Consider the following 55084-nt stretch of genomic DNA (forward strand, 5'->3'; position numbering starts at 1 on the left):
GTTCTTCGCGCTTGAGGTCCAGCCAGCCGTTCCACGCCTTGAGCGACGTGGCGGCGATGACCAGCAGTCCGGTAAGGGCAGCGGCGGCAATGACGATCTGGTCGAAGGGCATCTTGCGTCCTCCTGTCAATCGGCGCGGACCCTACTGGTCGCGCAGCTTCTCGATCTCGTGGCTGAGGCGGCGGGTGTCGTCGGTGGCGATGCGTTCGAGCACTTCCACCCGCTTGCGCAGTTCGACGACCTCGCGCTCGAGCTCGCGGGTATAGACCTCGCGCTCGTTTGACTGCGGCGGCTGCGGGCCGAAGTGCCCTTCGCGGCGCAGCTTCTGGTTGCGCAGCCAGACAACGGCCATGATCGCGACGATGGCAACAAGGGTCGATCCGAAGCTCACGTGGGCGTACTCCTCAATTCACCTTGGCGTCGCGCAGACCGTCGATCTGCAGCGCGAGCTCGCTGGTCTTGTCGGTGGCGATGCGTTCGAGCACCCGCACCCGGGCTTCGAGCCGCTCGGACTGGGCGGCATACTGCGCGGCCTTCTCGGCGGTCTGCCGCGAGAGGATCTCCAGCTCTCGCTCCTTGAAGGCCAGCCGCCGCTTGTACGCTTCGGTGGCCATGCCGAGCGCCACGATCAAGCCGATCACGACCGTCGCAAGGCCCATGAATTCACCGAATTCCATCAGACGGTCCTCCCCTCTGCGGCCGGCGGCTCGCGCAGCGCCTCGATCTGCGCGGCGACGCCGACGCTGCGATCGGTGACGATCCGTTCGACGTTCTCGAGCCGCGACAGCGTCTGGCCGAGCTGCTCACGCAGCGCTTCGTTCTCGGCGCGCAGACGGGTCACCTGGTCCTCCTCGGCGCGGGCAGTCTTGCCGCCCCACTCGTCCTCGAGCGCGTACCCGTGGCGAGCGCGGATCCAGTTGTTGACGACCCACCCGACGGTCGAGATCGAGACGATCGCGATGACGAATTCAGGACCTGCCCAGTTCATGCCCGGCCTCTCCGGCTGTGGCTGCTGTCCTCGATCGCCCGGGTGTCGCGCAGTGCCTCGATCTGGGCGGCGACGTCATAGCCCTTGTCGGTGACGATGCGTTCGAGCACTCGGACACGCTCCTCCAGTTCGCGGGTGTGGCTGGCGTACTGCGCGGCCTTCTCGGCGGTCTGGCTGGTCGCAGCCTCGATCTGCATCTGGGCGATCTTGGTGCGGTGCTTGGTCCAGATCGCGATGATCGGGATCGACAGCGCAACGATCGGGATCAGCGCGCCCAGGTCTCCGGTAATCATGTGAATTTCCCCCTTCGCGGCCCTGCTCAGCGCAGGCGTTCGATCTCGGCCGAAAGCCGCGGATTGCTGTTGACGTAGTAGCTTTCGACGTCGGCCAGGCGGCGGTCGATGTCGCGGAACTGGGCGCGGACCTCGCGGGCCGTGCGCGCCGGCGACTGGCGGACACGCTGCCAGAACTTCTGCTCTTGCCTGTCGACATAAAGGTGGGCGGGCTTCTTTGAGGCAAGCAGGCCGACCAGGATGTAGAACGGGATGATCATCCCGCCGGTCATGAACAGCGCGAAGATCGCAGCCAGCCGGACCCAGATCGGATCGACGCCGGTGTAGTCGCCGATCCCGGCGCAGACGCCGAGGATCTTGCCATCGACCTTGTCGCGATAGAAGCGGGTGCGCGGGCTGTTCACTTGGCTTTCCTTCCCTGTTGGGCGAACAACTTGTCGAGTTCGCGAAGCTGGCGGTCGTCGGTTTCTTCTTCGTGGCGCAGGCGCGCCGACTTGAAGTCGGGGTTGTCGGAAGCGACCAGGCGTTCGACCGTGTCCATCCGTTCGTCGAGGCGGCGGGCGAGCTGGTAAAGCTCGTCGAGCAGGGCCTCGTCACCGGTGGTGAGGGTCGCGGCGGTCTTCCACCTGGTGATGTAGTGAAGCACGATCCAGGGCAGGCCGATGAACAACGTGCCCATCACGATCAGCGTATCGGAGTCCATTTCCTCAACCCTCCTTCTGCGCGTTGAGTTCGCGCTTCATGGCTTCGAGTTCCTCGTCGATCTTGTCCTGCCCGGCGAGGGCGGAGATCTGGTCGGCAAGGCTCGCCGGCGCGTTCGAGCCGTCGGCAAGGCTCAGCGCGTCGGCGCGTCCCTCGGCGTAGTCGACCCGGCGTTCGAGCTGGTCGAAGCGGGCCATCGCCTCGTCGACCCGCTCGCTCGCCAGCAAGGTGCGCAGCTTGACGCGGTTTTCGGCGCTTTCGAGGCGCGCGGCGATCGCGGTCTGGCGGCTGCGGGCCTCGCGCAGGCGGTTCTGCAGCTTCTCGATGTCGAGTTCGTAGGCGCGCAGCGCATCGTCGAGGACCTTGATCTCCTCGCTCAGCTGGTTCGCCATGTCGCTGGCCTTCTTCTTCTCCACCAGCGCGGCGCGGGCGAGGTCCTCGCGGTCCTTCGACAGCGCGAGCTGCGCCTTTTCCGCCCAGTCGGCCTGGAGCTTGTCGAGCCGGACGACGTGGCGGTGCATCTCCTTCTGGTCGGCGATGGTGCGGGCGGCGCTGGCGCGCACTTCCACCAGCGTCTCCTCCATCTCGAGGATGATCAGCCGGATCATCTTCGCCGGATCGTCGGCCTTGTCCAGCATGTCGTTGAAATTGGCCGAGATGATATCAAGGGTGCGGGAGAAGATTCCCATCAGGTGCGCTCCGTTGAAAGCCGGGCGGCGATCGTCGCCGGCAGGATCGGGGTTCGCCCGCAGTCCTTCAAGGACCGCGTCGAAACGGGTGGGACGGGCCGAAGCGCCACGGCGGGGACTGTCGCCGTCAGCGGGGGGAGCGAGGCGCTCCGGCCCAAGGGGGTGAAGCGGTTCGTTCACGCCAGCTCACCGGTGATCGCGGCGGCCGAGGCGTAAGGCGCCGGGGCGGCGTGAAGCTGCTGGGTCAGCGCGATGCAGTTGAGCGCCAGCATCGCACCGATGCTGGCCAGCGCGACGCGGCCCAGCTTGGTCGAGAAGAAAGCGGCGGTGTACATCGTGAGGTCTCCGTTGGTCCTGGTCAGCAAGACTTGTTCACCCTTCAGCAAGGCGCGTGCCAAACGCGAAAAGCCCGGAAATCCGCCATTTCCCAGATCGTTTCAGTGGTGACTATTGCCCAAGGTTGGGAAAATGTGCCACAAGTTGGGCATGGATCGGGAAACGCAGTTCATCGGCCAGTCGAGCGCCTTCCTCGATGCGGTCGAACGCGCCAGCCGCGCCGCGCCGATGCGCCGCCCGGTGCTCGTGATCGGCGAGCGCGGCACCGGCAAGGAGCTGATCGCCGAGCGCCTCCACCGCCTGTCTGCGCGCTGGGGCGAGCCGCTTGTCACGCTTAACTGCGCGGCGCTCCCCGAAACGCTGATCGAGGCCGAGCTGTTCGGGCACGAGGCGGGCGCCTTCACCGGAGCCACCCGCGCCCGCGCCGGGCGGTTCGAGGAGGCGGACAAGGGCACGCTGTTCCTCGACGAGCTCGCCACGCTGTCGATGGGCGCGCAGGAGCGCCTGCTGCGCGCCGTCGAATACGGCGAGGTCGCCCGCATCGGCTCGTCGAAGCCGATCCGCGTCGACGTCCGCATCGTCGCCGCGACCAACGAGGACCTCCCCCGCCTCGCCGGCGAGGGCCGGTTCCGTCCCGACCTGCTCGACCGGCTGAGCTTCGAGGTCATCACCCTCCCCCCGCTGCGGGTGCGCGAGGGCGATATCGCCGTGCTCTCCGACTACTTCGGGCGGCGGATGGCGGCGGAACTGCACTGGGACCGCTGGCCCGGCTTCGCGCCGCACGTGATGCAGGCGATGGAGGACTACGCCTGGCCCGGCAACGTCCGCGAGCTGCGCAACGCGGTCGAACGCGCGGTCTATCGCTGGGACAATTGGGACCAGCCGGTCGGCCATATCCAGTTCGATCCGTTCGAAAGCCCTTGGAAGCCGGCTGCGCTGCCCTGTGCGCCGTCCCCGGCCGGGGAAGCACCCCGCCCAGCGCCGCCCTCGCCACTGTTCGACGACATTTCCGACCTGCGCGGCGCGGTCGATGCGCACGAGCGGGCGATCCTCGAACATGCGCTGGGCCGCAACCGCTACAACCAGCGCCAGACCGCGAAGGCGCTGGGACTCAGCTACGACCAGCTACGCCACTGCCTCAGGAAGCACGGGCTCCTGGAAAAAGGCGCGGCCTAGTTCCCCTCCCGCATGCAGGAGGGGGAGACTGGCGCTGGCCCTGCATCCCCTCTAAGCCCCGGCCATGCCCCTCACCCGCCTGACCCTGCGCCATTTCCGCAACCATGCGGCGACGCGGCTCGACGGGACGGCGCGCTTCAACCTGCTGGTGGGCGAGAACGGCGCGGGCAAGACCAACGTGCTCGAGGCGATCTCGCTGCTGGCGCCGGGACGCGGCCTGCGCCGGGCGGCGCTGCCCGAAATGGCCGGGCGCGGCGGCGACGGCGGGTTCGCGGTGGCGGCGGATCTCGGCGAGGAACTGGGCATCGGCACCGCCAGCCTGCCGGGCGCGCCCGGCCGCCGGTCCGTGCGGATCAACGGCGCGGAAGTGCCCGCCGCGCGGCTGGGCGAATGGCTTTCGCTGACCTGGCTGACCCCGGCGATGGACCGCCTGTTCACCGACAGCCCCGGCTCCCGCCGCCGCTTCCTCGACCGGCTGGTGCTGGCCCGCGAGCCCGGCCACGCCCGCCTTTCGGCCCGATACGAGGCTGCCCTGCGCGAGCGCAACCGCCTGCTCGGCGAGGCGGCAGAGCCGGACCCGGCGTGGCTCGATGCGCTGGAGGCGCAGCTTTCGGAAACCGGCGCGGCCATCGCGGCGGCGCGGCTGCGCTTGGTGGGGGAGCTGACCGCCGCGATCGAAGCGCTGCCCGAGCAGCCCTTCGCGAGGCCTGCGCTCGATTACACCGGCGACGACGGATCGGACCTTGCCAGCCTGCTGCGTGAAAGCCGCCGCCGCGACCGCGCTGCCGGGCGCACCCTCGTCGGCCCGCACCGCGACGACCTGGCGGTCACGCTTGCCGCCAAGCAGGCCCCGGCGGCGGACTGCTCGACCGGCGAGCAGAAGGCCATGCTCATCGCCATCGTCCTTGCCCACGCCGCCCTCGCCGCCGGGGAACGCCCGCGCCTGCTGCTGCTGGACGAGATCGCCGCGCACCTCGACCCCGTCCGCCGCGCGGCGCTCTATGAACGGCTGGCCGAGAGCGGGGCGCAGGTCTGGCTGACGGGCACTGAGCTGGCAGCGTTCACCGAAATTGCGGATGAGGCGGCGACGTGGCGGGTGAGCGACGGGGCGGCGGAGAGGGTTTAGCGCCTTTCACAACAACACCTGCTCCCCCGCGAAGACGGGGGCCTTGTGCCGCAAACGGTCCGCTCGATTGATGGAGGTCCCTGCCTTCGCGGGGACGCAAAGAAACAAGGCTATTTCGACGTCGCCCCCTTCAGCGCCTTCTCCACGTCTCCTGCGGTAAACGCGACGATCTTCTCCACCCCTTGCGCGTTGGGGTGGATATGGTCGGGCAGGATCAGCTCGGGCTTGCCGATCACCGGTTCGAGCAGGAACGGCACCAGCGGCACGCCGTACTTCTTCGCCAGCGCCGGGTAGATGGCATTGAACTTGCCCGCATAGTCCGCGCCCATGTTCGGTGCGGCGAGCAGGCCGGTGAGCATGAACGGCAGCCCGCGCTTCTTCAGTTCGGCGCAGATCGCGTCGAGGTTCTTCAGCGTTTCCTCGGGCGGGAGGCCGCGCAACATGTCGTTCCCGCCGAGGCCGACCATGACGAGCGCGGGCTTCGCCGGCTGGTTGTCGAGCGTGAAGGCCAGCCGCTGCAGGCCTGCGGCGGTGGTGTCACCCGAAACCCCGGCGTTGACGAAGCGCACCGCCACGCCCTTCGCGTTGAGCGCCGCCTCGAGCCGCGGCGGATAGCCTTCTCCCGGATCGAGCTGGTAGCCGGCATAGAGGCTGTCCCCGAACGCAAGCACGACCGGCGCGTTGGCCGGGATCGCGGGCACAGAGGCGACCGAGGCCGCAGGACTGGCGCTTGGTGCGGGGGCCGGCTCGCCCTGGTTGCACGCGGCAAGAACGAGGGCGGCCAGGAGAGGCAGTTTTTTCATCAGCTTCGGATCGTACCTTGAGACTGGTTGCAACACGCAACCAATCTATGCCACTTGAGCGCCGTGACAAGCGATCCCGCGAACGCCGCCGCCAGCCCCGTCATTTCCGCGCATGGCCTGACCCTCTCGCTTGGCGAGGGGGACGGGCGCGTGGAGATCCTGCGCGGCATCGACCTGGCCATCCATGAGGGCGAAAGCGTTGCGCTGCTCGGGCCATCCGGTTCGGGCAAGAGCTCGCTGCTGTCGGTCCTGTCGGGGCTCGAGCGCGCCGGCGGCGGATCGCTGTCGGTGGCAGGCGCGGATTTCACCGCGATGGACGAGGACGCGCTGGCCGCGGCGCGGCGCGGGCGGATCGGGATCGTCCTCCAGGCCTTCCACCTCCTGCCGACGATGACGGCGCAGGAGAACGTCGCCACCCCGCTCGAACTGGCCGGCATCGACGGCGCAGCCCGGCGCGCGGCGGAAGAGCTGGCCGCGGTCGGGCTCGGCCACCGCCTGTCGCATTATCCGCAGCAGCTTTCGGGCGGCGAGCAGCAGCGCGTCGCCATCGCCCGCGCGCTCGCGCCGCGCCCGGCGATCCTCTTTGCCGACGAACCCACCGGTAACCTCGACGCCGCGACCGGCGCGCAGATCATGGACCTGCTGTTCGCCCGCGCCGCCGAAGCCGGGGCGACGCTGCTGGTCGTCACTCACGATCCCGCGCTCGCGACACGCTGCGGGCGGGTCGTGACGATGAGCGACGGGCGGATCGTTTCGGACACCGGCGCGGCATGACCATGCCCTGGAGCACCGCGTGGCGGCTTGCCCGGCGCGGGCTCGACTGGCGCTTCAGGGGCCTGCGCCTGCTGGCGGTGTGCCTCGTCCTTGGCGTGGCGGCACTGGCCGCGATCGGCACGCTGACCGGGGCCATCGAGAGCGAGCTCAAGGCGCGCGGCCAGGTCTTCCTCGGCGGCGATCTTGAGGTCACCGCCGTCCAGCGCGAGGCGACGGCGCAGGAGCGTGCCGCCATCGGTGCGCTCGGCGACGTATCCGAAGGCGCTCGCCTCCAGGCACTCGCCCGCGACCCGCGCGATGCCTCGGTCGGGGTACCGGTCGACGTCAAGGCGGTCGACGCGAAATGGCCGCTTTATGGCACGTTCACCCTTGCCGGGGGCCGCGAGGCGGCTGCCCCCACGGGCCTCGCCGCATGGATTAGCGAAGGCGTGGCCGAGCGGATGAACCTGAAGACGGGCGACCGCTTCCTGCTTGGCGAGGCATCGCTCACGGTTGGCGGGGTGATCGGGGACGAGCCCGACCGGGTCGGAGAAGGCTTTTCGCTCGGCCCGGCGGTGATTGTCAGCCGCGCCGCGCTCGATGCCACCAGGCTGGTGCAGCCGGGCTCGATGGTGCGGATGAAGTACCGGGTGAAGCTGCCGCCCGGGCGCGATCCGGCACCTTTGGTCGAGGGGCTCAAGCAGCAGTTCCCCACCGCCGGGCTCGAATTCCGCACCCGTGACAAGGCCGCACCGGGGCTCGACCGGTTTGTCGACCGGATGGGCCAGTTCCTCGTCCTCGTGGCCCTCGCCGCGCTGGCCATCGCCGGGATCGGCATCGGCAACGGGGTGACCAGCTATCTCGAAACGCGGCGCGGGAGCATCGCCACCCTGAAGGTGCTGGGCGCGACGAGCGGGGACATTGCCCGGATCTATCTGCTCCAGTTGTCCGCTGCGACGGCGGCGGCGATCGCGGTGGGCCTGGCCATCGGCCTTGCGGTGACGCCCCTGCTCGGCCGGCTGCTGGCGGGACTGCTGCCGATCGAGACCGGGTTCGTCCTTGACATTCCGGCGCTGCTGATCGCCGCGAGCTATGGCGCGCTGATCGCGCTGACCTTCGCCGCGCCGCCGCTGGTGCGGGCGCGCGAGTTTCCGGCCATGGCGCTGATGAGGGCGCGGGTCAGCCCGCTCGCCGCCGGGTGGCGCAAGGCGGCGCTGCCGGTGGCGCTCGGCATCGGCGGCATTTCCGCGCTGGCGGTGGCGACCTCGCCGCAGAAATGGCTCGCGGCGGGGTTCCTCGGCGGAGCGGCGGCGATCTTCGTGGTGCTGGCGCTGCTCGGCCGCGGCGTGACCTGGCTCGCGGCACGGCTGCCCCGCCCGCGCAACGCCATTGCCCGGATCGCTCTCGCCAACCTCCACCGCCCCGGGGCGCAGACCCCGGCGCTGGTCGTCGCGCTCGGCTTCGGGCTCGCCGCATTTGTGGTGCTGGCGGGGGTGCAGACCAGCCTCGACGCCAACATCGCGGCGCGCGTGCCGGCCAGGGCGCCCGACTATTTCGTCCTCGACGTGCCGCGTGACCGGGTGGACGAATTCACCGCGCAGGTCTCCCGCGCCGCGCCGCGGGCGATGGTCCGCACCGTGCCCGCCCTGCGCGGCTCGATCACCGCCTATGGCCCGGCGGGTGCGATGACCCGCGTCGCCGATCTCAAGGAAATTCCCGAAGACGCCTGGGCGCTGCGCGGCGACCGCGGGCTGACCTATGCCGAGGACGTGCCCGAGGGGAATACGGTCACCGCCGGCCAGTGGTGGCCGAAGAACTACACGGGCGAACCGCTGGTTTCGGTCGACGAGAAGCTGGCCGCAGCCCTTGGCCTGAAACTGGGCGACCGGATCACAGTGACGCTGCTCGGCATCGAACGCAGCGCGACCATCGCCTCGTTCCGGCGGATCGACTGGGATTCGATGGGCTTCAACTACGTCATGGTGTTCAGCCCCAACGCCTTGCAGGACGCACCCCACAACCTCGCCGCGACGATCGAGCTGCCGGCCGCGGAAAAGACCCCCGCGGTGCGCCGCGCGCTGTTCTCGGGCCTCGTCCGCAGCTTCCCGTCGAGCTCGGTGATCGAGGTCGGGCCGGTGATCGCGCAGGCGCGCACCATCCTCTCGCAGATGGGCACCGCGATCCTCGCCGCCGCTTCCGTGGCGATCCTCGCCGGGCTCGCGGTGCTGACCGGCGCGATCGCCGCGGCGCGGGCGGCGCGGACCTATGACACGGTGATCCTGCGCGTGCTGGGGGCGAGCCGGCGACAGCTTTTCGCCATGTTGCTCGCCGAATACGGCCTGCTCAGCGCCCTCCTCGCCAGCGTCGCGCTGGCGCTGGGGACGCTCACCGCATGGCTGGTGATCGTCCGCCTGTTCGAGTTCGAGTGGCTGCCGGGCTGGCCGCAGATCCTCGGCGTTCTCGCCGCCGGGATCGCGCTGGTGCTTGGCTTCGCGGTGGCCGGGTCTTGGAGCGTCCTGCGCTCCCGCCCGGCGCAGGTGCTTCGCGAGCTTTAGGCGAAGACCGCCGAAGCGCCCCAGCCACGGCCCTTGGGATCCTCGCCGAAGCGGTTCTCGCCCGCGGTGCCGTCGCTGCAGAGCACGACGAGATAGACGATGTTGGCGATCCACCCGACGAACGGGATCATTCCCAGCACGGGAAAGCCGAGAATCCACCACCCGGACATGTCGCGGTCGTGCAACCGCCGGACCGTGACCGCCAGGTTGGGGACGAAGGCGATGATCATCCAGAACACGAGCAGGGTGACCCCGACCAGGAAGCCCGGCCCGCCCACCAGCGCCGCGAACGCCTCTTCAATGCCGAGCGAGAAGTCGATCCCGCTGATCAGGATGCCGGCGGCGAAGAATATGACCAGGTAGTTGAGCAACTGGAACAACCAGTACTCGGATCGGGTCGAGCGACCGCTGAAGTCCGCATAGCGGTTGAATGCTTCTAACATGCACAGGCCCCTTCTGCGCTGCAGGAGGGGCGATTATCTGCCGGAGACCTTAAAGGAGCGTAGCGTTACCGCCGATTCGGTGATGGTTGTCAGCGGAAGACATCGGCGCTGGCTGTGTCGGCCATGCTCCCCTTGCGCAGGACGAGCGTGCTGGCGATCATGTCGTGCAGACCCTGCTTGCGCTGGGTCCAGCCGACCATGAGGAAGCCGAAGCCGAGGATCAGAACCGATAGGTACTTGGCGAAATAGCGTCCGGTCGCGCGGCCGAAACCGAGCTGGTAGCCGTTCTCGTCGGTGACCACGAGACCCAGCGCCATCTTGCCGACAGTCGCCTGCCGGCTCGAGCTTTCCATGATCGCGTAGTAAAGCCAGTTCAGGACGATGCCGATGGCGTTTCCGCCAAGGTTGGCGAGGATCGATGCCGTGTTCACGTCGGAAGAGCCGCCGGCAAACATCATCCCGCCGAGGAGCCCGCCGAAGATGGCCCCGATGGTGCCGCCCACCACCGCGAGTATGATCGCATCGATCAGCCAGGCCGCGAACCGCTCCCAGAAACCGCCATACGTCGCCATCGCTGCTCCTCGCGGTCATGCGGCCGGACGGCCATGCCGCCCGGCCCGTCTAGTCAATTACTGGAACGCCATCGCGCCACTGACGTCCTTCGGATCGGGTCCGAACCGGTTCGGACCGCGTGTGCCCTCGGTGCAGTAGAACACCAGCAGGATGATCCCGCCTACCAGCGGAATGAGGCCGAGCAGCAAGGTCCAACCCGACTTGTCGATGTCGTGCATCCGCCGCACGGCCACCGCAATTCCGGGCACGATGCTGCCAAGCGAAAAGACCACAAGCGCGAGCATGAAGATGCCCGACAGGATATTGCCGAGATCGCCGGTCGAACCGATTACAACTCCAACAACGACGAGCAGCGCCTGCACGACGAGCTGGAACAGGAAGAACATCCAGTATTCCTTGCGCCGCGCGCGACCGTCGAAATCGGCGTATTGCCGGTAAGGCTTCAGCATCCATTCCATGTGTTTTCCCCCTTTTCACGCCTCGCCCGGCGCTGGCGGTGAGTGAGCCACGAAACGGTTGCGAGCGCAACCACCGATTGATGTAGCGTCAACCTGACCCGCCACGAAAAAAGGGGGCCGCGAAGCCCCCTTTTTCCGTTTGGCGATGTCGCGCCGCCTCAGAAGCGAAAGCGCGCCGCCACGCCGTAGGTGCGCGGCTGGTTGGTGTAGCCCGACACCGACTGGTTCTGCGCCACCGAGTCGAAAATGTCGGTGATGTCGCGGTCGTCGAGCAGGTTGCGGCCCCACACCGACAATTCAAGCCCGTTGTGCATGGCATAGGTGATCGACGCGTTGAGATCGTTGACCTCGCGCTTGAACTGCTGTGCCGCCTGGCGCGCCGTGTCGTAGTTGAGCGAGCCGTCCGGGTTGCGGGTGATGTAGTTGAGCAGGCCAGGTTCGGTCAGCGTGCTCGCCTCGTACTGGAAGTCGGTGCGCAGGATGATGTGGTCGTCGTTGGCCAGCGGCTGGTCCCACTGCGCACCCCAGACCGCGCGCAGCTTGGGGATATTGGTGACCGCGGTGCCCGAAACGTCGCCGAACGGCGAGTTGACGTACTTGTCGTACTTCGGGTCGAGGTAGGTCATCGCCAGCGTCAGCGTCAGCTCGTCGACCGGCTTGACCATGCCGTCGAACTCGATCCCGAAGGTCGACTGCTTGTCCGCATTGCCGAGGATATAGCCGGTTCCGGTGAAGGTGTTCGCCTGGAAGTTCTTGATCGACTGCTTGAAGAATGTGAGGTTGGCCGAGGCGACGCCCCAGTTGCCCTTGATCCCCAGTTCATAGACGCTCGAATCTTCCGGCTTGGCGAAGCGGGCGCCGGGCCGGCTGTCGCGCGAGAGGTTGAACGAGCTTGCCTTGAACCCGGTCGAGTAGCTGACATAGGCGTTGAGCGTGTCGCTGATCTCGTAGGCAGCGCGGGCCGTCCACGACCAGTCGCCGTCGCGGGTCTTGCCGCTTTCCGCCGCGTTCGGGATGTTGGTGAACGGCGGCAGGAACTGGAACGGACGCAGCGCGAGGAACGGGTTGACCGCCGGGTTCGTGGCGTTGGCCGCCGCGAATGCGGAAACCCCGGCCGAAACCTGGTTGAAGATCGCGTTGTTCTGCGCGCTCGACGTCGCGAACGCCTGGATCTCCGCGCCGGTCGCACCGCGGCCGAGCTGGAGGATGTTGCCGATCTGCGTCGACAGCCCCTGCTGGAAGATCGCGGTCTGGCCGATCGAGGTCAGGTTGAGCGCCGAGAACACGTCGGTGCTGAACGACGCGCTCGACACGTCCTTCGCGTCGTGGGTGTAGTTGGCGCCCAGCGTCAGGGTCAGGCGGTCGGTCACTTCGAAATCGACATTGCCGAAGGCCGAGTAACTTTCGTCCTTCTGCTTGAAGTTGTTGAAGAAGCCCTGCCCGCCGATGAAGAACCGGTTGATGTAGTTCTGACCCGTGAGGCCGCTGATGATCGCCTCCAGATTGTCGACCGCCGCGTCGTTCGGCGGGCTGGTGATCGGGCCACCGATCAGGAGGTTGGCATAGTTGCGGAAGTCTGCGCCGTAGAGGATCTGGTCAGACGACTTGGCCTTCTCGTTGAAGTAGTAGCCGCCGATCAGGAAGTTGAACGGACCATCGAGGTTGGTGGCGAGACGCAGTTCCTCGGTGAAGGTCTTGAGGTCGGCCTGGCCGATGTTGGCGCCGGTGGCGAGACGGGCGCTGCTGAAATCGACGTCCTGGTTCGCGCTCAACCGGCTTTCGCGGTAGGCGGTGATCGAGGTCAGGGTCAGTGGGCCGAACTCGTAGTCGATCTGCCCGGAAACGCCCCAGTTACGCACCTTGCTGAACGGCACGACGTCGCTGTAGACCTCGTCCGCGAACGGCGTGTTGGGGTTGTTGAGCTGCCCGCCGACCGCCAGCACGGCGCCGCTAGCCGCCGAGCGCCGCAGGTTGAACACCGCACAGCACTTTTCGTTGATCCGGTCGTAGTCGCCGATCAGGCGGATCGACAGCGCGTCGGTCGGTTCGAAAAGCATCTGGCCGCGGACGAACCAGCGATTGCGGTCGTTGAGGTCGTCGCCGTTGAAGAGGTTCGTCACATAGCCGTCGCGGCGGTTGTAGCCGCCCGAGATGCTGGCCGCGATCGTGTCGCTGAGCGGGCCGGTGATCACGCCCTTCACGACCACCGAATCGTAGTTGCCGTACGACGCCTCGATGTTGCCGCCGAAATTGAACTGCGGCTTCTGCGTGACGATCGAGATCACGCCGGCCGAGGCGTTCTTGCCGAACAGGGTCGACTGCGGGCCGCGCAGGACTTCGACCCGCTGGATGTCGGGAAGATCGCTGATCTGGGCGATGGCGCGGCTGCGATAGACGCCGTCGACGAACACCGCGACCGACGGCTCGAGGCCGATGTTGTTGCCGCTCGTGCCGAAGCCGCGGATGTTATAGGTCGTCGCGAACGCGCTCTGGCTGGTGGTCACCCGAAGCGAAGGGACCAGCGACTGCAGGTCCTTGATGTCGCGGATCTGGGCGCGCTCGATATCCTTGGCGGTCGTGACCGAGACGGCGACCGGCACGTCCTGGAGCGTTTGCTCCCGCTTGGTCGCGGTCACGATGATTTCGTTGCCGGAACCCGTCTCCTCGGGCGCGGCATCTTCGGCCGGCTGGGCGACGTCTTCCTGCGGTACATCCTGCGCGTGCGCGACGGGCGAAAACGCCAGTGCGGCCATGCCGGTGCCGGCGAAAAGGACGGCGCGAACCGTGCGGCCGGTGACGAAAGTCTTCATATAAGCAAACCCTTCCTGCAAACAGCAGGGGCGCAGATCCGCGTTTTCGCGATATGCCCACAACACCCTGCTCCGCCTGTCAGCTTAAGTGCAGGATTCCGGGGGCACAATCGCGGACTTCAGCGCCCTGCGGCGGCACGCGGCATCTGTGGCATATTAGTCACATGGGAAACCACTTAGCGCCGCTGGCCGCGACGGAAGGCGGAACCACGGGGCATGCTTCGCGCTGCAACGACTCTCCGGCCTCACCGTGCTTGCCGCAACGCACAATAAGCTGTAAGCGCGCGCCCGATGATCGCGGTCCTGGATGCCGCGCGCCCTCCATTTCGGAAAGTGTCCCATGTCCGCGCCCCTACCCCTGCGCAATATCGCCATTATCGCCCACGTCGACCACGGCAAGACGACCCTGGTGGACCAGCTGTTCCGCCAGTCCGGCACTTTCCGCGACAACCAGCGCGTGGAAGAGCGCGCGATGGATTCGAACGACCTCGAGAAGGAACGCGGGATCACCATTCTCGCCAAGTGCACCTCGGTCGAATGGAACGGCACGCATATCAACATCGTCGACACGCCCGGCCACGCCGACTTCGGTGGCGAGGTCGAGCGCATCCTCTCGATGGTCGACGGCGTGATCCTGCTGGTCGACAGCTCCGAAGGCGCCATGCCGCAGACCAAGTTCGTCACCGGCAAGGCGCTCGCGCTCGGCCTGCGCCCGATCGTGGTGGTCAACAAGGTCGACCGCCCGGACGAGCGCATCCAGGAAGTGCTCGACGAGGTCTTCGACCTGTTCGTCAGCCTTGAGGCCACTGACGAACAGCTCGATTTCCCGGTGCTGTATGCCTCCGGCCGCAATGGCTATGCCAACGAGGATCCGAGCCTTCGCGAAGGCACGCTGACCCCGCTGTTCGAGACCATCGTCCGCCACGTCCCCGCCCCGGCGGCCGATGTCGACGGGCCGTTCAAGTTCCTCGTCACCCTGCTCGATCGCGACAACTTCCTCGGCCGCATCCTCACCGGCAAGGTCCAGTCGGGCAAGGTCAAGGTCAACTCGCCGATCCACGCGATCGACAGCGAGGGCAAGGTACTGGAGACCGGCCGCGCCTCGAAGCTGCTCGCCTTCCGCGGGCTGGAGCGGGTGCCGGTCGAGGAGGCCAGCGCCGGCGACATCATCTCGATCGCCGGTCTGACCGTGGCGACCGTGGCCAACACCGTCGCCGATACCAGCGTGACCGAGCCGCTCCACGCCCAGCCGATCGACCCGCCGACCCTGTCGATGCGCTTTGCCGTCAACGACAGCCCGATGGCCGGGCGCGAGGGCAGCAAGGTCACCAGCCGGATGATCCGCGACCGGCTTGAACGCGAGGCCGAATCGAACGTCGCGATCCGCGTCACCGAGAGCGCCGACAAGGACAGCTTCGAAGTTGCCGGGCGCGGCGAACTCCAGCTCGGCGTGCTGATCGAAACGATGCGCCGCGAGGGCTTCGAGCTGGGCATCAGCCGTCCGCGCGTGCTGTTCCAGACCGACGAGAACGGCAAGCCGACCGAGCCTTACGAGACCGTGGTGATCGACGTGGACGACGAACACGCCGGCACGGTCGTCGAGAAGATGGCGATCCGCAAGGGCGAGATGACCGACATGCGCCCCTCTGGCGGCGGCAAGACCCGCATCACCTTCTCCGCCCCGTCGCGCGGTCTGATCGGCTACCACGGCGAATTCCTGTCCGACACCCGCGGCACCGGCATCATGAACCGGCTGTTCGAGAAGTACGGGCCGCACAAGGGCAAGATCGAGGGCCGGAAGAACGGCGTGCTCATTTCCAACGGCAATGGCGAGGCGGTCGCCTATGCCCTCGGGCCCCTGGAGGAGCGCGGGATCCTGTTTGTCGGCGTCGGCACGCCGCTGTATGAAGGCATGATCATCGGCGAGAATGCCAAGCCGGAAGACCTCGAGGTCAACCCGATGAAGTCCAAGCAGCTGACGAACTTCCGTTCGACCGGCAAGGACGACGCGATCCGCCTGACCCCGCCGAAGATCATGACGCTGGAGCAGGCCATCGCCTATATCGATGACGACGAGATGGTCGAAGTCACGCCCAAGTCGATCCGCCTGCGCAAGGCCCTGCTCGACCCGAACGAGCGCAAGAAGGCCTCGCGGAGCAAGGAAGCGGCGTAAGCCCCTTTCGCAACAGGCTGCTTCGTCATTGCGAGGAGCGCAGCGACGACGCAATCCAGAGCGGGCTTCCTACACTCTGGATTGCTGCGGCCTTCGGCCTCGCAATGACGGACGTCAGGCGACCTTATTAGAAAAGGGCCGGACCTCGCGAGAGGCCGGCCCTTTTCCGTTTGCGACCCGAGTGGCCCCGGGCTTGTTATATCGTCAGCTGCCGGCCGGAGCGGGCGTCGTGGCTTCGGCGGCAGTGCGCGTTGCGGCGACGCCGACGGCCTTGTCGAACTGGGCGGCCGTGAACAGCAGCGAAACGCCGCCGTCGGCACCCAGCGTCATCGTGTCCCTGGGCAACGCCACCGGCTTTGCACCCTCGCGTTCGACCACGACGTTGCCGGCAGCTGTCACTTCCTTAATCTTGCCGATGACCACGCCGTCCTGGCTCTTGATCTCGGCTCCGGCGACCAGCGCCGCGTTCAGTGCCGAAGCGGTCTCCGCTGCCTTGCCCTCGACCGCGGCATCGAGCTGCTCGCGGGTCCAGGTGATCAGGAAGCCTTTCTCGTTCCTGCCGATCGAGGTGAGCGCCACGCCGGCCTTGTTGCGGCCCGTGTCGACCACCGCGCCGCCTGCGTTGAGCGCGACGACCTTGCCGACTTCGCTGCCATCCGGGCCATAGATCATGTCCCCGACCTGCGGAGTCGCGGCGGCCGGAGCAGGTGCGGCGTCGGTCGGCGCAGCGGCGGGCGCAGCCTCGGTCGGTGCAGGTGCAGGTGCTGGCGTAGCCTCCTGAGCGAGAGCGGGGGCCGCAATGCCGGTCAGCAGCGCGGCGGCGAGAGGGGCGAACCTGTTCATGCAAAACTCCGATATTCAAAGGGAACGACGTCCCGGCGACCAAGGTGATGGCAGGCCGGCGCTTGTCGACAGCCCGTTCTTGCATCACCGGGGGCCGGACTCGGGTTCGGCAGGTGAACGCCAAATGAAGCGGATGGGCGGCCCCGGCGCCTCGTCTACGTGCGACAACAACTCGCCCGCGAGCCGGTCAGGCAACACGACGAATTGCAGGAGATTATAGCTCGATCAAAAGGTTAACGCAGCGTTCAGCGGCGCGCGCGCTCACTGCGCCATCGGCCGTGCGGGACTGCGGAGTCGCGCGCGGGGAAAGCGGAGACCAGAACCCATGAAGACCCTCATCGGCAAGGCGGCGATGATCGCGACGCTCGCCGCCTCCACCCTGTCGTTCGCTGCGCCGGCTGAGGCCCGCGACCATTACCGCCACCACCGCGGCGGCGGCGATGATGCCGCGATCGCCATCGGCGCGGGCCTCATCGGGCTCGCCATCGGCGCGGCAATCGCCTCGGACCACAACGACCGCTACGACGACCGCGGCTATTACTACGACAGCTACCCGCGCTATCGCGGTGGCTACTATTACGACAGCTACCCGCGTTACCGGACGTATCGCTATGACGCGTATCGCGGCGACTGGCGGCGCGACCGCTACCGCGATCGTCACGAGCGCCGCTGGCGCGACCGCGACGGCCGTCGCTGGGGATATTGATGATTGACTGACGGAGGGGCGGCCTGGTTGCCGCCCCTCTCGCCATCCGGCAGCAACCCGGCTATGCCGCGCCGACCATGGCGAACCCGCATCTCACCACCTCCGACCTGCGGATCGCGCTCTTTTCGGGCAATTACAATTACGTGCGCGACGGGGCCAACCAGGCGCTGAATCGCCTCGTTGGCTATCTGCTGAGGCAGGGAGCACAAGTCCGCGTCTACGCCCCCAAGGTCGAGAACCCGGCGTTCGAAGCGACGGGCGACCTCGTCGGGGTGCCGTCGGTCGCGATACCGGGCCGCGGGGAGTACCGCGTGCCGCTGATGCTGAGCCCGCGGGTGCGCCGCGATCTCAAGGCCTTCGCCCCCAACGTCGTCCACGTTGCCTCGCCCGACCCCTCGGGCCACCGCGCCGTCACCTGGGCGCGGCACCGCCGCCTGCCGATTCTCGCCTCGGTCCACACGCGGTTTGAGACCTACCCGCGCTATTACAACCTCGCCTTCCTCGAGCCGGTGCTCGAGGCGATGCTGCGCCGGTTCTACCGCCGCTGCGATGCTCTGGTTGCCCCGTCGGAATCGATGGCGCAGGTCCTGCGCGACCAGCGGATGAACTACGACATCGACATCTGGTCGCGCGGGGTGGACCGGGAAATCTTCAACCCGCAGCGCCGCGACATGGCGTGGCGGCAGGGCCTTGGCATCGCCGATGACGAGGTGGTGGTGGGGTTCTTCAGCCGGCTGGTCATGGAAAAGGGGCTCGACGTCTTTTCCGACGCGGTCGACGAACTGAAGCGCCGCGGCATCAAGCACCGCGTGCTGGTAGTCGGCGACGGCCCCGCGCGCGACTGGTTCGCCGGGCGCCTGCCCGACGCGGTGTTTACCGGCTTCCTCGGCGGCGGCGACCTCGCCCGCGCCGTGGCCAGCATGGACGTGTTGTTCTTCCCCTCGATCACCGAGACCTTCGGCAACGTCACGCTGGAGGCGATGGCCTGCCGCCTGCCGGTCGTGGTGGCCGAGGCGACGGGCAGCGAGAGCCTTGTCGACGACCGCAATTCCGGACGGGTCATCCGTCCCGGCGCGATCCGCCAGTTCGCCGATGCCCTCGAAACCTACATCGCCGATCCTGCGCTCCGCGCGCAGCACGGGACCGCCGGCGAGAGGCGCAGCCTCGAATACAGCTGGGACCGGATCAACCAGGCGGTGGCGGACACCTACCTGCGGCTGATCCGGCAGAAACAGCGCTGAATTACCTGAGGACGCCCGCGGCCCGCATCCGCACCGAATACCACAGGAAGAACAGCAACGAGCCCCAGATCAGCGCGGTCATGAACCACATGCCGGTCGTGTGCAGCTCGGTCGGACCGGGCACGACCAGCTGGTACGCCTGCGAAACCGCCAGCCCGAGCAGCGAGGCCGCAAAGGCCGTCACCGCGCGCTTCGAGCGGAGCAGGAGCAGGACCGAACCGATCAGCGAGCCCCACACGCCCAGCGCCCAGAACACGGTCATCCACGACGGCATCGCCTGCATGTAGGCGATCGCATCGTCGGTCATCCCGGCGCTACGCATGTAGTTCAACGGATCGAGCTTGCTCATGGCGTAATCGAAGCAGCCGAAGCTGTTCCAAAGCAGGCTGACTCCGCCGACGACCCACAGGTGCGCGGGCGCGCGTTCGGATGCAATGCTGGCCATCCCTTGTTCTCCCCCTACGGTAAGCCGCAGGGGAGGTTACGCCTGAAACCGCCCTACTGCAATCGGGGCGCTTCTGGCGTCTGGACCACGAAATCCCTATCTGGGACAGGATGGCCGACCTGTTCAACGACCCTGCCGCCGAAGACGCTGTGCCCGCGGACGATGCGCCGCTGGCCGACCGGCTGCGTCCGGCGAAGCTCGATGAAGTCATCGGCCAGGACCACCTGACCGGCAGCGATGGCGCGATCGGGCGGATGGTCGCGGCGGGCAAGCTCTCGTCCATGATCCTGTGGGGTCCGCCGGGCACTGGCAAGACCAGCATCGCCCGCCTTCTCGCCGACGCGGTGGGCATGCGATACGCGGCGATCAGCGCGGTGTTTTCGGGCGTTGCCGACCTCAAGAGGGCCTTTGCCGAGGCTGAAACCGCCGCGCTCGCCGGGCGCAAGACCCTTCTGTTCGTGGACGAGATCCACCGCTTCAACCGCGCCCAGCAGGATGGCTTCCTGCCCTTCGTGGAAAAGGGAACGGTCACCCTGGTCGGTGCGACGACCGAGAACCCCAGCTTCGCGCTCAACGCCGCGCTGCTCAGCCGCGCGCAGGTGCTGATCCTCCACCGGCTCGACGCCGCCGCGCTCGACGAACTGCTGGCCCGGGCCGAAGCGCTGATGGAGCGCCCCCTGCCGCTCACCGCCGAAGCCCGCGCCGCGCTGGTCGCTTCGGCCGATGGCGACGGGCGGTTCCTGCTCAACCAGGCCGAGACACTGTTCGACACCGCTGTCGGCGAGCCGCTCGATCCGGCCGGCCTCTCGAAGTTCCTGATGCGGCGCGTGGCGGTCTACGACAAGGACCGCGACGGGCACTACAACCTGATCTCGGCGCTCCACAAAAGCTTGCGCGGGTCCGACCCGCAGGCCGCGCTTTACTACATGGCGCGGATGCTGACGGCGGGCGAAGAGCCGCTGTACGTGCTGCGTCGGCTGGTCCGCTTCGCCTGCGAAGACATCGGCCTCGCTGATCCCCAGGCGCTGGTCCAGTGCCTCGCGGCCAAGGACGCTTACGAGTTCCTCGGCAGCCCCGAGGGCGAACTGGCGATCGTCCAGGCCTGCCTCTACCTCGCCACCGCGCCGAAATCGAACGCGGCCTATGCGGCGCAGAAGGCCGCATGGAAATCGGCGACGGAGACCGGCTCGCTCTCACCCCCGCCAAGCATCCTCAACGCGCCGACCAAGCTGATGAAGGACATCGGCTATGGCAGCGGCTACGCCTATGACCACGATGCGGAGGACGGCTTTTCCGGCGCGGATTACTGGCCCGAGGGCATGCAGCCTCAGGACTACTACAAGCCGGTCGAGCGCGGATTCGAACGTGAGGTGCTGAAGCGGCTCGAATGGTGGGACAGGAAGCGGCGCGAGCGGCGTGAGGGCTGACCGCTTCCGCCACTTCGCCGCGATCGACTGGTCAGGCGCGGCGGGGGAGCGGCACGCCGGGATCGCGGTGGCCGTGTGGCACGCGGGTGCTCCTTGTCCCGAACTGGTCCGCCCCGCGCACCGCTGGTCACGGTCCGAGGTGCTTGACTGGCTCCTGACCGGACTTCCCGAGAACACCCTCGTCGGCTTCGACATGGGCATCAGCCTGGCCTTTGCCGACTGCGGCGCCTACTTTCCCGGCTGGGACGATAGCCCGCATGGCGCCCGCACGTTGTGGGCAATGGTCGATGCGCTCTGCGAACGCGATCCGCACCTGGGCGTCTCGAGCTTCGTCGACCACCCAGAGGCCGCCCGCCATTTCCGCCGTCACGGCGGACTCGAGGGCGACCAGTTCGGCGGCGGGCGCGGCCGGTTCCGGGTGACCGAGCGGGCGCAGGAAGCGATGGGCTGCCGGCCCTATTCCAATTTCAACCTGGTCGGCGCGGCGCAGGTCGGCAAGTCGAGCCTGACAGGCATGCGCCTGCTCCACCGGCTGGGGGGACGCCTGCCCGTCTGGCCGGTCGATCCGCTGCCCGCACATGGTTCGGTCATCACAGAGATCTACACTACCATCGCGGCGATGGCCGCGGGCCGCAGGCCCGGCGCGAGCAAGATCAGGAGCGGCGAGGACCTCGACGCGGCGATCGTCGCGCTGGGCAGCGCCCCGCTCGGCATGAGCGGCCCGGTCACGGACCACGCCGCAGACGCCCTGATTACCGCGGCCTGGCTCAAGCGTGCGGCGCACGACCCCCGGTTATGGTCGCCCGCCGCCCTCACCCCCGAACTCGCACAAACCGAGGGCTGGACCTTCGGGGCTCTCTGAGAGTAAGGCGCGTGCCAACGCCGGCTTAGCTCAGTTGGTAGAGCACCTGCTTTGTAACCAGGGGGTCAGGGGTTCGATTCCTCTAGCCGGCACCAGATTTCCCCAGAGCGACGCATCGAACACGCCTCCGGAACGGAGTGGGCAGATCCTCGTTCTACTCCAACGCGCGGGGCCTGGCCCGGCCGCACGAGGGGAAATCCGTTGCGTTCCGCAAGCCCGCAAGCCGAACCGAACGGGAGCGAGAGCGCCGAGCCCGCGCTCAAGGCGCGATATCGCGCCATCCGAGACCTGACCGCCGCGCTAGCCGCCACATTGTCCGACGCCGATGCGACCGCGCAGTCGATGCCCGACGCGTCACCCGCCAAGTGGCATCTGGCGCACACGACCTGGTTCTTCGAAACGTTCGTCCTGCGCGATCATCTTCCCGGATACCACCTCTACGACGTCCGGTGGCCGTACCTGTTCAACAGCTATTACGAGGAAGAGGGCCCGCGCCAGCCGCGCCCGCAGCGCGGCCTCCTTACCCGGCCGACACTGGACGAAGTGCTCGGCTATCGCCGCCATGTCGACGACGCGCTGCTGGGTATCCTGCCCCGGCTTGCCGGCGCCTGCGGCGACCTGATCGAACTTGGCCTGCATCACGAGCAGCAGCATCAGGAGCTGCTGCTGACCGACATCAAGCACCTGTTCTTCCAGAATCCGCTCGGGCCGGCCGTCTGGCCAGTCGCCGCGGTCGTCGAACGGGCGGAGGCAGCGCCGCTGACCTGGCACGAGCTGCCGGGGGGACTTGTCCATACCGGGGCCGAGGGCCCGGGTTTCGCCTTCGACTGCGAGTTGCCGGCGCACGAACACTTCCTCCAGCCCTTCGCGCTGTCGGGTCGCACCGTCACCAATGCGGAATGGGCCGAATTCATGGCCGATGGCGGCTATGCCACGCCCTCGTTGTGGCTGTCTGACGGCTGGGACTGGGTGCGCCGCGAGTCAATCCGCGCGCCGCTCTACTGGCGTGACTGCGACGGCGAAGGGCAGGCCTTCACCCTCGCCGGCTGGCGACCGCTCGACCCGGCCGCGCCGGTCAGCCACGTGAGCCTGTTCGAGGCAGACGCCTTCGCCCATTGGGCCGGTGCCCGCTTGCCCACCGAACACGAATGGGAAGCCGCGGCACGCACGGCCGACCCGGCTGCGGGCAACCAGCTCGACAGCGCGGGACCGATCGAGCCGCGCCGTGCAGCACCGGCCAGCGGGCTCTCGGGCCTGTTCGGGGACGTGTGGGAATGGACCGCCTCGTCCTATCGCCCCTACCCCGGCTTTCGCACCGCCCCCGGAGCTGTTGGCGAGTACAACGGCAAGTTCATGAACGGCCAGTTCGTCCTCCGCGGTGGCAGCTGCGCCACGCCGCGCGGGCACGTTCGCGCCAGCTACCGGAACTTCTTCCAACCTCACCAGCGCTGGCAGTACACCGGCCTGCGCCTCGCACGGGATCTCTGACATGGCCGTCCACTCGAACCTGAAGCTGGTCGATTGCGACGACGACGGCGTCGACCTGGCGTTTCGCAAGGACGTTTTGCGCGGACTTGCGCAGGAGCCCAAGGCGATCCCGGCCCGCTGGCTTTACGACCACGCGGGATCGGAACTGTTCGAGGCAATCACCGCGCTGCCCGAATACCACCCGACCCGCGCCGAAATCGGCCTGCTCGAGCGGTGCGGCGATGAGCTTGCCCGGCTCGTCGGCGAAGGCCGCGCAGTGGTCGAGTTCGGCTCGGGAAGCTCGCTCAAAACACCCCTGCTGCTGCGCCGGATCGCGCCTGCGGCCTATGTCCCGATCGACATTTCCGGCGAGTTCCTCAGCGAATCGAGCGCGCAGCTTGCGGCAGCGTTTCCCGACCTGCCGGTCACGCCGGTCGAGGCTGATTTCACCAAGCCGGTGCGGATTCCTTCCCATCCCGGCGGCACTGACAAGCTGGGCTTCTTCCCGGGCTCGACCATCGGCAACATGGTGCCCGCCCGCGCCGTCGACCTGCTTCGTTCGATGCGCCAGACGCTGGGCGCGACCGGGCAGCTGCTGATCGGATTCGACGGGGTCAAGCCGGTGGCGGAACTCGTGGCGGCCTATGACGATGCGCAGGGGATCACCGCCCGGTTCAACCTCAACCTCCTGCACCGCATCAACCGCGAGCTGGATGGCGACATACCGGTGGGCGCGTTTCGCCACGAAGCGCGCTGGAACGAGAAGTGGAACCGGATCGAGATGCACCTGCTCGCGATCCGCCCCGTGACCTTTTCGGTTGACGGGGAAAGGTTCGAGATCGCCGAGGGCGAAACGATCCATACCGAGAACAGCCACAAGTACCTGCCGGCGCAAGCAAGGCTGCTGCTACAGGCCGGCGGCTGGACCCCGGTCGCGCAGTGGGACGATAACACCCACAAGTTTCACGTAATTCTGGCCGAAGCGACGCCGAACCGCTTCGCGCCGTGAACGGGGATCAGAGCGCCTGCCCGGCCGCGACCGCGCTCGCCCAGGCCCACTGGAAGTTGTAGCCGCCGAGCCAGCCGGTCACGTCCACCGCCTCGCCGATCGCGTAGAGCCCGGGTACCTTTTTCGCCCCCATCGTCTGCGAGCTGAGTTCGGCCGTGCTGATCCCGCCGGCGGTCACTTCGGCCTTGGCGAAGCCCTCGCTACCGTTGGGGGTGAAGCTCCAGCCGGCCAGCGCCTGTCCGGCCGCGCGCAAAGCCTTGTCGGTGAGCGCGCCCATTTCTCCGGCGAGGCCCAGCCGTTCGAGCAGCACCGCCGCCAGCCGTTCAGGCAGCAGTTCTGCGAGCACGGTGCGGACCTGCGCGCGAGGGCGGGCGCGCTTCGCCTCGACCAGCCATTCCGCGCCGTGGCCGGGGAGGAAGTCGATCCGCACCGCATCGCCGCGCTTCCAGTAACTCGACACCTGCAAAATCGCCGGGCCACTGAGGCCGCGATGCGTGAACAGCGCCGCCTCGCGGAACGCGGCCTTGTGGCACGCGGCGACGACCTCCGCCGAGACGCCGGAAAGCTCGCGGAACAGCACTTCCTCGCCGCCCAGCGTCAGCGGCACCAGCGCCGGACGCGGCTCGACCACCTTCAGGCCGAAACGGCGGGCGAGATCATAGGCAAATCCGGTCGCCCCCATCTTGGGGATCGAGGGCCCGCCGGTCGCGATCACCAGCGCCGGCGCGCTTTCGCCCGCGACGCGGAACAGGCCGTCGGCATGGCCGACCTCTTGCGCCGAGACCCCGCAGCGAACGTCCACCCCGCCCTTGGCGCACTCCTCGACCAGCATCGCCACGATCTGGCGGGCCGAACCGTCGCAAAACAGCTGGCCGAGCGTCTTTTCATGCCAGGCGATGCCATAGGTCTCGACCAGCCCGAGAAAATCGCGCGGGGTGTAGCGGGCCAGCGCCGACTTCGCGAAGTGCGGGTTGGCCGAAAGATAACGGTCGGGCGCGGTGTGGAGATTGGTGAAATTGCACCGCCCGCCGCCGGAAATGAGGATCTTCTTGCCCGGCTCCCCCGCATGGTCGAGCAGCAGAACGCGCTTGCCGCGCTGGCCCGCGACCGCGGCGCACATCAGCCCGGCCGCGCCCGCGCCGAGGACGATCGCGTCGTAGGATTGCGGCCCGCTCACCTGACCCGTCCGTGCTGAGCTTGTCGAAGCACCGTCCTTCTCTTCAGGACGCTAGAAAGAGAGAACTGTCCTTCGACAAGCTCAGGACGGACGGATGTGGGTGCAGAGCTCAACTTGCCACCAGTTCCGCCGCCAGCGCCTCGGCCACCTTGATCCCGTCGACCGCGGCCGAGAGGATCCCGCCGGCGTACCCGGCCCCCTCGCCCGCCGGGTAGAGGCCGCGGGTGTTGAGGCTCTGCAGGTCGCGTCCCCGCGTGAACCGGACCGGACTGGAAGTGCGGGTTTCGACCCCGGTCATCACCACGTCGGGATGGTCGTAGCCGGGCACCTGCCGGCCGAACACCGGGATTGCCTCGCGGATGGCGTCGAGCACGAAAGGCGGCAGGCACTGCGACAGGTCGGTGAGCTTCACGCCCGGCTGGTAGCTCGGCACCACCGCGCCGAAATCGCCGGTCGAAGCACGCCCGGCGAGGAGGTCGCCTACCTTCTGACCCGGGGCCTTGTAGTCCGACCCGCCCGCAGTGAATGCCAGGCTCTCCCAATGACGCTGGTATGCGATTCCGGCGAGCGGATCGCCGGGGTAGTCGCGGGCCGGATCGATATCGACGACCAGCCCGGAGTTAGCGTTGAACTCGGCCCGCGAATACTGGCTCATCCCGTTGGTGACGACGCGGCCCTCCTCGCTGGTTGCGGCGACCACGCGCCCGCCCGGGCACATGCAGAACGAATAGACCGTCCGCCCGCTCGAGGCGCCGTGCGACAAGGCATAGGCCGCCGCGCCGAGGATCTTGTTGCCCGCGTTCGGGCCGTAGCGGGCCTTGTCGATCCAGCTTTGCGGATGCTCGATCCGCACGCCGATCGCGAACGGCTTGGCCTCCACGTGCACGCCCCGGTCGTGGAGCTTGTGGAACGTATCGCGCGCCGAATGGCCGACCGCGAGCACCACGTGGCGGGCCGGCAGGTAATCGCCGGTCGAGAGGTGCAGCCCGCGCATCGTCCGGGTGCCGTCGGCGGCTTCCTCGATGTCGAAATCCTCGACCCGCGTGCCGAACCGATACTCGCCGCCGAGGCTCTCGATGGTCTCGCGGATGCTCATCACCATGGTGACGAGGCGGAACGTGCCGATGTGCGGGTGTGCCTCGGTGAGGATATCCTCCGGTGCGCCGGCCTTGACGAATTCGACCAGCACCTTGCGGCCGAGGTGGCGCGGGTCCTTGATCCGGCTGTAGAGCTTGCCGTCGGAGAAGGTCCCCGCCCCGCCCTCGCCGAACTGGACGTTGGATTCGGGCGTCAGCACCGAGCGCCGCCACAGGCCCCAGGTGTCCTTGGTCCGCTCGCGCACGGCCTTGCCGCGCTCGAGGATGATCGGGCGGAAGCCCATCTGGGCGAGGATCAGCGCGGCGAGCAGGCCGCACGGCCCCGCCCCGATCACCACCGGCCGCGTGGACTGCCAGTCTGCCGGGGCCATGACCGGGAACCTGTAGGAGGTATCGGGGCTCGGCCGGACGTGCGGATCGTGGGGGAAGCGGGCGAGGACCGCCGCCTCGTCGTGCACCACGACGTCGAGCGAATAGACGAGCTTGATCGCGGTCTTCTTGCGCGCGTCGTTCCCGCGCCGGATCAGGATCACACGCTGGAGCTCATCCGGCTTGATCCCCAGGCGTGCGCAGACCGCCGCGTCGAGGTCTTCGGGCGCGTGGTCGAGGGGCAGGGCAAGGTCGGTCAGGCGAAGCATCGCCCGCGCCCTAGCCCCTGCGGCGCTGCCGCGCCAGCGGTCAGGCGTTGCGCGCCATCAGCCCGCCATCGACGGGGATCGTCACGCCGGTGATGTAGGACGCGTCCGGCACGCACAGCGACCAGACCACGTGCGCGACTTCCTCAGGAAGACCATAGCGGCGCATCGCAGTGCGGCGGCGGGCGTAGATCTGCTGCTGATCCTCGGGAATGCGCGCGGTCATACCGGTGAGGATCGGGCCGGGGCACACGCAGTTGACCGTGATGCCTTCCTTGCCAAGCTCGACTGCAAGCGTGCGGGTCAGCCCCGTCACCGCCGCCTTGGCCGCCGAGTAGGCGCTGTTTCCGGCGGTTCCGCCCAATGCCTCGGTCGAGGCGATGTTGACGATGCGGGCGGCGTCGGACCGGCGCAGGTGCGGCAGGGCGGCGCGGATCGCGCGCTGGTGCGAGGTGACCAGCACGTCCATCAGCCGGCCCCACTGGCCGTCATAGCTTTCGCCGTCGATCGGGCTCCACAGCGAGATGCCGGCGTTGTTGACGAGGATGTCGAGCCGGCCCCAGTGCGCCGCGACCTCCCCCACGACGCGTTCGATTGCCGCGCCATCGGAGACGTCGAGCGCCCAGCCCTTCGCGTTGCCGCCGCGGGCGAGGATGCCGGCGACGACCGGCTCGACCGACTCCATGTGGAGATCGGTCACCGCCACGTGCGCGCCCGAACGGGCGAGGCGTTCCGCGTGCGCCTTGCCCATCCCGCTCGCCGCGCCCGTCACCAGCGCGACACGGCCCTTGAGTGCGTCGTCCTCCATCCTCTCGCCCCTGTGTTTTCGCTGCTATCCGCGCCCGCGGTACGAGGCGACACCCTGATCGGGCACCCACAGGCCTTGTGGGGGCGCGCCCGACTGCCAGAACACGTCGATCGGAATACCGCCGCGCGGATACCAGTAGCCGCCGATGCGTATCCAGCGCGGCTTCATCTCGTCAAACAGGCGCTGACCGATCCCGACAGTGACGTCTTCGTGGAACCCGGCATGGTTGCGGAAGGACCCGAGGAACAGCTTCAACGACTTTGATTCGACAATCGTTTCGCCCGGCGCATAGTCGATCACCAGGTGCGCAAAGTCGGGCTGGCCCGTCACCGGGCAGAGCGAGGTGAATTCCGGTGCGGCGAAGCGCACGAGATAGAGACTGCCTGTACGCGGGTTGGGCACGTAGTCGAGCACGGCGGCGTCGGGCGAGGTCGGCAGTTCGCTGGTCTTGCCCAGGTGAAGCGGATTTACGTCAGTCATGCCGGGAAGCCTTGCCCTCAACGCACGCCTGCGGCAAGTCGCCGATGGATTCCGTCCGGTTCAGCCGCTATTCAAGCGCCTGACCCGCAAGGGCCTTTGGACAGATTTCATGGACAGGTCGTGCATTTTCCTCCGGGCCCACCCCGCGTCGCTGGCGACGGCGCTGGCGCTCGCCCTGTCGGTGCCGGCCGTCGCCCAGACTTCGCCCGGCGGCGATTTCCGCGACTTCAAGCTGCCCCCGAAGCCGACTTCGTCACCGGTCGTGGGTCCGGTCGACGGCGACACGCCCGCCCCCCGGCGCGCCGCTCCGACACCGACGCCGGTTCCGACCGTCGCACCGCCGCCACCCGCCACCCGCACCACCTCGCAGCCGGCGCCTGCGCCGAGCCGCCAGGCGCAGCCCCTCCCCCAGCCGCGCCCGGCAGCGCCGGTGGCAACGCAGCCGCCGCCAGCGAGCGCCGACGCGCCTGCCCCGGTCGCGGTCCCGACCACTTCGAGCGGCTCGCTGTTCCCATCGGCCCCGAGCACGTCTGCCGCACCTCCCCCGCCTGAGGCGTCCGCGCGGGTCATCGAAGACGACAAGGGCGACGCCCTGTGGTGGCTGTGGCCATTGCTCGCCGCTGGCCTCGCGGGGCTTGCCGGCCTCGGCTGGATGCTCTGGCGCCGCCGCGCCGAGGCGTCCCCGGTCGAGCCCGCGTTCGTGCGTCCGCGCGTGCCGGCCCCAGAGCCTGCCGCCGACGCCGCGGTGCCAGTTGCCGATCCCGTTGCCACACCAGCGCCTGAGCCCCTGCCGGCTCCCGCCTTCGCCGCCAGCCAGCCCGGCCTTGCCGTGACCCTCGAAGTCACGCGGATGAGCGCGACGCTGGTCAACGCGACGCTGACCTACCGCCTGAAAGTTGCCAACACCGGCTCGCTGCCGATCGCCGAAGTCGCCATCGCCGGCGACATGGTGTCGGCTCACGCCTCGGTGCCCAACGCGGAAATGCTGGGCGCGGACGGCGTGCCGATGCCCGAACTGCACCGCATCACCGCGCTCGCGCCGGGCGAAAGCAAGGTCCTCACCGGCGACATCCGCTTGCCGCTCGCCGCGATCATCCCGATCCAGCGGGGCGATGCGCGGCTCTTCGTGCCGCTGGCCCGGTTCCGCAGCACCGGCACCTGCGCGGGCGTCCCGGTCGTCACGCACAGCGCGTTCCTGGTCGGGCAGGAGCCGGAAGCGCGAGCGAAGCTCCAGCCATTCCGGCTCGACCTTGGTCCGCGGATGTATTCGCAGGTCGGACAGCGTCCCATCGTGGTTGCCGCGTGAAAGCCGGATAAATCCGCCGTTTCCGCATTGCGACATCTCGACTCCTGAAACCACCGGGCTAAACCAAGGCTAACGGACCCGCGAAGATACGCCGGGCCGTACCCAGCAGGAGCTCGCAAACGCATGGATTCGCTCGTCTCGACGGACTGGCTCGCCAACGAAACGGGGGCGTGCGACCTCCGCATCGTCGATGCCACCTATTTCCTCGCCGACATGGGCCGCGACGCTGCGGCGGAGTATGAGGCGGAGCATATTCCCGGCGCGGTGTTCATGGACCTTGCCGAACTGGTCGACTCCGCCTCCGACGTGCCCAACACCCTCCCGCCCGCGTCCAAGTTTGCCAGCCGGATGCAGTCTCTCGGGCTCGGTGACGGCAGCCGCATCGTCCTCTACGACAACAGCCCGCTGCACAGCGCGACGCGGGCATGGTTCATGCTGACGATGTTCGGTGCGCACCATGTCGCGATTCTGGATGGCGGGCTGGCAAAGTGGAAAAGCGAAGGCCGCCCGCTCGCCTCGGGCCGCGAGGGCCTGCGCCATCGTCATTTCACGGTCTGGCAGGACGACCGCAACGTCCGATCCAAGGCGCAGATGCTGGCAAACCTCGACAGCCGGGCCGAGCAGGTGGTCGATGCCCGCTCGGCCGACCGCTTTGCCGGCGGGCACATCCCGGGCGCACGCAATGTTCCGTACGCCAGCCTGTTCAATACGGATGGCACATGGAGATCGCCGGACGAACTCGCCGCCGCGTTCAAGGCTGCGGGTGTCGATGTCGACCGGCCGGTTGCCGCGAGCTGCGGCTCGGGCATGACCGCCAACGTGCCGCTGTTCGCGCTCCACCTTCTGGGCAAGACCGGCGCGCTCTATGACGGCAGCTGGAGCGAGTGGGGCGCCGATCCCGCGACGCCGAAGGAAGCCGGGGTTCCGGCTTGAGCGACGGCGAAGGACAGTCACCCGCTACCCGGCTCGTCACCTCGGGGCGCAAAGCGGAATGGACCGGCACGCCCGAACGACCCGGCGCGACGGTCAATCCGCCGGTCTGGCGCGCCAGCACGCACCTCTACCCCGACGTCGCCTCGCTCCGCGCGGGCGTGCGCAGCAACGCGGACGGACAGTTCTTCTACGGCCGGCGCGGTTCGCCGACCCAGTGGGCACTGTGCGAGGCACTGACCGCGCTGGAGCCGGGCGCGGCGGGCACGGTGCTCTATCCTTCGGGTGTTGCGGCCGTCGCCGGCGCGATGATCGCGGTTCTGCGGCCCGGCGACGAGGTGCTGATCAGCGACAATGCCTATGACCCTACCCGCAACCTCGGCACCGGGTGGCTCAAGGACTTCGGCATCTCGCACCGCTATTTCGACCCGCTCGACCTCGCCGGATTTGCCGGCATGATCGGCGAGCGAACGCGTGCGGTGCTGCTGGAGACGCCGGGCAGCCTGACCATGGAGGTCTGCGACGTCCCCGCGCTGGCCGCCGCCGCGAGGGCGCGCGGGCTGGTGGTGATGCTCGACAACACCTGGGCCTCGAGCTTGGGCCTCACAGCGCTCGAGCACGGCGCAGACATAGCGATCCAGGCGCTGACCAAGCATGTCGGCGGCCACTCCGACCTGATGATGGGCGCGAACACCGCGAACGCCGCGTGGTATCCGGCGCTGCGCAAGTCGGCGCAGCAGCTCGGCCACGTCGTCTCGCCCGACGATGCGGCGCTGGCGCTGCGTGGGCTCAGGACCATGGGAGTCCGCCTCGAGCGTGAGACCTCAAGTGCACTTGAGATTGCCAGGTGGCTGGAATCGCGTGACGAAGTGGCGAAGGTGCTGTGCCCGATGCTGCCGGGTTCGCCGGGTCACGACATCTGGCAGCGTGACTTTTCGGGTGGCTGCGGGCTGCTCTCATTCGTGTTTCGCGGCGGGGACAACGCGGCCCGGGCGCGCATGGTCGATGCGCTCGAACTCTTCGGCATCGGCTATTCGTGGGGTGGGTTCGAAAGCCTCGCGCTGCCGATCGATCCGGCGCACGACCGCAGCGTGATAGCCTGGCCGCTCGCCGGAATGGACAAGGCGGACCGCTTCGCGGTGCGGCTGTCGATCGGGCTGGAGGATCCGGCGGACCTCACCGCCGATCTGGAACGCGGGTTGGCGGCGTGGCGGGGGTGATGACGTGAGGCCTCGCCGCCAATGAACGACCTCCTCCGCTCCCTGCGCGAAACGGCGCTGCTGCTCGACCGGATCGGCTTCGAATTTGGCAGCCACCGCATCTCGCTGTGGAGCGGGCTGTTCCTCGTCCTCGTCGTCATCGCGGTGATCGCCTCGGCCCGGCTCGGCGGCAAGCTTGCGCGGCGACTGTTCAACCGCATCGACAGTCTCGACCCGGCGCAGCAGTTGCTCGGCGAGAAGATCGCCTCGATCGTGATCTGGGCCATGGCGATCCTCATCGGCATCGACGTGCTCGGCATCAGCCTGACCGCGCTGACCGTGTTCACCGGCGCATTCGGCCTGGCGATCGGGTTCGGCCTGCAGAAGACGGTCGGCAACCTCTTTGCCGGGATCATCCTGCTGGCCGACCGCTCGATCAAGCCGGGCGACGTGATCGCCGTGAACGACGGGATCGCCATGACGATGGGGCAGGTGAAGCGGATCGGGCTTCGCGCCGTTTCGGTAACCACCCGCGACCAGCGCGAGTACCTCATTCCCAACGAAAACCTGATGGTCAACCAGGTCGAGAACTGGTCGTACTCGTCAAAGAACGTGCGGATCCAGGTCCCGGTCTGCGTCGCCTACACCACCGACCTCGACCTCGCCGAACGGCTCATGCTGGAAGCGGCGCGCTCGGTCGAACGCATTCTCTCGGTCCCGGCACCGGCGGTATGGCTCGGCGCGCTCGGGCAGAACGGAATCGACTTCGTGATCCAGTGCTGGATCGACGATCCCGAGGAAGGCATCGGCAACATCCGCTCGTCGGTGCTGCGGGCGCTGTGGGCGCTGTTCCGGGAGCATGGCGTGGAGGTGCCGTTCCCGCAGCAGGACGTGCACCTGCGGAGCTGGCCGGGCGGAGTGAAGCCGCCCGCCTAAAGTTCCCCTAGCCCTCCCCCAAACCATTCTCGCTGGTGACAGGAGCCAAGGACCGCCATCTGCGCCTCCATGAACGACTCTGCCACCTCTGCCGGCACGGTATACCTCGTCGGTGCCGGCCCGGGCGATCCGGACCTGCTCACCCTGCGCGCGGCGCGGCTGGTGATGGGGGCCAGGGTCGTGGTTCACGACGGGCTGGTCGATCCGAAGATTCTCGCGATGGCACCGGCCGGCGCGCGGTTTGTCTCGGTCGCCAAGCGCCGTGACCGGCACACCATGCGGCAGGAAGAGATCAACGCCCTGCTCGTCCGCGAGGCGCTCGCCGGACATGACGTGATCCGCCTCAAGGGCGGTGATCCGTTCATCTTCGGCCGCGGCGGGGAAGAAGCCGAAGCGTGCCGCGCGGCGGGCGTGAAGGTCGAAGTCGTCCCTGGCGTCAGCGCTGCCAACGCCGCTGCCGCCGCCACCCAGATCCCGCTGACGCACCGCGAGAACGCGTCGATCGTCTCGTTCGTCGCCGGGCAGTGCAAGGGCCTGTCAGAGCAGAACTGGGCCGGCCTTGCCGGGGTCGGCCGGACGCTGGTCATCTACATGGGTGTCGCCACGGCGGACCAGATCGCGGAAAAGCTGATGGCCGATGGTCTCGCGCCCGATATGCCGGTCGCGGTTATCGAGAATGCGGCGCGGCCCGAAATGCGGCTGGTGCGTGGCCCGCTGGCCGGGCTCGGCGACCTCGTCCGCCGCAACAGGATCAAAAGCCCCGCGCTCATCGTCATCGGCGAGGTGACGGCGCGGGACGACGCACCGCAGGAACTGCGCGCGCAAATACAAGAAGCGCTGGGGAGCACGATATGAAGATTCTGACTGGCAACGACTTGCGCACGGGCGCTGTCGTCTGGTGGACGGGGAGCGACTGGTCGCTCCACGTCGAAGATGCCGCCGATCCGGGCGAGCACGTCGAGGCGGTGATTGCCCAGCAGGCGGCGACCCAGCGCGTCACCGACCTCCAGGTGATCGACGGAAGCCTCGACGCCGAAGGCAAGGTCCGCCCGGCGCACATCAAGGACCGCATCCGCGTATTGGGCCCCACGGTGCGCCCCGACCTGACCCTCAAGCCCGCCGACCCCGCCGCCGGCAACTGGGTGATCTGACATGTACCAGTACGACCAACACGACCAGGCCATGGTCGACGCCCGCGTCGCCGAGTTCCGCGATCAGGTGACCCGCCGCCTCGCCGGCGACATCACCGAGGACCAGTTCAAGCCGCTGCGGCTGAAGAACGGGCTCTACCTCCAGCTCCATGCCTACATGCTGCGCGTCGCGGTGCCATATGGCACGCTCAGCAGCGCACAGATGCGGATGCTGGGCGACATCGCCGACAAGTACGACCGCGGCTATGGCCACTTCACCACGCGCCAGAACATCCAGTACAACTGGATCAAGCTGGAAGATGCGCCCGATATTCTCGCTGATCTCGCCTCGGTGGGGATGCACGCCATCCAGACCAGCGGCAACTGCATCCGCAACACCACGGCCGACCACTTTGCCGGCGCCGCCGCCGATGAACTGGTCGATCCGCGCCCCTATGCCGAGCTGCTGCGCCAGTGGTCGACCTTCCATCCGGAGTTCGACTACCTCCCGCGCAAGTTCAAGATCGCGATCATCGGTTCGGAAATCGACCGCGCGGCGATGAAGCTGCACGACATCGGCATCCAGCTGGTCAAGAACGACGCGGGCGAAGTGGGCTGCCGCTTCTACGTCGGCGGCGGCATGGGCCGGACCCCGATGATCGCCCCGGTGATCGGCGACTTCGTGCCGCCGCTGCAGATGATCAGCTATGCCGAGGCGTGCCTGCGCGTCTACAACCGCTATGGCCGGCGCGACAACAAGTACAAGGCGCGGATCAAGATCCTCGTTCACGAGATCGGCGCGGACGAATACCGCCGCCAGGTCGAGGAGGAGTTCGCCCACATCCTCACCCTCGGGCTCGAGCCGCCGCCGGCCGAGCTGGAGCGGATCAAGGGCTTCTTCCAGGACCCGGCGTTCGAAGCCGGCGCGCCGGACGCGATCGACCTGTCCGATCCCGACTTCGCGCTTTGGGTCGACCAGAACGTCCACGCCCACAAGGCGCCGGGCTATGCGGTCGTGACGATCAGCCTCAAGCCAACCGGCGGGATCCCCGGCGACGCCAGCGCCGACCAGATCCGCCTGATGGCTGACCTCGCCCGCGACCACTCGTTCGACGAGCTGCGCGTGACCCACGCGCAGAACATCGTCCTGCCGCACGTCCGCAAGGCTGATCTCTACGCGATCTGGCAGAAGCTCGACGCGGCCGGGCTGGCCGACGCCAACCTCGACCTGATCAGCGACATCATCGCCTGCCCTGGGCTCGACTACTGCAGCCTCGCCAATGCGCGCTCGATTCCGGTGGCGCAGAAGATCAGCCAGCGCTTCGCCGACCTTGGCCGGCAGCGCGAGATCGGCGAGCTCAAGCTCAAGATCTCCGGCTGCATCAACGCCTGCGGCCACCACCACGCCGGCCACATCGGCATCCTCGGCGTCGACCGCAAGGGCGTGGAGAACTACCAGCTGCTGCTCGGCGGCTCGGAAGGCGCCGATACCTCGCTCGGCACGATCACCGGCCCCGGTTTCAACGAGGACGGGATCGTCGACGCGATCGAGAAGGCAACCGATGTCTATCTCGCCCAGCGCAGCGACGGCGAACGCTTCGTCGATACTTACCGCCGCATCGGCATGGCCCCGTTCAAGGAGGCGATCTATGGATAACACCCTGCGTTTCCGCGACGACGAGCCGGTTGCCGATCCCGCCGTCACGGTCGACAGCTTTGCCGACCAGACCAACGCCGCCGCCGTCAGGATCGAGCCCGGCGACGATGCGCGCCTGCTACTGCCGCACCTCGACCGGATCGCGCTGGTCGAGGTGAACTTCCCCGCCTACACCGATGGGCGCGGCTATTCGGCAGCGCGGATCCTGCGCGAGCATGGCTATGCGGGTGAACTGCGCGCGGTCGGCGATGTCCTGCTCGACCAGCTCAGCCACATGCGCCGCTGCGGGTTCGACAGCTTTGCCCCCAGTCAGCCGATCACCCGCGAGGCGGCGGAAAAGGCTTTCGCGACCTGGCCCGAAGTCTACCAGAAGACCGTCGATGGCCGTTCGCCCATCTGGGCGGCACGCCATGGTTGAAGTGGGCACGAAGGCCGTGGCGGGTGCCCGCAAGATCGATCTGATCGACACCGGCCCGCGCTTTACCGAGGCGGACGCGATCCGCCTCAACAACCTGTTCCGCGGCACCGACACGCCGGACATGCTGCGCTCGGTGATCCGCGACCGGCTCGCGGGCGAGCTCGCGGTCGTCTCCAGTTTCGGCGCGGAGAGCGCGGTGCTGCTCCACCTCGTCGCCGAGGTCGATCCGGCGACGCCGGTGCTGTTCCTCGAAACCGGCAAGCACTTTGCCGAGACGCTTGCCTACCGCGACCTCCTGGTCGAGCGGCTGGGGCTGACCAACCTCGTCGTGGTCCAGCCGGAAGCCGAGGTCATCGCCGCCAAGGACGAGAACGGCCTGCGCTGGTCGTGGGACCCCGATGGCTGCTGCGAGATCCGCAAGGTGATCCCGCTGGCGAAGGAACTGGCGCACTACGACGCGTCGATCACCGGACGGAAAGGCTTCCAGTCCGCCACCCGCGCGGGCCTGCCGCGTTTCGAGATCGATCGTTCGGATGCGCAGGGCCGGCTCAAGATCAATCCGCTGGCGAGTTGGTCGAAGGACGAGCTCGATGCCTATTTTGTCGACCACGACCTTCCGGCTCACCCGCTGGTTGCGCAGGGCTACCCGTCGATCGGCTGCGCCCCCTGCACCAGCAAGGTCGCACCGGGCGAAGACCCGCGCTCGGGCCGGTGGAAAGGCTGGGACAAGACCGAATGCGGCATTCACGTCCCCGGCAGCGAGGACGACACCGGCGAGCTTCCGCCGGGCTACGATCCGGTTTTCTGACACCGCGCCAACGGCTTGGTAACCCATGGCTCGGGTAGAGAGCTGGCGATGCGCGCCAGCTTTCTTGCCCTGCTTGCCTTCGTCGCGATCCCGCTTGCGCCGCTAGCCGCGCAAGTCGTCAGCGGCACCGCGAACGTGATCGACGGCGATACCGTCGCGTTCACCGGCTCGCGCCTGCACCTCGCCGGGATCGACGCGCCGGAGCTTGGCCAGACCTGCCTGCGCGGCGGAAGCGACTGGGCTTGCGGCAAGGACGCGGCCGAACTGCTGCGCGCGCGGCTTGAGGGCGGCACGGTGACTTGCACGGCGACCGGGCGGAGCGCCGACGACGGCGTTCCCTACGCCCGCTGCCGCAACGGCGTCGAGGACCTCTCGCTGGCGTTGGTCGGTGCCGGCCTCGCCGTAGCCCTCCCCGACGACAACGAAGCCGGCGAGGCCGAAGCGCGGGCCAGGCGCTTCTCGCTTGGCCTGTGGGCGGCGGAGTTCGAGCAGCCGGCCGCGTGGCGGCTGGCTCACCCGGCCCCGAAGCCGAAGAAACCCGCTGCGGTGCGGGCCGCACCCGAACGCGCTGCGGTCGTCCGCAACGAATGGGGCTGCGCGATCAAGGGCAACCGCAGCGTGCGCGGCCCCGGCCGGCGCGCAGGGCCGTGGATCTATCACCTGCCGGGGATGAAGTATTACGACGAGACCCGGCCCGAGGAGCTGTTCTGCACCGAGGCTGAGGCGCAGGCGGCGGGTTACCGGCGGTCGAAGGAGTGAGGCCTATTTCAGCCAGCCGTTGATCCGGTACCAGTCCACCGCCGAGCGCAGGCCCTCCCGCGTCGGGACCTTGGGTTTCCACAGCTCTTCCGGCACCCGGCCTTCAGCGGTCGCGCGCCAGTCGCGGTGGCACATGTAGCCGACCCGGTCGGCGGTCAGCTTGGCGCCCTTGCCGCGAAACAACCGGTCGAGCCGTGCGCCCATCCGCAGCATCCATGGCGGCATGTGGACCGGCCAGATGCGCCGCCCGACCGCCCAGCCGATGGCGCGGGCGAATTCCGAATGCTTCCACCCGCCCGGGCGGCCGTCGTCGGGCTCGAACACCTTGCGGGTCACCGCCTCGCCGCTCGGCAGCAGCGCGAGCAGCAGCCGGGCGAGGTCATCCACGTGGATGACCGAGAGATGCCCTTGCGGCGGCAACGGCACGAACCCGCTGCGGGCGAGCTTGACCAGTTCGAACACTTCGGTGTCGCGCGGGCCATAGATCGCGGGCGGGCGGACGATGGTCCAGTCGAGCGGCGAGGCCATGACGATCCTTTCGCCTCTAAGCTTCGACGCGCCGTAGTCCGAGAGTTGCGGCTCGCGGGCCGAGAGCGACGAGACGTGGACGAACCGCGGCACGCCCGCCGCCACGGCCTCTTCGACCACGTTGAGCGTCCCGGTGACGTTGCCGTCCTCGAACCCGGCAAGGTCGGGCGCGTTGACCACCCCGGCGACGTGGATCACCGCGCTGACCCCGGAGACCAGCCGCGCCAGCGCCGCGCGGTCGGCAAGGTCGCCCTGGACCCATTCCACCCCTTCGCGCTGCGGCTGGGGGCGGCGGGCCAGCGCGCGCACCTCGTGCCCGCGCAGGCGAAGGCGGTCTATCAACGCCTGGCCGACAAACCCGGTCGCGCCGGTCACGGCGACCAGCTGGGCCGACGGGTGCGGCTTCATCAGAGCAGGACCAGCTGGTCGCGGTGGACGAGCGCGCTGCGCGGGGCGTAGCCGAGAATCGCCTCGTGCTCGCGGCTGTGGTGGCCGCGAAGGCGTTGACACTCGTGCGCGTCGTATTCCGAAAGGCCGTGGCCGAGCGTATCGCCGGCCGGTCCGAGCACGGCGATGGCGTCTCCGCGTTGGAACGTGCCGTCGACCGCGGTCACCCCTGCGGCAAGCAGGCTGCCGCCCTTCTTCAGCGCCTTGACCGCGCCCGCATCGACCGAAACCGAACCCTTGAGCCGCAGCCGCCCGCCGAGCCACGCCTTGCGCGCCTGCTTGCGCCCGCGCGGGAGGAACAGCGTGCCGACGCCCTGTCCCAGCGCCGCGCCGATGGGCGAATCCGGCCGCCCGTCAATGATCGCCAGCGAAATGCCGGCAAGTTCGGCAATCTCTGCCGCTTGCAGCTTGGAGGTCATGCCGCCGGAGCCGAGGCCGGACGAAGACCCGCCGGTCGCCATCGCATGGATCGCCGGGGTCACGCCCTCGACCACCTCGACCAGCTTTGCGCCGGGCTCGGCCGGGTTGCGGTCGTACAGGCCCGCAACGTCCGACAGCAGCAGCACCGCGCTGGCCTGCGCGGCCTGGCCGACGCGGGCGGCGAGGCGGTCGTTGTCGCCGAAGCGGATTTCGTGGGTGGCGACCGAATCGTTCTCGTTAATCACCGGCACCGCGCCCGCTGCCAGCAGGCGGCCGAGCGTGGCGGTGGCGTTGAGATAGCGGCGACGCTCCTCGAGGTCCTCCAGCGTCAAGAGGATCTGCGCGGCGGTCAGGCCGTGTCCGGCGAGGAGTTCGGCCCACAGCCCGGCCAAGGCAATCTGCCCGACCGAGGCCGCCGCCTGCGCATCGGCAAGGCTGCCGCGCCCGCCCTTGGGAAGGTCGAGCCGCCGCGCACCCAGCGCGATCGCGCCCGAGGACACCACGATGACCTCCTGCCCGCGCGCGCGCGCTGCGGCGATCTCCGCCACCAGCAGCGCCAGCCAGTCGCGACGCGGCTCACCATCCTTGCCGACGAGCAGCGACGAACCGACCTTGACGACAAGGCGGGGGCACTCGGCAGCGACGGCAAGGTCGGCAAGGCGGGCGATGGTCATGTCGGGTGGCGCTTAGGGTATTGCGCCGCGCCCGCGCAACCCCGACGGGACCAAGCGCACCTTTACAATGCTGCACCCCCGCGAAGGCGGGGGCCTCCCGCAATCGAGCGGCCCGTAAGCGGCACGAGGTCCCCGCCTGCGCGGGGACGCGGCTGTCGCGGCAATTCAGCCTAGCGGCGACCAGGGCTTCTCTTCGGCCGCATCCTCGACTTCGCCGGCCGGGCGTTCGGTGACGGTCGCGGCGGGCAGGTGTTCGAGCACCGCGTCGAGCAGCTTGTCGATCCCCGCGCCGGTCGCGCCGGAGATCGGGAACACCTCGTGCGCCCCGGCCTGCAGCAGTTCCTTCGAGAACGCCTCGACGAGTTCCTTGTCGACGAGGTCGATCTTGTTGAGTGCGACCAGCCGCGGCTTGTCGTCCAGCCCTGCGCCATAGGCTTCGAGTTCGTCGGCGACGATGTTCATCGCCTCGGCCGGGTCGGTGCCGTGGATGTCGACCAGCTGAATCAGCACCCGGCACCGCTCGATATGGCCGAGGAAGCGGTCGCCGATGCCGGCCCCTTCGGCCGCGCCCGCAATCAGGCCAGGAATGTCCGCCAGCACGAATTCGCGCGCCTTGTGCCGCACCACGCCCAGCTGCGGGCGCAGCGTGGTGAAGGCATAGTCGCCGACCTTGGCCTTGGTGTTGGTGATCTGATTGATGAAGGTCGACTTGCCGGCATTGGGCAGCCCGACCAGCCCGACGTCGGCGAGCAGCTTCAGTCGCAGCCAGACGTAGCATTCCTGGCCGGGCCAGCCCGGTCCGTGCTGCCGCGGCGCGCGGTTTGTACTGCTCTTGTAGCTGGCGTTGCCGCGCCCGCCATCGCCGCCGCGCAGGAACATCTCGCGCTGGCCGGCCTCGACCATGTCAATGAGCACGGTCTCGCGGTCCTCGTCGAGCACCTGGGTGCCCACCGGGACCTTGATCACGATGTCGCGCCCGGCCGCGCCGGTGCGGTTCTTGCCCATCCCGGGAATGCCGCGCTGGGCCTTGAAGTGCTGGGTGTAGCGGAAGTCGATCAGGGTATTGAGCCCGGCCACCGCTTCAAAAATGATGTCGCCGCCCTTGCCGCCGTCACCGCCGTCGGGCCCGCCGTATTCGACATACTTCTCCCGCCGGAACGACACCGCGCCGGGGCCGCCGGTCCCGGACTTCACGAAAATCTTGGCCTGGTCGAGAAAATGCATGACAAAAAAGAACCGAACGCTGGGGCTGCCCCTATACCCGTCCGTCCTGGGCTTGTCGAAGGACCGTTCTGTCTTTGCCGGACGAGGCAGCGCCAGAAGAAAAAGGCGGCCCTTCGACAAGCTCAGGGCGAACGGTCAGAGGGGTTTCAAAAGGGATACTGGTGGAGCCGAGGGGGATCGAACCCCTGACCTCGTCATTGCGAACGACGCGCTCTCCCAGCTGAGCTACGGCCCCGTTCCAGTATCGCCCGAGGGGCATCGCCCGTCGGGAGCGCGCCCCTTAGCGCAGGGTTCCGGCGGTTGCCAGTCGAAAAATCACCTCACCTGCGGTTTGTTGTCGGCCCGTAAGTGACCGGACCGATGGCGGGCTGGGTGACCGTCGGCAGAACAACGGCAGGCTGCGCGGCGGTGACCGGCGGCCCGTACTGCGCGTCCCACTGGGCCGCCGAGAGCTGGAATGCCTCGTACGACAGGAAGAACTGGTCATAGACCGATTCGAGCTGCGGCACCCAGCGTGCCGCAAAGGCGTCGAGCTCCGCCGGAACCACGGGCAGCGATTCCTGGCTCATCACCAGCGAGGCATCGCAGAAGTTGGCGAGCACCGGGGGCAGCGCGAAATAGTTGTAGACCTGGGTGTTGTAGGCGTCCTGCTCGCCCCGGAAGGTCGCGCCGAAGCGGCCGCGCCATTCGGTATCGAGCGTCTTCTGCGTCCCCTTGAGCTTCTTCGAATGGTTCTTGAGGAACACGCGGTAGGCGACGACGATCGGCTCGTACTTCGGGTCCAGGCAATTGAGCGCGGCGACGTTGAACGCGGAGCGCAGGTTCCAGGTCATCTGCGCCGGGGTCAGGCGATAATTGACCGTCTGGCGGACGCCGAACGCATCGCGCGGCGGCAGGGCCATGGTTTCGGCCGCTCCGTTGGGCGCGACCGGACGCGGCGGGATCGTCACGACCTTGGGCGGCGGCGGGGGCGGGGGCGGCGGAGGCGCAGGCTTCGGCGCGCAGGCCGCGAGGACAAGAAAACCGGCGACGGCGGCGATGCCGGCGACGCGAAAACCAGACTGACCGAACATCACTGCTCCCCCGGCCCGCACCATCTTCGTGCGGCCGTCGTTAACCTTATGCCCCTTTCGCGCGGCTGAAGGAATCCCCAAACCCACTCCGCACAAAGAAAATTGCCCGGCGAGTCATTCGACCTGCCGGGCAACTTCATTTTGGTTTCAGCACCTTGCGATCAGCGACGATCGCCGAACAGTCGCAGCAGGAACAGGAACATGTTGATGAAGTCGAGGTACAGGGTCAGCGCACCCAGAACGACGGCCTTGCCGGCGAATTCGCTACCCTGGACGTCGTAGTACATCATCTTCAGCTTCTGCGTGTCCCACGCGGTCAAACCCGCGAAGATCAGCACGCCCAGGACGCTGATGGCCAGTTCAAGCCCGGTCGACCTGAAGAACAGGTTGATGACCGAGGCGAGGATGATGCCGATCAGGCCCATCACCATGAACGCGCCCATCGCAGACAGGTCACGCTTGGTGGTGTAGCCATAGAGGCTGAGGCCCGCGAACGCGCCGGCGGTGGCGAAGAACATCTTCGCGATCGACCCGCCGGTGTAGATGGCGAAGATGCTCGCCAGCGAAAGGCCCATGAGCGTCGCGTAGGCCCAGTAAAGGCCCTGCAGCGCGCCGGTCGACAGGCGGTTTGCGCCGAAGCTCATCACCAGCACGATCGCGAGAGGCGACAGCATGACCACCCAGGTCATGAGTCCGCCACCGAACATGAGCTGCATCATCGCAGGGCTCTGCGCGGTCAGCAGCGAGACGATGCCCGTCAGCAACACGCCCGAGGCCATGTAGTTGTAGATCGACAGCATGTGGCGGCGCAGGCCCTGGTCCACCTGGACCTGGCCCATCGCCACACCGTCGAGGCGCGGGGACGCGCCGAAGCCCGTGCGGGTGGGCTGTGGGTCGTTCCAGTTTGCCATCTCTTGTCAAACTCCTGTGACCGCCCGGGATAGGGCGGATGTGCGGAATATCGCGCTTCGGCGCGGCATATTCAAGGAAATCCGGTGTAACGAGATGTAACAGCCTTGTCCGGATCAGCCGCGGCGCCGGGCCTCTTCGGTCATCTCGATGCTGCGGTCGCGTGCGGCGCGTAGCGTGTCCTCGACCAGCGCATCAAGCCGGCCGCCCGCGTCAAGCACGTCCATTCCCTTGCGCGTCGTCCCGCCGGGGCTGGCCACCCGGTCCGCCAGTTCGCCGGGCGAATACGGCGAGGCAGCGGCGAGGGCAGCGGCGCCTTCGACCATCGCCAGCGCCAGCCGGTCCGCCTGCTCGCGCGGCAAGCCGAGCCGTTCAGCCCCGCCGGCGAGCGCGTCGATGAAGCGATAGACGAACGCCGGACCGGATCCGGCCAGCGCGGTGACGAGATCCATCCGGTCCTCGCCCGACAGCCACTCAGCCTGGCCGAGCGGCGCCATGAGCGCACCAGTAAGGGAGCGGTCGGCGCGCTCTTCGGCGACCAGGCCGATCGGTGCCTTGCCCAGCGCAACGGCGAGGTTCGGCATGACGCGGACGATCCCGGCGGCGCGGGGGAAACGCTCCCGCAAGGTAGCGAGGTCCGCCCCGGCAAGAAGCGACAGCACCATTGTTCCCTCACCCGCCAGCGGTTCGACCAGCGCCGAGGCTTCGGCCAGCTGCTGCGGCTTGAAGCCGAGCTGGATGACATCGAAAGCTTCGCCCAGCGGCGGTTCGCGCAGCAGCCGCACCCCGGCGGGCGCTTCGGCGATAAAGGGATCAACGATGGTGAACCGGGCCGGGTCCATGCCCGAGGCGAGCCAGCCGGCCAGCATCGCGCCGCCCATGTTGCCGGCGCCGAAAAGGAGGATCGTGGGGTCGGTCATTGCGTGTCCTACTCCCCTCCTGCTTGCGGGAAGGGTCGGGGGTGGGCCTGCTCCGGTGCGGAACTGTGGGCAGGGACATGCCCTCCCCTAGCCCCTCCCGCAAGCGGGAGGGGGACTTTTCACGCCTCGCCCGCAGCATCCACCATCGCGCTGGCGAGCGCATCGGCCGGGCTCTTGTCGCCCCACAGGATGAACTGGAACGCGGGATAGAACCGGTCGCATTCGTCGACCGCCGCCTCGACCGCGGTCTGGGCCTGGTGGATCGACAGCAACCCATCGTCGCCGAGCATCAGCGCATGACGGTAGAGCAGCACCGAACCATTCGACCAGATGTCGAAATGGCCGAGCCAGACCTGCTCGTTGATCAGGGCCATGATCTCGAACACCGACTGCCGCTTGTCGTCTGGCACGCGGATGTCGGGCAGGCAGAGCAGCTGAAGGACATGGTCCTCGCTGCGCCAGATGCAGCGGACCTGGTAGTTCGCCCACGAACCCTGGATCTCGCCGACGATCTCCTCGTCGGACACGAACTCGCAGGGCCACCCGCGCGCTTCGAACAGCTGCGCCAGCATGTCGACCGGCGCGGCGTCGTCACGTTCGGAATCTTCGTGGCCGGTCCGCATCACTCGTCGGGTCTCCTGACCGCGGGGACAGTTCCCCTTGGCCTGCCCGTCCATGGCGGTAACGCACCGCTAACGACAATCGTGCCCGGCAAGGGGCTTGGGGGAAACTCGACAAGCCTGTTCAAAAGCTGTGCAAAAAGCGTGGATGCACCCGCGTGCGGGCACCCTACTTGCCCGCCGCCAGCACATCCACCGGCTGCCCGGCGGCGCTGGTCCAGAGGAACCCCTCGACCCCGCCGCGGCGGATCTGGTTGAGGAAGGCCTGCGCAGCCGCTTCGCTTTCGAAGGGCCCGGTGAGCAGGCGGAAATTGCTGCGCCACTGAGTGACATAGGCCTTCTTGCCGCGGAACGCCTCGGGCGCTTCCTTCACCAGCTTGCGCCATTCGGCGGGGAGCAGGTCCTTGTTGCCGCCGGTCAGCACCTGGACCCAGATGCGGCTGGGATGGCTCGGCGGTGGCGGAGCCTTGGCCTTGCCCTTGGCGGCCTTGTCGGACCCGCGCGAGACGGCGGTCGGCGCATCGGGCCGCTCACCCCGCGCGTCGCTGCCGCGGGTGACGACGGGTGCCGGCGCCGGAGCCGGCTTGGGCTTGGCCGGCGTGATCCGGGTGATATCGACCGCTCCGACCGAGGACGACTGCTCCTCCGCAGGCGGACGAAAGTCGCCGAAAACTGCGCCGAAACCGGCGGGCGCGGCAGCCGGTGCGGAACTAGGCGCGGGGACGGAAGCCGGGGCCGGTACAGGTGCAGGAGCGGGCGGCGGCAGGACGACCGCCGGCGCGGGCGCTGGCGCGGACTTGCCCACTTGCGCGAGGTCGAAGCTCGGTCCTGCCGCGATCGGCGCGGGCACCGGTGTCGGAGCCGGTGAGCCAACCGCAACGCTAGAAAAGCCGGGACCGGGCGCCGGGGCGGCGGCAGGCTTGGGGGCGGGGGTCGGCGGCGCGATCGAGGCGGGCACGGGCTTTGGCTGGGGCGCGGTCGCCGGGGCTGGCGCGGGTGCAGATACCGGCGCGGGTGCAAGCTTGGGGGCCGGCGCGGGCGCGGGGCGCAAGGTCGGTGGCGGCGGGGCGGCGGCGGCCTGGACCGGCGGTTCATCGACGCTTCCCGGACGGCGGCGAACGAAGCCCGATGGACCAGGCGTCGGTATCGACGAAGGCGCGGCGGCCACGCGGACCTTCTCCTTGCCCTTCGCCTTGCCCTTCTTGCCTGCGTCCTTCGGCCCGAGCGGCTCGCCCTTGGGTACGAGACCGGCGTCGGCCATCGGCAGGTGGCGCGGCGGGGCGGCGGCGAATTGGGCGGCGCGCGGATCGTCGCGGCCGATGTCGGCGGCGCGGGGGAACTTGCCGAAATTGGCGGCGGCAACCTGCTGGGCCGGGGTCAGCCGGGGCATGTAGCGCAAGTACGGCGTGATCCCGTCGGCCAGGTCCTTCGGCATCATCTGGTAGGCGATGGCCGAAGCCTCGTCGTCCGCGCCGGTAATCGCCAGCACGAAAGTGCGCGCGCGCCATGCCGCCGGGTCCTGCCGCTGGATCAGCGGGCTGAGCACCGCTTCGGCCAGTCGCCGGTCGCCGCTGACAGCAAGGCTGACGGCGTAGCGCCGGCGGATCTCGTCGCTCGGCGCCTTGTCCATCGCCAGCTTGTAATAGACCTGCGCCGAAGCCTGGTCGCCGACCATATCGAACGCCAGTGCCCGGTCCGCCGCGGTCGAGACGAGATCGGCACCGGCGGCTTCGGCCTGGTCGAAATAGGGAATCGCGTCGTAGGGGTTCTCGTTCTGCACGAGCGCCGCGCCGATCGCCGCCTTGACCCGCGCATTGCCGGGCGAAACCGCATCGGCACGGGTCAGAAAACCGACCGCAGCCTCGACGTCGCCCAGTTCGAGCGCCGCGTCGGATGCGACGATCAGCGAATCGAGGTCCTGCGGATTATCGGCCAGCCGTAGCAGGGCCTGGTTGAGCCGGGCCGAGGCGGTGTTGCCGATAGGCTGGACAACGGGCCGCGACACCGACTGCGGTTCGAGATCGCCGCCATCCTGGGCAGCGAGGACAGCCGAACTGCACGCCGCCAGCAGCAGCGCCCCGCGGCGAAGGCCGCGCGCGGCGAGAAGACCCGTTCTCATGGCCGCACTCATAGCGCTTGCACTCTTAAGCTGCGGCAACGGCCCGCCGTGCACGATGCACGGCGGGCTGCGTCGGATTACTGGTTGTTCTGGCGGCCGAGGAAACGCGGAATGTTGAGCGCATTGCCGTCGCCGCCCTCGTCGTCGTCCTCTTCCGCGGAGCGGTTGCCACGCGAGAGGTTGGCCATCCGCTCGAACAGCGTGCTGCCACCCGGCTGCCGGGCCGGAGCCGACGGCGCGGCCGGGGTCTCGGTGCGCGAGAAGCGCGGCATGACCGGGGCATCGTCCTGTTGCAGGCGATCGGCATCGAGCAGGAGCTCGTCCTGCGCCGGGGTTGCCGGCGGGGTGCTGGCGACCGGCTCTTCCGCAGGGGCTTCCTCGGTCAGCTCGAAGTCAAGATCGAGCGGCTCGTCGTCTTCGGCGGACGGCTGCGCGAAGCCATGGCCTTCGCCGACCACGGCATGCTCGGTTGCATCCGCCGGCGGCTGCATGCCGCCGCTGCCGGGTTCGCTCCACGAAACCTCGGGCGCGGGAGCCGGCTCAGGCTCGGGTGCGGAGGCGACGGGTTCGGGTGTCGACACGGGCACAGCCGGGGTGGCGACGCCAGGGAACGACGGCCCACGCGACGCGCCGGCAAGGCTGAACGGACGCTGCGCCTGCACGGCCTGCTCGGCGCTCTGCTCGATGCCGGTGGCGACCACCGAAACGCGGATCTTGCCGTCGAGGTCGGGGTTGAAGGCCGAACCCCAGATGATGTTGGCGTTGGGATCGACCAATTCGCGGATGTGGTTCGCGGCCTCGTCGACCTCAAGCAGCTTCATGTCCTCGCCGCCGATGATCGAGATGATCACGCCCTTGGCGCCCTGCATCGACACGCCGTCGAGCAGCGGGTTGGCGATGGCACGTTCGGCGGCTTCGAGCGCACGGTTCTCGCCGCTGCCCTCGCCGGTGCCCATCATCGCCTTGCCCATCTCGCCCATGACCGAGCGGACGTCGGCAAAGTCGAGGTTGATGAGGCCCGGCATGACCATGAGGTCGGTGATCGAGCGGACGCCCTGCTGGAGCACCTCGTCGGCCAGCTGGAACGCTTCCTTGAAGGTGGTTTCCGCCTTGGCGACGAGGAACAGGTTCTGGTTCGGGATGACGATCAGGGTGTCGACGTGCTTCTGCAGCTCCTCGATCCCGGCTTCGGCCGAACGCATCCGGCGGGTGCCCTCGAACAGGAACGGCTTGGTGACGACGCCAACCGTGAGCACGCCCTTCTCGCGCGCCGCCTTGGCGATGACCGGAGCCGCGCCGGTGCCGGTGCCGCCACCCATGCCGGCGGCGATGAAGCACATGTGGACGCCGTCAAGCGCGCGGTCGATCTCGGCCAGCGTCTCTTCCGCGGCGGCGCGGCCGACCTCGGGCCGCGAACCCGCGCCGAGGCCCTGGGTAATGTCCGGGCCAAGCTGGATGCGGTGCTCCGCAATCGCGTTGTTGAGCGCCTGCGCATCGGTGTTGGCGACGACGAAATCGACGCCCTCGATCTGGGCGTTGATCATGTTGGCGATGGCGTTGCCACCCGCGCCGCCGACGCCGATCACGGTAATCCGGGGCCGCAGCTCGTCGATAGCCGGGGGTCCGATGTTGATGCTCATGCCGATCTCCCAGGAGCCTCGAATTCAGGAATGGATACGTGACGTCTTTGTGGCACAACTGGAATCAGCCATGCATAGGGAATCCCGGCTTTTCCACAGCCGTGAGCCCGTAATTTCGCACGGTTTGCGCCGATCCGGCGGGATGGGCGGGCGGTTTCCGGCACCTCAAAAGTATTCCTTGAGCGCGGTGAAGACCTGGCGGACGAGGCGAAAGGGGCCGGCACTGATCACGTCCTGTCCGCTCCCGCGGAACGAGCGGATGTCGACCGGGTCCGCCGCAGCGTACAGCACCAGGCCGGCCAGCGTCGAGAATCCGGGCACGGCGTGCCCTTCTGGAAGGCCGGTCATCGTCGGCGGCTTGCCGATCCGCACCGGCCGGCCCAGCGCGGCCTGGGCATAGTCGGCCAGGCCGGCAAGCTCCGCGCCGCCCCCGGTCAGCACGATCTGCTGCCCGCGCTGCCCGGTGAACCCCAGCGATTTGAGTGCCTTGCTCACGCCATCGGTGAACTGGGCGAGCTGCTGGGTGATGACCGAAACCAGCTCGGCGCGCGGAATCCGGTTGGCCTCATCGGCATGGCGCGCGGTCGGCCCGGCCCCGTCGGGATCGCTCGGCGCATTGACCGGGATCATCTCGCGGTGGTCCGCGGGGCTGGCGATCGCCGAGCCGGAAACGCACTTGAGCCGTTCGGCCTGGTAGCGGCGGATGCCGAAAGCGGTGGTGATCGCGTCGGTGATGTCGCCCGATCCGAACGGGATCACGTGCAGGCCAAGCAGCATCCCGCCCGCATAGACCGAGACCGTGGTCACCTCGCCGCCGAACTCGATCAGCGCGACGCCCAACTCGCGCTCTTCGGGAGTCAGGCAGGCGTGGCCCGCGGCGATCGGCGAGCCGACCACCGCCTCGACCTGGAGGTGCGCGTTCTGGACCGCCTCGGTCAGGTTCCGAACCGGCGCGCCATCGGCCAGCATCACGTGGATATCGACCGCCAGCCGCTCGGCATGAAGCCCCTTGGGGTTGGGCACGCCGTGCGCCCCGTCGAGCGTGTAGTGTGCGGGCTGCGCGTGGAGGACCATCCGCCCGTCGGGCTGGATCACCTGTCGCCCGGCGACTAGCAGATGCTCGATATCGTCCTGTTCGATCCGCCGCCCGCCGATGTCGACCTCGACCCGGCTGGTCGTGCTGGCGAGCCCGGCGCCGGCGCAGCCGATCCACACCCGCGAAACGCCGACGTTGGCCATCTTCTCGGCCCGCTCGATCGCGTCGCGGACCGAATGGGTGGCGGCGGCCATGTCGGTGACATAGCCGCGCTTGATACCCTGCGCGGCGCGGTGGCCGGAGCCGAGCACGACCATTTCGCCGGTCTCGGTCAGCCCCGCGATCATCGCGGAGACGCGGAACGAGCCGATGTTGACGGCGGCGAAGACCTTGGCGATGCGCGGCGCTGCCATCAGTTTTCCTTGGCCTTGGTGGCCGCGGCGTTGGCCTTGGCCCGCGCCTTGGCGGCCGCTGCGGCGGCCTTTTCGGCGGCAGCCTCCTCGGCATGGCCGGGCACGCGCAGGTAGGTTCGCTCGGGCGAGCGCATGTCGATGTAGGCGACCTTGCCGCCGAGCAGCCGGTTGACCCCGTCCATCCGCGCGAATTCGAGCAGCGCCTTGCTCGAGGTATCCTCGCCCTCGGGCAGCGCCAGCACCTGGCCCGATTTGAAGGTGAGGTTCCAGCGGCGGTTGCCGACCCATTCGGCCTCGGCCACCTGCGGCTTGATCGCGGGGGCGGCTTCCAGCAGCGCGTCGAGCTCGGCGATCTGCCCGCCCGCGCCGTTGCCGGAGAGCTGGAGCAGCCCGCGGCCGCGCGCTTCCTTCACCCGCTCCAGCTCGGCCCCGGTTTCGTCGATCAAGACCAGCTGATCGCCCTTGCGCAGCACCGCTCGGGGAGTGCGCTCGACGATATCGATGACCAGCGTGTCGGGAAGCTGGCGGGCGACGCGGGCGTCCTTGACCCACGACAGCTGCATCAGCCGGTCGCGCATCGCCGCGACGTCGACCTCGGTCCAGGCGCGCTGCTGGTCACCGAGCACTTGGTCATAGACCTGGAGCTCGTTCATCCGCTGCACGCCGCGCAGCTGGACATGGTCGAACCGGAAGCCTGCGGTGGAAGACACCTGCGCGACCTTCTGCGCCGCCATGTCGGGCACGCCCGCGGCGCTGGCGACGACCCACGCCACGCCGCCGGCGATCACGAAGATGCCTCCCAGCACGATCCGGTAGAGCGTCTGCTCGCCGAAGGGCATCCAGCGCATGAAGGAATCGAACGCCGAGCCGGTGGTCTTCTTCGCGGTCTGCACCTTGGCGCGGGTGCCGCGCGCGGCCGCCGCCTTGCGTACCCCCTTGCCGCCCCGCCTGATCGTCTGGGCCATCAGCCTTCCCCTGCCGACTGCTTGAGCGCGTCCTCGACGATTGCTTCGACGAGGTCGGCGTAGCTCATTCCCATGTGCCGCGCCTGTTCGGGCACCAGGCTAAGCGGGGTCATGCCCGGCTGGGTGTTGACCTCGAGCAGGAACAGCCCCTCCACCCCGCGCTCGTCATCCCAGCGGAAGTCCGAGCGGCTGGTGCCCTTGCAGCCGAGCAGCTTGTGGGCCCGCAGCGCGATGTCCTTGCACGCCTCGGTGATCTCGTCAGGGATTTCGGCCGGGCAGATGTGGTCGGTCATCCCGTCGGTGTACTTGGCGTCGAAGTCGTAGAAGCCGGACTTGGGGCGCAGCTCGGTGACCATCAGCGCCTTTTCGCCGATCACCGCCGTGGTCAGTTCGCGCCCGCGGATGAACGGTTCGGCCAGCAGGCGGTCGAATTCCTGCCACGGCCCGCGCGCCTCGCGGAGAATCGGGTTGCCCATGTTGCCGTCCGCGGTGACGATGGCGACGCCGACCGACGAGCCTTCGTTGACCGGCTTCAGGACATAGGGCCGCGCCAGCGGATCGCGGGCGTAAAGTTCCTCGCATTCGACGATCCGCCCGCCGGGCATCGGAATCCCGTGGGGGACGAGCGCCTGCTTGGTCAGCTCCTTGTCGATGGCGATGACCGACGTGGCGAGGCCGGAGTGGGTGTAGGTCAGGCCCATCAGGTCCATCATCCCCTGCACCGTGCCGTCCTCTCCCGGCGTGCCGTGGAGCGCGTTGAACACGACGTCGGGCTTGGCCTCGGCCAGGCGCAGGGCAACGTCGCGGCCCATGTCGATCCGGGTCACGCGGTGCCCGCGCTCCTCGAGCGCCTTGGCGACGCCCTCGCCGCTCATCAGGCTGACCGGCCGCTCGCTGGACCAACCGCCCATCAGGACCGCGACGTGGAGTTTGGGCAAGCTCACTTGTTTCCGACCCTCTGGATTTCCCATTCCAGCTCGACGCCGGAATTTTCGCGCACCCGCCGGCGCACTTCCTCACCCAGCGCCTCGATCTCGGCGCTGGTGGCCTCGCCGGTGTTGATGAGGAAGTTGGTGTGTTTTTCGCTGACCTGCGCCCCGCCCAGCTGGAGGCCCCGGCACCCGGCCCGGTCGACCAGCTCCCACGCCTTGTGGCCGGGCGGATTCTTGAAGGTGCTCCCCCCCGTCTTCGAACGCAGTGGCTGGCTCGCTTCGCGGCTGGCGGAGATGCGGTCCATCTCGGCCTGGATCGCTGCCGGCTCGCCGGACTGGCCGCGGAACCGTGCGGCGACGACAATCGCGCCTTCCGGAAGGTCAGAGTGCCGGTAAGTGTAGTTCAGGTCGTTGGCGGGGAGAGTCACCAGCTCGCCCGAACGCAGCACCACGTCGCAGTCGATCAGGATGTCCTTGACCTCGCCGCCATAGGCTCCGCCGTTCATCCGCACGAATCCGCCGACCGTGCCGGGGATCGAGCGCAGGAATTCGAGACCGGCGATGCCTTTGTCACGCGCGGTCGAGGAGACGAGGATCCCGCTCGCCCCGCCGCCGCAGTCGAGCGTCAGGTCGTCGGCCGCGGTGACCTTCGCAAAAGCCTTGCCGAGGCGCACCACGACGCCGGCAACGCCGCCATCGCGCACGATCATGTTCGACCCCAGCCCAAGTGCCATGACCGGCACTTGCGCGTCGAGATCGCGCAGGAACGCCTGCAGGTCGGCCAGGTCCTTCGGCTCGAACAGCCACTCCGCCGCGCCGCCCGACTTGAACCAGACGAGCGGGGCCAACGGGGCGTTCTCCGTCAGCTTGCCTGAAACCTTTGGGAGCGTATCGGCCATCACGCCGCCCGCGCTCCCTGCGCCGCAATGGCGTCGGCGAGGCCAGCCGCCCACTTCGTGATATCGCCCGCGCCGAGGCAGACGATCATGTCACCCGGCTGGATCGTGCGGGCCAGCTCCTCGGCCAGGGCTTCGGGCCCGGCAATCGTGAACGCCGCGCGGTGACCGCGGGCCTTGACGCCCTCGACCATCGCGGCGCTGTCCACGCCCTCGATCGGCTGCTCGCCGGCGGGATAGACCGGCGCCGCATAAACCACGTCGGCGTCATTGAAGGCGCCCTGGAAGTCTTCCATGTGGTCGCGAAGCCGGGTGAAACGGTGCGGCTGGACGACGGCGATGACCCGGCCCTTAACACCCTCTCGGGCCGCCGCGAGTACCGCGCGGATTTCGACCGGGTGGTGGCCGTAATCGTCGATCACGGTGGCGCCGCCCACTTCGCCGACCTTGGTGAAGCGCCGCTTGACCCCGCCGAACTTGGCGAAGCCGCCGCGAATGCAATCGTCGGAGCAACCCATCTCGACCGCCACGGCCACCGCGGCGAGCGCGTTCTGGACGTTGTGGCGACCGGGCATCGGCAGCTCGATGCCCTCGATCCGGCGGAAGGAGCCGTCGCGCTGGCGCAGCGCCACGTCGAAGCGGTTGCCGCCGGGGATCGGAGTCACGTCTTCGCCGCGAATGTCGGCCTGGGCGGAAAAGCCATAGGTGATAACCCGACGGTCGCGAACCTTGGGGATGATCGCCTGGACTTCGGGATGGTCGATACACAGCATCGCCGCGCCATAGAACGGCACGTTCTCGATGAATTCGACGAAGGCCGCCTTCACCCGGTCGAAAGAGCCGTAGTGGTCGAGGTGCTCGGGGTCGATGTTGGTGACCACCGCCAGCGTGCCGTCGAGCCGCAGGAACGAACCGTCGCTCTCGTCGGCCTCGACCACCATCCAGTCACTGTCGCCGAGCCGCGCGTTGGAGCCGTAGGAGTTGATGATCCCGCCGTTGATCACGGTCGGATCGATCCCGCCCGCGTCGAGCAGCGCGGCGATCATGCTGGTCGTCGTGGTCTTGCCGTGCGTCCCGGCCACCGCGACCGTGTTCTTGAGCCGCATCAGCTCGGCCAGCATCTCCGCCCGGCGGACGACGGGAATGCGATGTTCGAGCGCCGCGACGACTTCGGGATTGTCGCGCTTCACCGCGGTCGAGGTAACAACCACCGAAACCCCGTCGACGTTTTCGGCCTTCTGCCCGATCGCGACCTTGATCCCGCGCTTGCGCAGGCCTTCAACGACATAGCTCTCCGCCATGTCGGACCCCTGCACCGAATAGCCCATGTTGTGCATGACCTCGGCAATGCCGGACATGCCGATCCCGCCGATGCCGACGAAGTGGATCGTCCCGATGTCGGTGGCGACGCCTTTCACCGTATCGTCTCCATCGCCAGCGCCTCGCGCCCCTGCGCGGCCGGTGTTTCGCTGCCGACCCGGATCACATCCATCAGCGGCGAAGCGCCGAAGCTTTCGACGAGGTCGGCCAGGTCGGTTACCGCGTTGGGTAGCCCGCAATTCCACGCCCCGTGCGCGGCGTTGGCGAGCGTATCTGGGCGCATGGCCATCGCCTGGATCTGCTTGGCGAGTTCCTTGGCGGTGAATCCGGTCTGGCGGATCGCCCGGGCCCCGCCGGCGGCGACCATCTCGCGGGTGTTGGCGGCCTGGTGGTCGTCGGTGGCGATCGGGAGCGGCACGAGGATCGCCGGGCGACCCGCCGCGGTCAGTTCGGCAATGGTCGAGGCCCCGGCGCGCCCGATGAACAGATGCGCGTCGGCGAGCTTCTCCGCCATGTCTTCGAAATAGGTGCCGAGCTCGGCCGGGATCTCGTGCCCGGCGTAGCGGGCACGGACTGCCTCGAGGTCCTCGGGCCGGCATTGCTGGGTGACCTGCAGCCGGTGGCGCAGGTTCGGCGGGAGCATGGCGAGCCCGTCGGGCACGACCTCCGACAGGATGCCTGCGCCCTGGCTGCCGCCGGTCACCAGCACACGAAACAGGCCGTCTTCGGCAAACGCCGGGAACGGCTGGTCCCGCAGCGCGAGGACTTCCGGGCGCACCGGGTTGCCGACGAGGTGGACCTTGTTCGCCAGCTTCGGGTCGAGCCGGTCGACCTGGCCGTATGACGTGGCAATCGCATTAACGCGGGGCGCCAGGAAGCGGTTGACCCGGCCCAGCACCGCGTTCTGTTCGTGGATCAGGCTCGGAATGCCCGCCTTCTGCGCGGCGAGCAGCGCGGGCAGTGCGGGATAGCCGCCGAAGCCGATCACCGCGGTCGGCTCGAAGCTTTCGAACAGGCGAAGCGCCATGCGCCGCCCCTCCCAGATCGCCTTGAGGCCCTTGAGCAGGACCAGCGGGTTCTTGCCGATGCGCCCGGCGGGCAGGACATGCGCCGTCAGGCTCGCCGGCTTGCCGGGGATCTTCGCGCCGCGCTCGTCGGTGACCAAGGCGACGTGGTGACCGCGTTTCTCCAGCTCGATCGCCAGCGCGAAAGCCGGGAGCAGGTGCCCCCCGGTGCCGCCCGCGGCGAGGACATAGTGACGGGACACGCTCATCGCCGCGGCAACTCCGGCAGGAAGGACTCGCGGGTCAGATAGGGGTTGCGTCGAGTGATCGCGAGGAGGAATCCAACACCCAGCAGCAGCGCAATGGTCGACGAGCCGCCGTAGGAGATCAGCGGCAAAGTCATGCCCTTCGACGGGAACAGCTGGAGGTTGACCGCGATGTTGATGAAGGCCTGTCCGGCCAGCTGCGCGGTCAGACCGGCAGTCGCCAGCACGGTAAAGAGGTCCTCTTCATCGAGCAGGCGCATCATCACCCGGACCACGATCGCGCAGTAGATCAGCACGATCACCGCGCAGACCCACAGCCCGAACTCCTCGCCAACGACCGAAAAGATATAATCGGTATGCGCCTCGGGCAGCGCCATCTTGCGGGTGCCGAGCCACAGCCCCGCCCCGCTCCACCCGCCGTTGAGCAGGGTCCGCATGGCGAGGTCGACCTGGTCGAACT

Annotated in this window: 57 protein-coding genes and 2 tRNA genes (2 of these 59 cut by a window edge); 22 read left to right on the forward strand and 37 right to left on the reverse strand. The window is 68.3% G+C overall.

Features of this window, described 5'->3' with window-relative positions:
• The 9 genes from AC3WLD_RS14050 to AC3WLD_RS14090 form a co-directional block, all read right to left on the reverse strand.
• Positions 1 to 112, reverse strand: the start of a protein-coding gene (locus tag AC3WLD_RS14050; protein ID WP_492557595.1) for a hypothetical protein. Its footprint begins 116 nt before the window's first position; only the first 112 of its 228 coding nucleotides appear in the window; it begins with the start codon at positions 110 to 112; the stop codon falls past the left edge of the window.
• Positions 113 to 142: 30 nt separating this feature from the next.
• The gene (locus AC3WLD_RS14055; RefSeq protein WP_492557596.1) at positions 143 to 391 is read right to left on the reverse strand and encodes a hypothetical protein; all 249 of its coding nucleotides are present in this window, start codon (positions 389 to 391) and stop codon (positions 143 to 145) included.
• Positions 392 to 404: 13 nt separating this feature from the next.
• A complete protein-coding gene (locus AC3WLD_RS14060) occupies positions 405 to 677 on the reverse strand; it encodes a hypothetical protein (protein WP_492557597.1) in 273 nt (90 codons plus the stop codon).
• Positions 677 to 988, reverse strand: a complete 312-nt coding sequence (locus tag AC3WLD_RS14065) for a hypothetical protein (RefSeq protein ID WP_492557598.1) — start codon at positions 986 to 988, stop codon at positions 677 to 679. The genes AC3WLD_RS14060 and AC3WLD_RS14065 overlap by 1 nt, the downstream gene beginning before the upstream one ends.
• Positions 985 to 1281 carry a hypothetical protein gene (locus AC3WLD_RS14070; RefSeq protein ID WP_492557599.1) on the reverse strand — a complete coding sequence of 99 codons (297 nt, stop codon included), beginning with the start codon at positions 1279 to 1281 and terminating at the stop codon, positions 985 to 987. The genes AC3WLD_RS14065 and AC3WLD_RS14070 overlap by 4 nt, the downstream gene beginning before the upstream one ends.
• 26 nt (positions 1282 to 1307) lie before the next feature.
• Complete coding sequence (pspC, locus tag AC3WLD_RS14075; protein WP_492557600.1) at positions 1308 to 1685, reverse strand: envelope stress response membrane protein PspC; 378 nt, start codon at positions 1683 to 1685, stop codon at positions 1308 to 1310.
• The gene (gene pspB, locus AC3WLD_RS14080) at positions 1682 to 1984 is read right to left on the reverse strand and encodes an envelope stress response membrane protein PspB (protein WP_492557601.1); all 303 of its coding nucleotides are present in this window, start codon (positions 1982 to 1984) and stop codon (positions 1682 to 1684) included. Before pspB ends, pspC begins: the two co-directional genes overlap by 4 nt.
• Positions 1985 to 1988: 4 nt before the next feature.
• Positions 1989 to 2735, reverse strand: a complete 747-nt coding sequence (pspA, locus tag AC3WLD_RS14085; protein ID WP_492557675.1) for a phage shock protein PspA — start codon at positions 2733 to 2735, stop codon at positions 1989 to 1991.
• Between the two features lie 113 nt (positions 2736 to 2848).
• A complete protein-coding gene (locus AC3WLD_RS14090) occupies positions 2849 to 3007 on the reverse strand; it encodes a hypothetical protein (protein WP_492557602.1) in 159 nt (52 codons plus the stop codon).
• Between the two features lie 151 nt (positions 3008 to 3158).
• On the opposite strand from AC3WLD_RS14090, the gene pspF reads away from it, so the two are divergent.
• Both pspF and recF read left to right on the forward strand, forming a co-directional pair.
• Positions 3159 to 4184 carry a phage shock protein operon transcriptional activator gene (gene pspF / locus AC3WLD_RS14095; protein ID WP_492557603.1) on the forward strand — a complete coding sequence of 342 codons (1026 nt, stop codon included), beginning with the start codon at positions 3159 to 3161 and terminating at the stop codon, positions 4182 to 4184.
• A 64-nt stretch (positions 4185 to 4248) separates the two neighbouring features.
• Positions 4249 to 5310, forward strand: a complete 1062-nt coding sequence (gene recF / locus AC3WLD_RS14100; protein ID WP_492557604.1) for a DNA replication/repair protein RecF — start codon at positions 4249 to 4251, stop codon at positions 5308 to 5310.
• A gap of 110 nt (positions 5311 to 5420) precedes the next feature.
• Here recF and AC3WLD_RS14105 read toward each other — a convergent pair whose 3' ends face one another.
• The gene (locus AC3WLD_RS14105) at positions 5421 to 6113 is read right to left on the reverse strand and encodes an arylesterase (RefSeq protein WP_492557605.1); all 693 of its coding nucleotides are present in this window, start codon (positions 6111 to 6113) and stop codon (positions 5421 to 5423) included.
• A gap of 63 nt (positions 6114 to 6176) precedes the next feature.
• Here AC3WLD_RS14105 and AC3WLD_RS14110 point away from each other — a divergent pair, with 63 nt between their 5' ends.
• Positions 6177 to 6887, forward strand: a complete 711-nt coding sequence (locus AC3WLD_RS14110) for an ABC transporter ATP-binding protein (protein WP_492557606.1) — start codon at positions 6177 to 6179, stop codon at positions 6885 to 6887.
• A complete protein-coding gene (locus tag AC3WLD_RS14115; RefSeq protein WP_492557607.1) occupies positions 6884 to 9421 on the forward strand; it encodes an ABC transporter permease in 2538 nt (845 codons plus the stop codon). Before AC3WLD_RS14110 ends, AC3WLD_RS14115 begins: the two co-directional genes overlap by 4 nt.
• Here AC3WLD_RS14115 and AC3WLD_RS14120 read toward each other — a convergent pair.
• From AC3WLD_RS14120 to AC3WLD_RS14135, 4 genes are all read right to left on the reverse strand, one after another.
• Positions 9418 to 9864, reverse strand: coding sequence for a DUF805 domain-containing protein (locus tag AC3WLD_RS14120; RefSeq protein ID WP_492557608.1), 447 nt, complete (start codon positions 9862 to 9864; stop codon positions 9418 to 9420). The genes AC3WLD_RS14115 and AC3WLD_RS14120 overlap by 4 nt on opposite strands.
• Before the next feature lie 89 nt (positions 9865 to 9953).
• Positions 9954 to 10436, reverse strand: a complete 483-nt coding sequence (locus AC3WLD_RS14125) for an RDD family protein (protein WP_492557609.1) — start codon at positions 10434 to 10436, stop codon at positions 9954 to 9956.
• A gap of 57 nt (positions 10437 to 10493) precedes the next feature.
• Positions 10494 to 10895: a DUF805 domain-containing protein gene (locus AC3WLD_RS14130; protein WP_492557610.1), complete on the reverse strand. Its 402-nt coding sequence runs from the start codon at positions 10893 to 10895 to the stop codon at positions 10494 to 10496.
• A 158-nt stretch (positions 10896 to 11053) separates the two neighbouring features.
• On the reverse strand, positions 11054 to 13705 hold the full coding sequence (locus AC3WLD_RS14135) for a TonB-dependent receptor (RefSeq protein WP_492557611.1): 2652 nt from the start codon (positions 13703 to 13705) through the stop codon (positions 11054 to 11056).
• Between the two features lie 340 nt (positions 13706 to 14045).
• Here AC3WLD_RS14135 and typA point away from each other — a divergent pair, with 340 nt between their 5' ends.
• Positions 14046 to 15878 (forward strand): translational GTPase TypA, encoded by a 1833-nt coding sequence (gene typA / locus AC3WLD_RS14140; RefSeq protein ID WP_492557612.1) that lies wholly within the window; start codon positions 14046 to 14048, stop codon positions 15876 to 15878.
• Between the two features lie 204 nt (positions 15879 to 16082).
• On the opposite strand, the gene AC3WLD_RS14145 is transcribed toward typA, so the two are convergent.
• Positions 16083 to 16721: a hypothetical protein gene (locus AC3WLD_RS14145; RefSeq protein WP_492557613.1), complete on the reverse strand. Its 639-nt coding sequence runs from the start codon at positions 16719 to 16721 to the stop codon at positions 16083 to 16085.
• 325 nt (positions 16722 to 17046) lie between these two features.
• Here AC3WLD_RS14145 and AC3WLD_RS14150 point away from each other — a divergent pair, with 325 nt between their 5' ends.
• Positions 17047 to 17427, forward strand: coding sequence for a hypothetical protein (locus AC3WLD_RS14150; RefSeq protein WP_492557614.1), 381 nt, complete (start codon positions 17047 to 17049; stop codon positions 17425 to 17427).
• Between the two features lie 77 nt (positions 17428 to 17504).
• The gene (locus AC3WLD_RS14155; protein WP_492557615.1) at positions 17505 to 18668 is read left to right on the forward strand and encodes a glycosyltransferase family 4 protein; all 1164 of its coding nucleotides are present in this window, start codon (positions 17505 to 17507) and stop codon (positions 18666 to 18668) included.
• A gap of 1 nt (position 18669) precedes the next feature.
• Here AC3WLD_RS14155 and AC3WLD_RS14160 read toward each other — a convergent pair whose 3' ends face one another.
• Positions 18670 to 19113, reverse strand: a complete 444-nt coding sequence (locus AC3WLD_RS14160) for a hypothetical protein (RefSeq protein WP_492557616.1) — start codon at positions 19111 to 19113, stop codon at positions 18670 to 18672.
• A 110-nt stretch (positions 19114 to 19223) separates the two neighbouring features.
• Between AC3WLD_RS14160 and AC3WLD_RS14165 the strand changes: the two genes are divergently transcribed.
• From AC3WLD_RS14165 to egtD, 5 genes are all read left to right on the forward strand, one after another.
• Positions 19224 to 20540, forward strand: a complete 1317-nt coding sequence (locus tag AC3WLD_RS14165; RefSeq protein ID WP_492557617.1) for a replication-associated recombination protein A — start codon at positions 19224 to 19226, stop codon at positions 20538 to 20540.
• Positions 20530 to 21402: a hypothetical protein gene (locus AC3WLD_RS14170; RefSeq protein ID WP_492557618.1), complete on the forward strand. Its 873-nt coding sequence runs from the start codon at positions 20530 to 20532 to the stop codon at positions 21400 to 21402. Before AC3WLD_RS14165 ends, AC3WLD_RS14170 begins: the two co-directional genes overlap by 11 nt.
• Positions 21403 to 21421: 19 nt before the next feature.
• Positions 21422 to 21497: transfer RNA gene (locus AC3WLD_RS14175), tRNA-Thr, on the forward strand.
• A gap of 106 nt (positions 21498 to 21603) precedes the next feature.
• A complete protein-coding gene (gene egtB / locus AC3WLD_RS14180) occupies positions 21604 to 22890 on the forward strand; it encodes an ergothioneine biosynthesis protein EgtB (RefSeq protein WP_492557619.1) in 1287 nt (428 codons plus the stop codon).
• A 1-nt stretch (position 22891) separates the two neighbouring features.
• The gene (egtD, locus tag AC3WLD_RS14185; RefSeq protein WP_492557620.1) at positions 22892 to 23878 is read left to right on the forward strand and encodes an L-histidine N(alpha)-methyltransferase; all 987 of its coding nucleotides are present in this window, start codon (positions 22892 to 22894) and stop codon (positions 23876 to 23878) included.
• 7 nt (positions 23879 to 23885) lie between these two features.
• Here the strand turns inward: egtD and AC3WLD_RS14190 are convergent, their stop codons facing one another.
• The 4 genes from AC3WLD_RS14190 to queF all read right to left on the reverse strand — a co-directional run bounded on the left by AC3WLD_RS14190 (position 23886) and on the right by queF (position 28075).
• Positions 23886 to 24998, reverse strand: a complete 1113-nt coding sequence (locus AC3WLD_RS14190) for a BaiN/RdsA family NAD(P)/FAD-dependent oxidoreductase (RefSeq protein ID WP_492557676.1) — start codon at positions 24996 to 24998, stop codon at positions 23886 to 23888.
• Between the two features lie 166 nt (positions 24999 to 25164).
• Positions 25165 to 26790 carry an NAD(P)/FAD-dependent oxidoreductase gene (locus tag AC3WLD_RS14195; RefSeq protein WP_492557621.1) on the reverse strand — a complete coding sequence of 542 codons (1626 nt, stop codon included), beginning with the start codon at positions 26788 to 26790 and terminating at the stop codon, positions 25165 to 25167.
• 40 nt (positions 26791 to 26830) lie between these two features.
• The gene (locus AC3WLD_RS14200) at positions 26831 to 27595 is read right to left on the reverse strand and encodes an SDR family NAD(P)-dependent oxidoreductase (protein ID WP_492557622.1); all 765 of its coding nucleotides are present in this window, start codon (positions 27593 to 27595) and stop codon (positions 26831 to 26833) included.
• 24 nt (positions 27596 to 27619) lie between these two features.
• Entirely contained in the window at positions 27620 to 28075 is a 456-nt protein-coding gene (gene queF, locus AC3WLD_RS14205) for a preQ(1) synthase (RefSeq protein WP_492557623.1), read from the reverse strand.
• On the opposite strand from queF, the gene AC3WLD_RS14210 reads away from it, so the two are divergent.
• From AC3WLD_RS14210 to AC3WLD_RS14255, 10 genes are all read left to right on the forward strand, one after another.
• On the forward strand, positions 28074 to 29381 hold the full coding sequence (locus tag AC3WLD_RS14210) for a hypothetical protein (protein WP_492557624.1): 1308 nt from the start codon (positions 28074 to 28076) through the stop codon (positions 29379 to 29381). The two genes, queF and AC3WLD_RS14210, sit on opposite strands and share 2 nt — an antisense overlap.
• 123 nt (positions 29382 to 29504) lie before the next feature.
• Complete coding sequence (locus tag AC3WLD_RS14215; RefSeq protein ID WP_492557625.1) at positions 29505 to 30314, forward strand: sulfurtransferase; 810 nt, start codon at positions 29505 to 29507, stop codon at positions 30312 to 30314.
• Complete coding sequence (gene metC, locus AC3WLD_RS14220) at positions 30311 to 31531, forward strand: cystathionine beta-lyase (RefSeq protein WP_492557626.1); 1221 nt, start codon at positions 30311 to 30313, stop codon at positions 31529 to 31531. The genes AC3WLD_RS14215 and metC overlap by 4 nt, the downstream gene beginning before the upstream one ends.
• Positions 31532 to 31552: 21 nt before the next feature.
• Positions 31553 to 32446 (forward strand): mechanosensitive ion channel family protein, encoded by an 894-nt coding sequence (locus AC3WLD_RS14225; RefSeq protein ID WP_492557627.1) that lies wholly within the window; start codon positions 31553 to 31555, stop codon positions 32444 to 32446.
• A gap of 69 nt (positions 32447 to 32515) precedes the next feature.
• Positions 32516 to 33301, forward strand: coding sequence for a uroporphyrinogen-III C-methyltransferase (gene cobA / locus AC3WLD_RS14230; protein ID WP_492557628.1), 786 nt, complete (start codon positions 32516 to 32518; stop codon positions 33299 to 33301).
• Complete coding sequence (locus AC3WLD_RS14235) at positions 33298 to 33597, forward strand: DUF2849 domain-containing protein (protein WP_492557629.1); 300 nt, start codon at positions 33298 to 33300, stop codon at positions 33595 to 33597. The genes cobA and AC3WLD_RS14235 overlap by 4 nt, the downstream gene beginning before the upstream one ends.
• Position 33598: 1 nt before the next feature.
• On the forward strand, positions 33599 to 35233 hold the full coding sequence (locus tag AC3WLD_RS14240) for a nitrite/sulfite reductase (protein WP_492557630.1): 1635 nt from the start codon (positions 33599 to 33601) through the stop codon (positions 35231 to 35233).
• On the forward strand, positions 35226 to 35651 hold the full coding sequence (locus AC3WLD_RS14245) for a DUF934 domain-containing protein (protein WP_492557631.1): 426 nt from the start codon (positions 35226 to 35228) through the stop codon (positions 35649 to 35651). Before AC3WLD_RS14240 ends, AC3WLD_RS14245 begins: the two co-directional genes overlap by 8 nt.
• Positions 35644 to 36459 (forward strand): phosphoadenylyl-sulfate reductase, encoded by an 816-nt coding sequence (locus tag AC3WLD_RS14250; protein ID WP_492557632.1) that lies wholly within the window; start codon positions 35644 to 35646, stop codon positions 36457 to 36459. Before AC3WLD_RS14245 ends, AC3WLD_RS14250 begins: the two co-directional genes overlap by 8 nt.
• A gap of 48 nt (positions 36460 to 36507) precedes the next feature.
• On the forward strand, positions 36508 to 37218 hold the full coding sequence (locus AC3WLD_RS14255) for a thermonuclease family protein (protein ID WP_492557633.1): 711 nt from the start codon (positions 36508 to 36510) through the stop codon (positions 37216 to 37218).
• A gap of 3 nt (positions 37219 to 37221) precedes the next feature.
• Here the strand turns inward: AC3WLD_RS14255 and AC3WLD_RS14260 are convergent, their stop codons facing one another.
• The 17 genes from AC3WLD_RS14260 to AC3WLD_RS14340 form a co-directional block, all read right to left on the reverse strand.
• On the reverse strand, positions 37222 to 38154 hold the full coding sequence (locus AC3WLD_RS14260; protein ID WP_492557634.1) for an NAD-dependent epimerase/dehydratase family protein: 933 nt from the start codon (positions 38152 to 38154) through the stop codon (positions 37222 to 37224).
• Positions 38154 to 39287, reverse strand: coding sequence for a glutamate 5-kinase (gene proB / locus AC3WLD_RS14265; RefSeq protein WP_492557635.1), 1134 nt, complete (start codon positions 39285 to 39287; stop codon positions 38154 to 38156). The genes AC3WLD_RS14260 and proB overlap by 1 nt, the downstream gene beginning before the upstream one ends.
• A 165-nt stretch (positions 39288 to 39452) precedes the next feature.
• Positions 39453 to 40511 carry a GTPase ObgE gene (gene obgE, locus AC3WLD_RS14270; RefSeq protein WP_492557636.1) on the reverse strand — a complete coding sequence of 353 codons (1059 nt, stop codon included), beginning with the start codon at positions 40509 to 40511 and terminating at the stop codon, positions 39453 to 39455.
• A gap of 159 nt (positions 40512 to 40670) precedes the next feature.
• A tRNA-Ala gene (locus AC3WLD_RS14275) sits at positions 40671 to 40746 on the reverse strand.
• An 85-nt stretch (positions 40747 to 40831) separates the two neighbouring features.
• Positions 40832 to 41584: a hypothetical protein gene (locus tag AC3WLD_RS14280; RefSeq protein ID WP_492557637.1), complete on the reverse strand. Its 753-nt coding sequence runs from the start codon at positions 41582 to 41584 to the stop codon at positions 40832 to 40834.
• Between the two features lie 161 nt (positions 41585 to 41745).
• The gene (locus AC3WLD_RS14285) at positions 41746 to 42495 is read right to left on the reverse strand and encodes a Bax inhibitor-1/YccA family protein (protein WP_492557638.1); all 750 of its coding nucleotides are present in this window, start codon (positions 42493 to 42495) and stop codon (positions 41746 to 41748) included.
• A 114-nt stretch (positions 42496 to 42609) separates the two neighbouring features.
• Complete coding sequence (locus tag AC3WLD_RS14290; protein ID WP_492557639.1) at positions 42610 to 43413, reverse strand: pyrroline-5-carboxylate reductase family protein; 804 nt, start codon at positions 43411 to 43413, stop codon at positions 42610 to 42612.
• Between the two features lie 119 nt (positions 43414 to 43532).
• Positions 43533 to 44036: a type III secretion system chaperone family protein gene (locus AC3WLD_RS14295; protein WP_492557677.1), complete on the reverse strand. Its 504-nt coding sequence runs from the start codon at positions 44034 to 44036 to the stop codon at positions 43533 to 43535.
• Positions 44037 to 44202: 166 nt separating this feature from the next.
• On the reverse strand, positions 44203 to 46152 hold the full coding sequence (locus tag AC3WLD_RS14300) for an SPOR domain-containing protein (protein WP_492557640.1): 1950 nt from the start codon (positions 46150 to 46152) through the stop codon (positions 44203 to 44205).
• Positions 46153 to 46229: 77 nt separating this feature from the next.
• Positions 46230 to 47792 carry a cell division protein FtsZ gene (gene ftsZ / locus AC3WLD_RS14305; RefSeq protein WP_492557641.1) on the reverse strand — a complete coding sequence of 521 codons (1563 nt, stop codon included), beginning with the start codon at positions 47790 to 47792 and terminating at the stop codon, positions 46230 to 46232.
• 165 nt (positions 47793 to 47957) lie between these two features.
• Positions 47958 to 49241, reverse strand: a complete 1284-nt coding sequence (ftsA, locus tag AC3WLD_RS14310) for a cell division protein FtsA (protein WP_492557642.1) — start codon at positions 49239 to 49241, stop codon at positions 47958 to 47960.
• Positions 49241 to 50206, reverse strand: coding sequence for a cell division protein FtsQ/DivIB (locus AC3WLD_RS14315; protein WP_492557643.1), 966 nt, complete (start codon positions 50204 to 50206; stop codon positions 49241 to 49243). Before AC3WLD_RS14315 ends, ftsA begins: the two co-directional genes overlap by 1 nt.
• A complete protein-coding gene (locus AC3WLD_RS14320) occupies positions 50206 to 51150 on the reverse strand; it encodes a D-alanine--D-alanine ligase (protein WP_492557644.1) in 945 nt (314 codons plus the stop codon). The genes AC3WLD_RS14315 and AC3WLD_RS14320 overlap by 1 nt, the downstream gene beginning before the upstream one ends.
• A complete protein-coding gene (gene murB, locus AC3WLD_RS14325) occupies positions 51147 to 52037 on the reverse strand; it encodes a UDP-N-acetylmuramate dehydrogenase (protein ID WP_492557645.1) in 891 nt (296 codons plus the stop codon). Before murB ends, AC3WLD_RS14320 begins: the two co-directional genes overlap by 4 nt.
• Positions 52037 to 53452 (reverse strand): UDP-N-acetylmuramate--L-alanine ligase, encoded by a 1416-nt coding sequence (murC, locus tag AC3WLD_RS14330; protein ID WP_492557646.1) that lies wholly within the window; start codon positions 53450 to 53452, stop codon positions 52037 to 52039. The genes murB and murC overlap by 1 nt, the downstream gene beginning before the upstream one ends.
• Positions 53449 to 54627: an undecaprenyldiphospho-muramoylpentapeptide beta-N-acetylglucosaminyltransferase gene (murG, locus tag AC3WLD_RS14335; RefSeq protein WP_492557647.1), complete on the reverse strand. Its 1179-nt coding sequence runs from the start codon at positions 54625 to 54627 to the stop codon at positions 53449 to 53451. Before murG ends, murC begins: the two co-directional genes overlap by 4 nt.
• Positions 54624 to 55084, reverse strand: the end of a protein-coding gene (locus AC3WLD_RS14340) for an FtsW/RodA/SpoVE family cell cycle protein (RefSeq protein ID WP_492557648.1). Its footprint extends 769 nt past the window's final position; the window shows 461 of its 1230 coding nt (coding positions 770-1230); its start codon lies off the right edge, out of view; its stop codon occupies positions 54624 to 54626. Before AC3WLD_RS14340 ends, murG begins: the two co-directional genes overlap by 4 nt.

The sequence above is a fragment of the Novosphingobium sp. FW305-C-111 genome (assembly GCF_058783565.1).

Excerpts from the sequence above, each read along its gene's own strand:
- AC3WLD_RS14060 (WP_492557597.1), bottom strand. The coding sequence starts at position 677 with ATGGAATTCGGTGAATTCATGGGCCTTGCGACGGTCGTGATCGGCTTG.
- AC3WLD_RS14065 (WP_492557598.1), bottom strand. The coding sequence starts at position 988 with ATGAACTGGGCAGGTCCTGAATTCGTCATCGCGATCGTCTCGATCTCG.
- AC3WLD_RS14070 (WP_492557599.1), bottom strand. The coding sequence starts at position 1,281 with ATGATTACCGGAGACCTGGGCGCGCTGATCCCGATCGTTGCGCTGTCG.
- pspB (WP_492557601.1), bottom strand. The coding sequence starts at position 1,984 with ATGGACTCCGATACGCTGATCGTGATGGGCACGTTGTTCATCGGCCTG.
- AC3WLD_RS14090 (WP_492557602.1), bottom strand. The coding sequence starts at position 3,007 with ATGTACACCGCCGCTTTCTTCTCGACCAAGCTGGGCCGCGTCGCGCTG.
- pspF (WP_492557603.1), top strand. The coding sequence starts at position 3,159 with ATGGATCGGGAAACGCAGTTCATCGGCCAGTCGAGCGCCTTCCTCGAT.
- recF (WP_492557604.1), top strand. The coding sequence starts at position 4,249 with ATGCCCCTCACCCGCCTGACCCTGCGCCATTTCCGCAACCATGCGGCG.
- AC3WLD_RS14105 (WP_492557605.1), bottom strand. The coding sequence starts at position 6,113 with ATGAAAAAACTGCCTCTCCTGGCCGCCCTCGTTCTTGCCGCGTGCAAC.
- AC3WLD_RS14115 (WP_492557607.1), top strand. The coding sequence starts at position 6,884 with ATGACCATGCCCTGGAGCACCGCGTGGCGGCTTGCCCGGCGCGGGCTC.
- AC3WLD_RS14120 (WP_492557608.1), bottom strand. The coding sequence starts at position 9,864 with ATGTTAGAAGCATTCAACCGCTATGCGGACTTCAGCGGTCGCTCGACC.
- AC3WLD_RS14125 (WP_492557609.1), bottom strand. The coding sequence starts at position 10,436 with ATGGCGACGTATGGCGGTTTCTGGGAGCGGTTCGCGGCCTGGCTGATC.
- AC3WLD_RS14130 (WP_492557610.1), bottom strand. The coding sequence starts at position 10,895 with ATGGAATGGATGCTGAAGCCTTACCGGCAATACGCCGATTTCGACGGT.
- AC3WLD_RS14135 (WP_492557611.1), bottom strand. The coding sequence starts at position 13,705 with ATGAAGACTTTCGTCACCGGCCGCACGGTTCGCGCCGTCCTTTTCGCC.
- typA (WP_492557612.1), top strand. The coding sequence starts at position 14,046 with ATGTCCGCGCCCCTACCCCTGCGCAATATCGCCATTATCGCCCACGTC.
- AC3WLD_RS14145 (WP_492557613.1), bottom strand. The coding sequence starts at position 16,721 with ATGAACAGGTTCGCCCCTCTCGCCGCCGCGCTGCTGACCGGCATTGCG.
- AC3WLD_RS14150 (WP_492557614.1), top strand. The coding sequence starts at position 17,047 with ATGAAGACCCTCATCGGCAAGGCGGCGATGATCGCGACGCTCGCCGCC.
- AC3WLD_RS14155 (WP_492557615.1), top strand. The coding sequence starts at position 17,505 with ATGGCGAACCCGCATCTCACCACCTCCGACCTGCGGATCGCGCTCTTT.
- AC3WLD_RS14160 (WP_492557616.1), bottom strand. The coding sequence starts at position 19,113 with ATGGCCAGCATTGCATCCGAACGCGCGCCCGCGCACCTGTGGGTCGTC.
- AC3WLD_RS14165 (WP_492557617.1), top strand. The coding sequence starts at position 19,224 with ATGGCCGACCTGTTCAACGACCCTGCCGCCGAAGACGCTGTGCCCGCG.
- egtD (WP_492557620.1), top strand. The coding sequence starts at position 22,892 with ATGGCCGTCCACTCGAACCTGAAGCTGGTCGATTGCGACGACGACGGC.
- AC3WLD_RS14190 (WP_492557676.1), bottom strand. The coding sequence starts at position 24,998 with ATGTGCGCCGCGGTCGCGGGCCAGCGCGGCAAGCGCGTTCTGCTGCTC.
- AC3WLD_RS14195 (WP_492557621.1), bottom strand. The coding sequence starts at position 26,790 with ATGCTTCGCCTGACCGACCTTGCCCTGCCCCTCGACCACGCGCCCGAA.
- AC3WLD_RS14200 (WP_492557622.1), bottom strand. The coding sequence starts at position 27,595 with ATGGAGGACGACGCACTCAAGGGCCGTGTCGCGCTGGTGACGGGCGCG.
- AC3WLD_RS14210 (WP_492557624.1), top strand. The coding sequence starts at position 28,074 with ATGCCGGGAAGCCTTGCCCTCAACGCACGCCTGCGGCAAGTCGCCGAT.
- queF (WP_492557623.1), bottom strand. The coding sequence starts at position 28,075 with ATGACTGACGTAAATCCGCTTCACCTGGGCAAGACCAGCGAACTGCCG.
- AC3WLD_RS14215 (WP_492557625.1), top strand. The coding sequence starts at position 29,505 with ATGGATTCGCTCGTCTCGACGGACTGGCTCGCCAACGAAACGGGGGCG.
- AC3WLD_RS14225 (WP_492557627.1), top strand. The coding sequence starts at position 31,553 with ATGAACGACCTCCTCCGCTCCCTGCGCGAAACGGCGCTGCTGCTCGAC.
- cobA (WP_492557628.1), top strand. The coding sequence starts at position 32,516 with ATGAACGACTCTGCCACCTCTGCCGGCACGGTATACCTCGTCGGTGCC.
- AC3WLD_RS14235 (WP_492557629.1), top strand. The coding sequence starts at position 33,298 with ATGAAGATTCTGACTGGCAACGACTTGCGCACGGGCGCTGTCGTCTGG.
- AC3WLD_RS14240 (WP_492557630.1), top strand. The coding sequence starts at position 33,599 with ATGTACCAGTACGACCAACACGACCAGGCCATGGTCGACGCCCGCGTC.
- AC3WLD_RS14245 (WP_492557631.1), top strand. The coding sequence starts at position 35,226 with ATGGATAACACCCTGCGTTTCCGCGACGACGAGCCGGTTGCCGATCCC.
- AC3WLD_RS14250 (WP_492557632.1), top strand. The coding sequence starts at position 35,644 with ATGGTTGAAGTGGGCACGAAGGCCGTGGCGGGTGCCCGCAAGATCGAT.
- AC3WLD_RS14255 (WP_492557633.1), top strand. The coding sequence starts at position 36,508 with ATGCGCGCCAGCTTTCTTGCCCTGCTTGCCTTCGTCGCGATCCCGCTT.
- AC3WLD_RS14260 (WP_492557634.1), bottom strand. The coding sequence starts at position 38,154 with ATGAAGCCGCACCCGTCGGCCCAGCTGGTCGCCGTGACCGGCGCGACC.
- proB (WP_492557635.1), bottom strand. The coding sequence starts at position 39,287 with ATGACCATCGCCCGCCTTGCCGACCTTGCCGTCGCTGCCGAGTGCCCC.
- obgE (WP_492557636.1), bottom strand. The coding sequence starts at position 40,511 with ATGCATTTTCTCGACCAGGCCAAGATTTTCGTGAAGTCCGGGACCGGC.
- AC3WLD_RS14280 (WP_492557637.1), bottom strand. The coding sequence starts at position 41,584 with ATGTTCGGTCAGTCTGGTTTTCGCGTCGCCGGCATCGCCGCCGTCGCC.
- AC3WLD_RS14285 (WP_492557638.1), bottom strand. The coding sequence starts at position 42,495 with ATGGCAAACTGGAACGACCCACAGCCCACCCGCACGGGCTTCGGCGCG.
- AC3WLD_RS14290 (WP_492557639.1), bottom strand. The coding sequence starts at position 43,413 with ATGACCGACCCCACGATCCTCCTTTTCGGCGCCGGCAACATGGGCGGC.
- AC3WLD_RS14295 (WP_492557677.1), bottom strand. The coding sequence starts at position 44,036 with ATGCGGACCGGCCACGAAGATTCCGAACGTGACGACGCCGCGCCGGTC.
- AC3WLD_RS14300 (WP_492557640.1), bottom strand. The coding sequence starts at position 46,152 with ATGAGAACGGGTCTTCTCGCCGCGCGCGGCCTTCGCCGCGGGGCGCTG.
- ftsZ (WP_492557641.1), bottom strand. The coding sequence starts at position 47,792 with ATGAGCATCAACATCGGACCCCCGGCTATCGACGAGCTGCGGCCCCGG.
- ftsA (WP_492557642.1), bottom strand. The coding sequence starts at position 49,241 with ATGGCAGCGCCGCGCATCGCCAAGGTCTTCGCCGCCGTCAACATCGGC.
- AC3WLD_RS14315 (WP_492557643.1), bottom strand. The coding sequence starts at position 50,206 with ATGGCCCAGACGATCAGGCGGGGCGGCAAGGGGGTACGCAAGGCGGCG.
- murB (WP_492557645.1), bottom strand. The coding sequence starts at position 52,037 with ATGGCCGATACGCTCCCAAAGGTTTCAGGCAAGCTGACGGAGAACGCC.
- murG (WP_492557647.1), bottom strand. The coding sequence starts at position 54,627 with ATGAGCGTGTCCCGTCACTATGTCCTCGCCGCGGGCGGCACCGGGGGG.